Origin of the sequence: Chryseobacterium sp. R2A-55 (genome assembly GCF_021401085.1) — a bacterium.
Classification (GTDB): Bacteria; Bacteroidota; Bacteroidia; order Flavobacteriales; family Weeksellaceae; genus Kaistella.
The window spans coordinates 1-57671 of sequence record NZ_JACBFP010000009.1; the positions used below are offsets into that span (position 1 = coordinate 1).

The following is a 57671-nucleotide window of genomic DNA, read 5'->3' on the forward strand; positions in this document are numbered from 1 at the left end:
GAGAAACCGGCCCACAAATCAACGCCTTACTCTCAGCAACGGCTTGGAATATGAAGAAAATGATGGAGATTCTGAAAGAGAAAATCTTTTTCTATTTTTCAAACCTATTCACCCTTGTTTTCAATTGGTATAGATTTAAAGAAAAACTGAAAATGAGGGCTTGTTAAGGAGAGACTATATAATCACTTATTTTATCTTTATAGTGATGGTTGCCTATTTTTTCAGACATATCAATGTAAATTTACTTTTGATGGTGATTTTGATGTTGGGATTTATCGGGGCATATATTCCGAAACTTATTTTGTTGCTAAGAAAATAAGCTAATCAATTATTTACTATTTTTACATATCAAAATTAAATGATGAACCTATTTAAAGCTGGATTTTTTATTCTGAGTAGTTTTTTCCTATACTCTTGCATATCGACAAAGGATGTCCGCTATTTTCAACCCAATGAAAGTTTAGTCATTAACGAAGAGGGACTAGTCCCGTATAATATCCCGGTTTACCGAGTGACCAAAAATGATATCCTGAACCTGAATATTGTCACCACGCCAAAAGGGGATGCAGCCCAATTTTATTCGGCACTTAATGCTCCATCCCAAGTTACGACTTCAAATGTGGTTTCTGCAGCTGCCACTACGGGGTTTGCCGGCGGAAATACCGGACAAGGAGGAAACAGCAATTTCTATTTCAATGGGTTAAAAGTGGATTCTAATGGCGATATCAATATTTTCGGGATCGGCTACATCAAGGCGGAAGGAAGAACCATAGAGGATATTAGCAAAGAAATTCAGCAAAAGGTTAACGAGAATTTTGTGGAGGGCAAGTCTGAAGTAAGGCTGAATACCGACGGAATTACTTATTATATGCTAAGCGATGTGGAGTCGGGGGAACTTAGCGGAGAAAAGAAAGCCCATAAGAATACCTTGACGCTCAGTGAAGCAATCGCAATCAATGGTGGGCTCAACCGGACCATCGACCGAAAAAATGTGGTAATTCACCGGAAACTTCCGGAGGGGATCAAGATTGCCAGAATTGATCTTACCCGGGAAGATGCAATGAACTCACCCTATTACTGGGTTCAAAATGGAGATGAAATCCTCTTGAGCACCCGAGGCAAAAACCTCAACGGATTTGGAAAGGATCCGATACAGACATTGAGCACCAGTATCACCTTGCTCACTACTGCAATGACTATTTATCTACTGTTAACAAAGCTTTGATAAGATGATTCCCGGGAAAGACAATTTGAAAAATTCAGCAACTGGCACCGAGGAAATGGGGGCGTTTGATTTTTTTGATTTCGAACATTTTTTGTCTCGGATTCTGAAGAATTGGTATTGGTTCTTGTTGATGGCCTTATTGGGATATGCTATTTCGTGGGTGTACAGCAAGTATTACGCACAGCGAATCTATGCATCCAATTTATCATTAAGTATTTCAAATAATACCGCAAGTTATTTCACTCCGAACCAATCCATCAATTTCATTTGGGGGCAAAACAGCAACCAGGATGGGGTTTATCTTAAAAAAATGTTGCTTTCGCGTTCCCATAATGAATATCTGGTCAAGAGGCTTGGTCTGTACGTTAATTATGCTACCGCCGGATTAATAAAGCAAACTTATTTGGATCGGTATGATTCTCCTGTCTTTGTAGAAATTGACCAATCTCATCTACAGCAAGTAAATTATCCCATCAAACTGATTCCGAAAGGTGGAGACCGGTATGAAGTGGTGCTTCCGGAAGAGGGTGCGTCCACTTCATTATATTCCTATCAAAGTGAGTCCTTTACAACTATTCCAAATTATGCCCGGCCAGAAAACCATATCATTTCAACCGGTCAATGGTTTTCAAGTCCAAATCTGCGTTTCAAATTGGTTAAGAATGAAAATCCCAGCTCCATCCGTTTTGATAATATCATCGTCACTTTATCCACAGTAAACGAAATGGTGAATAATCTGATTTCCACGATCACCGTGGACTTTGACAAAGAGATCAACACGATCATGATTATTTCAAAAAAAGGTTATAATTTGAATGGAACGGTGAATTTCTTAAACATATCGGTTGATGAGTTACAAAAAAAGCGACTGGTAGATAGAAACACAGTTGACAAAAACACCGAGCAATACCTTATTGAAAATTTGCGGAATATTAGGAAAAAACTTGATTCCAGCGGTGCAATATTAAACAACCTGAAGATTACCGAAGGAATTTACAACGTGAAAGACCGGGATGAAAAAACCATACAAAACATTAAAACACTGGAGGCCAAAAAGGCTGATCTGATTACAAAAATCAATTCGCTGAACAGCATCCGGAATTCATTGGCCTCCCAAAATCTGGACCGCATGATCAGCACCAATGCGGCAGGTGTGGAAGATGGTTTGTTTACCGCGACGATTTCAGAATTAAAAGCGCTTTACGCAAAACGGCGCGAACTTCAATTAATATATACGCCCAATTCAGAGCCGATGAGGGAAATCAACCGATTGATCAATGAGGCAAGATCAAGCTCCAGCGGGTCAATCAGAAGTTACTATACCAATTATTATAATGAAATTGCCAGAATAGATAATGAGATTGCCCGATCTAGCACTGATTTGAAGAGTTATCCGGAAAAAGAAAGAAGATATCTGGATGCAGAACGTGGATATAACATGATTGAGGCCACCTACAACAGTTTACTCTCCAAACAAAATGAAACCCAGATCCGGGTTGCCACCACCAAATCCGACATCACCGTGATTGATCCGGCCAAAAATCTGGGGCAAGCTCCCATCGCGCCTGATGTGCAAAAAACAAAATATTTAATCATAGGAGGATTATTGCTGCTGCCTCTGTTTATTCTAGGGATCAATGTAGTCATAGACAACAGGATCAGGAATCTCAAAGAACTTCTAAAAGCCACAAGAATCCCATTGCTTGGGGTAATTGGTAAAAATCCGCATGAAACAAACCTTACCGTTTTGGAGCAGCCGAGATCATCCATTTCTGAGGCTTTCAGAGGAGTAAGAGCAAATCTTAGATTTCTGCACAAAGAAGATGGCCAGTCAAAAATAATATTGGTCACTTCATCCGTTGGAAGCGAGGGTAAAACCTATGTGTCGATGAACCTGGCTTCCGTGCTTGCTCTGAGTGGTAAAAAAACCATTCTTTTGGGGATGGACCTTAGGAAACCAAAAATCTTCGGTGATTTTAAGATTGACAACAAATACGGAATCTCCAATTATCTGACCGGCGAAGTAGAAACAGAACAAATCATTAATCAAACCAGAATTCCCGATTTATATGTCGCGACTTCGGGGCCGATTCCTCCAAATCCCTCTGAATTGCTGATGGGCGAAAGGAATATCAAATTCCTTGAAGAGCTGAAAAAAAATTATGATTTCATCATTATTGATTCTCCACCAGTGGGATTGGTAGCAGATCCATTTGAACTCATGAAATATGCCGACGCCAGCATCTATGTAGTCCGACACGAATACACAGAGAAACACATGCTGAAAATGATCACCGAAAAATACCATAAACATGAAGTTAGAAACCTTGGTCTGGTTTATAATGGGTTTGAAGCGCAAAATGCTTATGGATACGGTTACGGATATGGTTATGGATATGGCTATTTTGAAGAAGACAAGAATTATAAGGAACCGCTGCTGATCAAAATTAGAAACACAGTACGGAAAATCTTCAGAAATAACTGAGGCAAATATCTGCCCAAACTAAATCAGGCTTTTCGTTAGAATATCATAAAAAAATAATTTTGCCGTTTTGAACCTAGGAAATTATGTATTTTTGAGCCTATTTAACTAAAATTTAAGAATTTCCTTAAAGTAAAAATGTTTTATATTTGCAAAATTATTTATGAAAAGTCTTGCCCAATCTTTGATGCAGAAAAAAATTAATCTTTTCCTTTTCATCGCTTTGATTTCATCGTTTTCTGTAAAAGGGCAGCGACACGAAATCGGAGTGCAGCTTGGAATAAGCAATTTGGTGGGCGATATAGGCAGAACCAATTATATCTTGCAGCAACCTATTCTGAGTAATATTTCAGACTATGGGATTCCGTTTTACGCTTCGGTGATGTACAGGATGAACTTTAATCCCTATCAAACGGTAAGAATCAATTTCGGCTACAGCAATGTGCAGTTCGTGGATGCTTACGCAAAAGAACCTTACCGAAGAAACAGACAACTGTGGGGAACCAACTCTATTTTGGAACTCGACGCGATTTTCGAATATAATTTTTTTCCGGTCAATGACGAGCAGAAAGACCTGATAAGTCCATACGTATTTGGTGGCTTTGGAGGAATCATGGCCAATGCGCCGCAACTTGCCATCGTAAATGATTTTAATCGGGATGCTGATGGAAATGCTTTGGTACCTACTTCACCCACTGATTTTCAGACCAAAGGAGTCTATACCTCGGTGAAAAAAATCACCATGGCTATTCCATTTGGAATCGGTCTGAAATATAAATTCAATTACAATTGGGCGATTTTCGGTGAATTCATGTTTAGACCTACATTCTCAGATACCATTGATTACAGCGTGGTAGATAATGAAGACGTCAAAATAACTTTTAATAAGGATCACCTGGCACCAGACGGGAAAAACTCCCTTCTGCAAACAGGACCTTACGCGCCAATTGCCGCACAGCGAGCAGGCGAGATCATCAAAGACAGACAAATCGGTAATACCAACTCCAAAGACTGGGTGAATACCTTTTCTGTTGGTTTATCTTACTCATTCGGAAGACCACCGTGTTATTGTAGCCAGTAAAATGCAGTCGATTAAAGAGAAAATCAATCCGGAACAACTTCCCAAACATGTTGCCATCATAATGGATGGGAACGGAAGATGGGCGAAATGTCGCGGCGAAGAAAGAACTTTCGGCCACAAGCACGCAATTCAGGCAGTGCGAAACGCAGTAAATGCCTGCAATGAAATCTATATTCCCTACCTTACCCTCTACACTTTCTCATCAGAAAACTGGAAGAGACCCGCGGAGGAAGTTTCCACACTGATGACGCTGATTTCAGAGACCATGCTTTCCGAAGAAGAAGAAATATTCACTAAAGGTCTGCGAATCCACGTGATCGGAAATATGGACAAATTGCCGGAAATGGTGCGTGATCAGATGCAGCACCTCATAGAGATCACCAAGAACAATAAGCGGGGAAATCTGGTTTTGGCACTAAGTTACGGTGCGCAGGAAGAAATTCTGAGTGCGGTGAAAAAAATCAGTAGCGAGGTGAAAGACGGTGACTTGAATGTGGATGATATCACGGAAGAGGTTTTTGAAAATCACCTGTACACGAAAGGAATCCCTCCCGTGGATTTACTCATCAGAACCAGCGGAGAAGTGAGGATCAGCAATTTTCTCTTGTGGCAAATCGCTTACGCCGAATTGCAGTTCCTGGATATTTTCTGGCCAGATTTTGGAAAAGAAGATTTCTTCCAGTGTATTTACAATTATCAGCACAAAGAGAGAAGGTTTGGCAAAACCAGTGAGCAGCTTCGCTAAAAAATTAATAAGAAAAAAGATAGATAGAATAAAATGAAGTTTAAAATCTTACCCATCATCATGCTTGTGGCTTCGGCACATTTCTATGGACAGATTACGCCGGAAAAAAATCAGCCGGAAAACGCTGTACATGCACAAAACGAGGAAGGAACCTATATTTTGAAGGACATCGTTGTAGATGGTGTAAAGAAGTATACCCCTGCTCAAATCCTGAGGTTTACCGGATTGAGCAAAAACGAAAGCGTTGAAATTCCAGGGCAGAAAATTAGCAATGCAATCAAGAAACTTTGGGAAACCCAGTCTTTTTCTGAGGTGGAGGTTTATGTTGAAAGCATCGAAGGCGACCAGGTTGTACTAAAATTCAACCTTCAGGACTTGAAAGATTTGGGTGAAGTGAAATTCACCGGCAAAGGTATAGGAAAATCCAAAAATGAGAAACTTGCCAAAGACAATAATCTGAAACCTGGAACCAAAATCACACAGAACCTTATTTCTACCCTAAAAACCAATATTCCAAAGGATTATGTGAAAAAAGGTTTTGCAGACGCAAAAATCACCATCCTGGACAAAGTTAATGCCAATGATCCTAATTTGGTGGACTGGACCATCAATGTGGATAAAGGAAAACGCGTTAAAATCAGCCACATCAACTTTGAAGGAAATGAAAGCATCTCCACCAGAAAACTGAGAAAAAACGGGCTTAAGGACACCAAACAGAAAAGGTTCGGGATCAAGGGAATCTTGAAGCCGTCTAAATTCATCCAAGATAAATACGACCAGGATAAAATCAACCTGGTCAATTACTACCAGTCTCTCGGTTTCCGGGATGCGAAAATTGTTTCGGATTCCGTGTGGAGAAACCCACAGAATAATTACGAAATCAATATCAAGCTCCACGAAGGTAAGAAATACTATATCGGTGACATCAACTTTACGGGGAACACCGCTTTTTCTACTGATTATCTTCAGAAAGTCTTGGGCTATAAAACCGGCGATATTTATGATGCCGTAGGTTTCAATAAGAAAGTGGGTGAAGACGGCGGAAAAGAAGACGACTCAGATATCAAGTCCATCTATATGAACAATGGATATCTTTTCTCCAATGTGACTCCAGTGGAAAAATCGGTGAAAGGTGACTCCATTAACCTGGAAATTAGAATTAACGAAGGTGAAAAAGCGACCTGGAACCGCGTAACCTGGAGTGGAAATACCACCACGCATGACCATGTGATTCTCCGTTCGTTAAGAACAAAACCAGGAAGCCTTTTCGCAAAAAGTGACATCAAAAGAACTTATTTCGATTTGGCGGGAATGCAGTTTTTTGATCCTCAGCAGATCGGCCAGCAGGTGAGTCCAAACCAAATTGACAACACCGTGGATATTCACTGGACCTTGGTTGAGAAAGGTTCTTCACAGGTTCAGCTGCAGGCTGGATATGGTGGAGGTTCATTTATTGGAACACTTGGACTGACTTTTAACAACTTCTCTCTGAAAAATTTCCTAAAATTTAAAGACTTCAGACCGGTTCCTCAAGGAGATGGTCAAACGCTTTCGATCCAGGCACAAGCAGGGCAATTCTTCCAGAATTATGGAATCTCATTTACGGAACCCTGGGTTTTTGGGACTCGTCCTACTGCACTTTCGGTGGGCGTGAACCAATCACTTGTTAGATATACTGACCAGTATGGTGCCTCTCAAAAGCTAAATATTTTCTCAGCAAGTGTCGGTTTAAACAGGTTGCTGAAGTGGCCGGATGATTATTTTTCCCTGTACACCGGGATTCAGTATCAAAGTTACGACTTCAATAATTACCCGTTCCAGTTTGGGAATGCCACAGAATATAATGGATCTGCAAAAAACTTTAGTTTTAATGTGGGCTTGAGCAGAAACTCAGCTGGACTTGATCCCATATTCCCCACCATGGGTTCAAATATTGAAGCATCAGTGAAATTCACGCCGCCATACTCTTTGTTTTCAAAGAAAGACTATTCCAGCATGTCGGCCATGGAAAAATACAACTGGCTGGAATTTTATAAAGTCAAATTAAAAGGCGATATTTACAACACCGTAATTGGAAAGCTGGTTCTCAGAACTTCTGGTGAGATGGGATTCCTGGATGGGTACAACCGAGAATTGGGTCCACCGCCATTTGAGAGGTTTTACGTGGGTGGTACCGGTTTAATCGGCGGTAGATATGATGGTAGAGAATTGGTTCCATTACGTGGATATGAGAATGCTACATCAAGTGGAGGACAAACGGGAGATGTGACTCCAATGGGTGGTGCAACAATTTACAACAGATTCGCGTTAGAGTTGAGGTATCCAATCTCATTGAACCAAACCGCGAAAATATTTGGACTTACCTTCCTGGAAGGTGGGAACGCATGGAGTTCTTTTGGAACCTACAATCCATTCCAACTGAGGAGATCGGCAGGATTTGGAGTGAGAGTTTATATGGGTGCCTTTGGACTGATCGGATTTGATTTTGCGTATGGATTTGATAAAACGATCAACAGCACAGAACCTTCTGGCTGGAAAACACACTTCCTCATGAACCAATCACTTTAAAAATATTTAAAATGAAATCCACTAGAATTTTTGCTGTTTTGCTTTTGGTTTTTTCCACCTCCATTTTTGCACAAAAAATCGGAGTGGTAGATACCGATTATATTTTGGGCAAACTCCCTCAATTCAAGGACGCACAATCAAGACTTGATGCCCAAATTTCAAGTTGGCAAACCGAGATCCAATCCCTGCAAACCGATTATGACAACAAGAAATCGGCTCTTGAAAATGAAAAGGTACTTTTGGTAGGTGATCAGTTGAAACAAAGGCAAAAAGAAGTAGATGATCTGGACAAGAAAATCAAGGCCATGATCAACAACAGATTTGGCGCAATGGGCGAAATCAATAACGCCAGATCCACCATGACCAAGCCATTCCAGGATCAGATTTGGAATGCGATCAAGACCGTTTCCGAAAAAAATTCTTTAGGCATAGTTCTTGATAAAAGCAACAACATCAGTGTAATTTTTCTGGATAAAAAGTATGATTATACCGATAAAGTGTTAGATTTGTTGCTCAAAAATACCACCATCAAGAAAACTGAATCCGCACCAAATCAGGGAAGTCCAGTGAAAAATCCTGGTTCGCCCAATAGAAATGCGGCTGCAAGCAGAAATTCGGAGACGGTGAAATCTGCGGAAGAAGTAAAAAGAGCAGAAGAAACTAAAAAATAAAATTTTAAAAAAACAATCAAATTTATTTAACTTCAATTATGAAAAAATTAAGTGTATTATTTGCAGCGGTAACGATGTTTTTGGCTGTAGGAGTTGCAAAGGCTCAAAAGATAGCGTCTATGGATTATGAAGCTGTTCTCTCTGTAATGCCGGAAACCAAAAAAATGACCGCCGATTTAGATACGTTCAGTAAAACGAAAGGTGATGAGCTTCAGAAGCAGGCGGAAGCATTCCAAAAAGAAGTACAGCAATACCAGCAGGTAGATGGTCCAAAAATGACCGAAGCACAAAGAACAGCCAAAGAAGGAGAGTTGCAGAAAAAAAGCCAAAATTTACAGCAGCTTCAGCAAACTGCTCAGCAAGATTTGGCTCAAAGAAGAGATACGGCAGTGAAGCCAATCATTGAAAAACTAAACAATGCGGTAAACAAAGTTGCGAAAGCAAACGGTTTTGATTTCATCATCGATTCCAGCGCATTGATTTACAAAGGGGGTGCAGATGCTACTCCGCTCGTGAAAAAAGAATTAGGACTTTAAGAAATTGATTTCAGTCGCAGAAACCATCCTGAATCCGGGATGGTTTTTTTAATTTTGCAAAATGGAAAAAGAACTCTCATCAATCGTGAAGGTACGTTTCAGTGATTGTGATCCAATCGGTCACCTCAACAACGTGAAATATTTAGAATACATGCTCAATGCAAGAGAAGACCATGTGGAAAACGGTTACGGCTTCACTTATGAAGAATACACCCGCAAAACAGGCTGTACATGGATTACCATTCAAAATGAAATCGCCTATCTGAAAGAAGTACGTTACAACGCGAAAGTGATGATTTCAAGCAAAACCATTGAACTCAGCGACCGCCTTTCAAAAGTGGAAATCCTGATGAAGAGCGAAGACGGAAAAACCATCCACAGCATTTTGTGGCTTACCGTCATTTATTTCGACATGAAAACCCGGAAATCAGCGGTGCAGCCTGAAGGAACCCAACAGCTTTTCAGGAAATTCCTGGTTGATTTGGAAGAAAAGGATTTTCAAACCAGGGTAGCTACTTTCAGAAAACAAAATAAAGCCCTTCGAGCATTATGAAAAACTTGAAATTAAAGAAAATTCTGGTCATTGGAGCAAACGGTCAATTAGGAAACTGTTTCCGAAAGATTGCTACAGATTTTGAAGACCGTTATGAATTTAAATTCACAGATTCCCAAACTTTAGATATCACAGATTCAGAAAGTGTTTCCGACTTTTTCTATGATGAAAAACCGGATTTCTGCATCAATGCATCTGCATATACCGCAGTGGATTTGGCTGAGTCTGAACCTGAAAAGGCATTCGCGGTAAATGCAGAGGGAGTTGCCCATTTAGCTGAAGCCTGTGAAGAAAACAACTGCATTTTGATCCATATTTCCACTGATTATGTTTTTGATGGCGAAACCAATATTTCCTACTCCGAAGACGATTTTACCAATCCCCAGGGAATTTATGGGGCTTCCAAACTGAAAGGCGAAGGACTTGCATTAGACATTCATCCCCAAACAATCATTATCAGAACGTCATGGCTCTATTCAGAATTCAACAGGAATTTTGTAAAAACTATGCTGCATTTGTTTTCAACAAAAGATGAACTGGGAATCGTTTCCGATCAATTTGGTCAGCCAACCAATGCCAACGATTTGGCAGAAGCGGTGATGAAAATTATCGAAACCGGCCACAAAACTTTCGGCATATTTCATTTTTCAAACGAACCTGAAACATCCTGGTTTGGATTTGCCTCAAAAATTGCCGAATTTTCAGGTTCCAAAATAAAGTTAAATGCAATCACGACCGACCGCTTTCCCACCGCGGCAAAAAGACCGAAACGAAGCACGATGTCTTTGGATAAAATAGAAAAATATTACGGAATTGAACCGAAAAACTGGGAAAATTCTCTGGAAGAATGTATGGAAATCTTAGCAAAAAACAATTTATGAAAAAGTTCATTTTTTTGTTTTTAATGATGTTCGCAACCGGAAGTTTTGCGCAAAATGTCATTCTAAGCAAAGTTGAAAAAAGCCATTCCAATTCGAATAAAATTTTCTATAAAATTAATCCAGAAATGGGTGCTGCCGAATATCTTGGCGAATTGGAAGTTCAGGGTTTTTCCGGAAATGATGCCGAAGTTTTTGGCAAAGTTTATAAAAAGGCAAAAGAAATTGGGGCGAACGCATTTTCCTGGAATCCGTTCGAATCGGTGGACGGAGCGAGTCAAAAGTTTGATCCGGTGCACTACAGACTAAACCTGTATTATGTTGCACCGGATGATCTTCCGAAAGAGGATAATGTGATTTATCTGATTTCTTCGCCAGTAAAAAAGCAGACGATTTCTATTGATGGCAAAAAAACAGATTTTGAGCCCAGAACATTCCGAAAATTGAACCTGGATTCAGCAGGAATTACCACCATTTCTACCAGAAAACTTTTGGGATCTACCATCAAGGTTTCTGCCCAGCAAAATCAGCCGGTTCAGTACTTTCAGTTGTCGGCATTCTCCGTCAATAATAATCCGTACGGAACAGCCGGAATCAATTTGAAATCGGGCGATATCATCAAACTGGAACAGTCTTTCGGACAATTTTTGACCACGATTTACCAGTCCGCAGAATAGAGAAAACAAAAAGCATTGAACCTATCGAACCCTTTGAACCAAGAATTATGAAAGTAGATATTTTAGCAATCGGCGCTCATCCAGACGATGTGGAATTGGGATGCGGCGGAACTCTGGCAAAGCTGATTTCCGAAGGAAAAACGGTTGCCATCGTAGATTTGACTCAAGGCGAACTCGGAACCCGCGGAACTAATTTCACGCGTGCCGAAGAGTCTGCGGAAGCCTCAAAAATCCTGGGACTTTCCGCCAGAGAAAACCTGAAGATGAAAGACGGATTTCTCTTAAACAATGAGGAACACCAGATACAGATTGTGAAGATGATCCGGAAATATCAACCGGAGATTATTTTTGCAAACGCCATTGATGACCGCCATCCGGACCACGCAAAAGCTGCGAAATTGGTTTCAGACGCCTGTTTCCTTTCAGGTTTGGTAAAGATAGAAACCGTTTCAGAAGGAGAAAATCAAAAACAGTGGCGCCCAAAACAGGTTTTTCATTACATTCAGTGGAAGAATATAGAGCCAGATTTTGTGGTGGATATTTCAGATTTCATGGCAAAGAAAATCGAAGTTTGTCTTGCCTACAAAACCCAATTCTATGATCCAGAATCAAAAGAGCCCATGACTCCGATTGCGACCAAGGATTTTCTGGAAAGCCTCACTTACAGGGCGCAAGATCTGGGTAGGCTTTCCGGTGTTGAATTTGCGGAGGGCTTCACCACGGAGAAACTTTTGGCGCTGAAAAATTTCGAGGGAATAATTTTGTAGTTTTCGCAAAAGTAGTATATTTGCAAACCCAAACGGTGATTGTAGCTCAGTTGGTTAGAGCGTCGGATTGTGGTTCCGAAGGTCGTGGGTTCGAGACCCATCATTCACCCAAAATGAAAACGTGCTGAATTTCAGTGCGTTTTTTTTTGTGCGAAGCATCCAAAAAAAAGCATCCGTTTCGGGATGCTGCTTTTCGTCTTATTCAATCTCGTCGTCTGATTCTATGGTGAATGAACGCGATTTGTAGTCCTTGTCATGTTTCTCTGAAATCACATCTTCCCCTTTTTGGCTGATGATGAAATCAGTAGATTCTTTGAACATTTCTTCAAAACTCTTGAAATCCTCTTTATAGAGATAGATTTTATGTTTCTCGAAAGTGGGTTCCCCATTCTCGCTGAAATTCTTTTTGCTTTCAGTAATGGTCAGGTAATAATCTCCCGCTTTGGTTTCGCGCACATCAAAGAAATATGTTCTTCTGCCTGCTTTCAACACCTTTGTGAAAATTTCGTTTTCGTGGCGTTCCTTGTAATCACTCATTTTTCGATATATTTTGAAATCTTGTATAACAAATATATAAGATTTCTTTTAATTGCAAAATAATTTTTAACTTTTTGTTAAGAAAATTTTGGAATCCATGCAGATTTCGCATCCTACGCCGATTCTGTATTTTGTATTTCTGTGAGATTCAGGAGTTTATCTGCCTTGTTCGCGGTTGATTCGCGGTGGGTGATGATGATGGAAGTGGTGCTTTGGAGTTCGTTTTCAATGTTTTGAAGGATGTTTTCTTCAGTCTCGGTATCCAAAGCGGAAAGGGAATCATCAAAAATTAGGATTTTGGGCTGCTTAATTAAAGCTCGAGCAATAGCGATTCTTTGTTTTTGTCCTCCGGAAAGCATCACCCCTCTTTCGCCGACCATGGTTTTGTATTGGTCTTTGAATCCTGCGATGTTTTTATGCACATCCGCTTTTTTTGCGAATTCTTCCACCATTTTCAGGTTGGGATGATCTATGGCAAAAGCGATGTTGTGCTCAATCGTATCTGAAAAAAGAAAACTTTCCTGCGGAATATAGCCGATGAATTTCCGGTAATTTACCAGATTGTGATCTTTCAGGTTTTTTCCGTCGATGAGGATTTCACCTTCAGTGGGATCAATCAATCTTGCCAGCAAAAGTGCAATCGTAGATTTTCCACTTCCGGTTTTTCCCATAATGGCCAAAGAAGTTCCGGCTTCAACTTTGAAACTTAGGTTCTCCAACGCTTTAATTCCTGTATTTGGATAAACGTAGGAAACATTTCTAAATTCAATATCGCCTTTAATTGGGTACACTTCATGATTGGTGTTGATGATTTCAGATTTCATATCCAGAAATTCATTAATTCTCGCCATCGAAGCTTCCGCTCTTTGATTTACCGAAGTTACCCAGCCGACCATTGAAAACGGCCAAATCAAAATGTTAATGTAAAGGAAAAAGTCGGCTATTTTACCCACTGTAAGCTCATTCGCCATATACCTTTGTCCGCCAATCAGAAGAATGACCACATTCAGCAAACCGATTACAAAAAGAATAATCGTAAAAAAATACGCTTCCGTTTTCGCTAAATCCAGTGCTTTATCCTGATAATCTTTAACCTTAATTCCGTAATTATTTTCAATGTATTTCTCCTTTGCAAAGAACTTGATCACCCGAATCCCGGAAAAGCTGTCCTGTACAAATGTAGAAACTGCCGACTGGCTTTTTTGCATAATTTTGGATTTCCGGTTGATGATGGAACTCACTTTATAAATCACAAAAGACAAAATCGGCAATGGAAGAAGCGACCACAATGTCATCGAAACATTCGTGTTGAGCATGTAGATACTCGTGATAATCAACAAAATCAGCAAATTCACCACGTACATTACACCTGGACCTAGGTACATTCGTACAGCAACTACATCTTCGCTCAAACGGTTCATCAAATCACCAATCGTAGTTTTTTTGAAATCCGTTAAAGACAACTCCTGATAATGAGTATAGATTTTGTTTTTAAGTTCATATTCGATTCTCCTGGAAGCCACGATAATCGTCTGCCTCATCATAAACGTGAAAAACCCTGTAAGCAAAGACGATCCCACGATAATTCCCACATAAATCAGAACCTGTTTGTTGAATCCCAATTGTTCTGTTTGCGAAATGGCATCCACCGATTTTCCGACAAACTGTACTTTGTAAATATTGAAAAAATTACTCGCCACAATGAACAGAAATCCCCAAAACAAAAGGATTCTGTGTTTCCAGAAATAAGGATTTAGGGTATTTAGTGCGTTCATAATTTGTATTCGGCCATCTTCGATATGGTGCTGCAAAAATAAGAAATGTATTTTGGTTGTGGAGAATATTCGCTGATTTGGTTTTCTCTTGCCGGAGCTTCGCTGGAAAATCTCCTCCGCCAGTTGCGCCAAATCTTTGTTCGGGTACCGGGTTTCCATCTTCCAACTTTTTCCTATCTTTGCAGCCATAAAAAGTTCTTTGAAATGTTAGGAAGAAGACAAATCCGCGAAAAAGTTGTAGAATCGCTGTATTCTTATCACCAAAATCCCATCAAGTTTGATGTTTTAGAGAAGAATATGTTCTCGGAAATCGAGAAAATTTATCACCTCTATATTTATCAGTTGAATTTTTTGGTCGCGTTAAAAGATTTGGCAGAAAGGCAAATTGAAATCGGGAGAAACAAATACCTGAAAACGGAAAACGAAATCAATCCCAACCAAAAATTCATCAACAACCAAATCCTGAAAAAAATTGAGGAAAATGATGAACGTCTTGATTTCACCTCGAAACATCAGGAACTGAAATGGGACATCTACGATGACCTTTTGGTAAAGACTTTCCAGCGAATGACTGCTGGGAAACGTTACCAGGACTTCATGAAGGAAGAAGGCTATTCTTTTGCGGAAGATCAAAAATTCATCGGGAAACTGTTTTTGAGATATATTGCAGAAAACGAAGATTTCCATGATCACTTGGAAGAAAAGGAAATGAGCTGGGCAGATGATTTCCACATCTCGAACTCCATGATCCAGAAAACGATTGGCTATTTCCGGGAAGAGGAACCAAGCCACACCTTGATCAAGATGATTAAAGATGATGAAGATCGCGAATTTGCTTCAAAACTTCTGAGACAGACCTTAAACCATTGGGAGGAAAGCGAAAAGAAACTGGAATCCAAACTCGAAAACTGGGATATGGACCGGATTTCTCTGATGGACAAAATCATTTTGATCGCCGCGATTACTGAAATTGATTTTTTTCCATTAACTCCTGGACGAGTAATTATCAACGAATATATCGAGATTTCCAAAGTCTTCTCTACCGACCGCTCCAATATTTTCATCAACGGAATTTTAGACAAATACACCAAAGAAGTAAACCGAGATTAGTGAGCCAGAATAAAAAAGTTTAGAATATGTTCTTACTTTGCTGTTTTATTGGCCATCCACGTTTTGAAAACATTACAAAAAATAAAAATGAAAAATTTAGTTAAACTATTACCGCTTATTGCAGCACTTACCTTGACAGGGTGCAAAAAAGACCAGAAAGCTGATCAGCTCATTGAAGAAACAAATTTGGTGGAAACACCTGCTGTAGCCACGCAAGACGAAATGGTGAAAGAAGCACAGTCTAAACCGCTTACTACACTGGCTCTATCAGAATCCAACTTCGAATTCGGGAAAGTGAAAAAAGGAGAACATGTGCAGCATGTGTATGAAGTGACCAATACCGGAAAGAATCCGTTGATCATTTCGCAGGTTAAACCTGGATGCGGATGTACTGCACCTGATTATACCAAAGATCCAATTCTTCCGGGACAAAAAGGATCGATTACTTTGAAATTCGATTCCTCCAATTTTGATGGCTTGGTCAACAAACAGGCAGAAGTTTTTGCCAATGTGGAAAAAGCGCCGATCGTGATTACTTTTTCTGCAGATGTGCAGCCTAAATAACCCTAATAAAATTTAATAATGATAACAATATTTTTACAGGCAGCTGGAGCACCAGAAAGTTCGATGATGCCTACGCTTTTGATGATGGGCGCTATGTTCGTGGGATTCTATTTCCTGATGATCCGTCCACAGATGAAAAAGGCAAAACAGGAAAAAAACTTCCAGCAATCGCTGAAAGTTGGAGCCAGAGTGGTTACAACTTCCGGAATGCACGGAAGAATCGCACAAATCCAAGATGATGGTGTGATTATCGAAACCCTTTCGGGAAAATTAAAATTTGAAAAAGCGGCAATCTCCAGAGAATTTACACAGCAGAGATTTCCGGATACTGCGGAAGAAAATAAGTAAGATCTTCGCCAAGAAATTTTAAGGCAATCGTTTTTCGGTTGCTTTTTTTGTTTTAGGATTTCAAGGATTTTCCCAGAATTTTTTGCCGCGAATTCACGAATAATGCACAAAAAGATTATTTGTGCATCGGTGGATATCTGAATGGAAATCAAGAAAAAATCAAAATCAGCAAACTCGCCACAAATATTCTGAAAATTGTCACCAATGGATAAACCTGCGCATAACTCTGAATCGGAATATCGGAATCCAAATAATTCGTACTGAAAGAGAGCGCCGCCGGATCGGTGTAACTTCCGCTCATTATTCCGGCAAGTTGCAGAAAATTAATCTTCATCAAAAACCTACCGATAATTACCATCGTGATCAAAGGAATGAACGTAATTGCAGAACCAAAAAGCAGCCAGTTCCAACCATTATATTTGATGAAGTTTTCATAGAAACCATCTCCTGCATGAATTCCCACAGCTGCGAAGAACAGGCAAATTCCTAAATCTTTCATAAAGTAAATTGCGCCGTTATTGATGTAAGAATGGATGAAAGAAATCCCGCCGTACCTCGAAATTAAAAGCGCTACAATCAAAGGTCCGGCTGCAAATCCCAATTTGATGGGAACCGGAAGACTTGGAATAGCAATGGGAATAGAACCTAAAATCACCCCCAAAAATAGTCCTCCAAAGAGGGACAGAAAATCGGGTTCAAGCAATTTTTTTTCAGAATTTCCGATAATTTTCTCCACCTCTGCAATCGCTTCGTCAGAACCGATTACCCTCAATTTGTCACCGTAATATAATTCTAGTGAAGGTCTTGCCAAAATTTCTCTTCCTGCCCGGAAAACCCGAGTTACCTTTAAATCATAAGTGTTGAACAAATCGAGTTCTGCCAGATTTTTATGGATGGCAGATTCTTTGGTGACGAAAATGTTTTTTTTGCGCAAATCCGAATCCGACTCAATAAACAAATCCGTGGAAGGTCGCCCCACTTTTTCAATAAATTCATCAACATCTTTTTCAATTCCAACCAACATCAAAACGTCTCTCTCACGAAGTTCCATATCCAAAGTAGGAGATTGCACTGCTTCACTTCCGCTGTGTTTCAATCTGGAAATCACCAGTTCTTTTCCCAGTTCCTTCATCACCTGGTGAATCGTTTTGCCAAAAAATTCAGGATTGGTAACGCGCATTTTTTTGTGAATTAGTGGCAGTTCGCGATTTATTTTCGAGATCCGGAACTGTCGCATTTCTGCATCGTTATCTATTCTCAGTAAAACCTTTGACAAGATAATAGTGCCGATAATCCCGAAAACACCAAGCGGATAAGTAATGGCGTAACCGATCGTCGGATCGTTGAAAACCCTTTCCGGAAATGAGTTTTTAATTTCTTCGATCGTATTTTTCGCTGCTCCCAAACCCGGTGTGTTGGTTACGGAACCACTCATAATTCCCACCAAATCTTCAATTTTCAAACCCGTGAATCGGTAGAGGATTACGGTGAGAATTCCGCCCAAAAGTACGGTGGAAACTGCGAGAATATTAAACTTCAACCCTTCATTTCTAAAGGACGAAAAGAATGACGGACCCACCTGCAAACCGATTCCATAGACAAATAAAATTAGCCCAAAATCCCTGATAAAATCTAAAATCTGCGGGTTGATCCTATAGCCAAAATGACCTAAAAGCAATCCGGTAAACATCACCGCCGAAACGCCGAAAGTGATTTTTCCCAGTTTTAATCTGCCGAAGAAAATTCCCGTGCCAATCGCAAGCATAATTGCCACGATGGATTGCGTTACGGTGGGGTTTTCCACGGGAAGCAGCAAAATTTTCAGCCAGTCAAACATAATGGAGATTTTATACAAAATTAAGATTAATACGATGGATTGAATCTGAACCTAAAGTGAACTTTGTCAGATTTCGGGTTTTACTTTTTCAAAAGTTGAAGCCCGATTCCACAATTCAGACAGTTTTTCTTTTGGCAATAGTTTTTGTGATGAAATAGCAATGCCTGACTTTCCAGTGCGCTTTCAACGGGAACTTTCAGTGATTTCCAACCTTCAATGACCATGTTTTTTTCGGGAGAAATATTTCGGTAAAAATCAAGTATTTCGTCACTGATGTTTTCATCTGAATTTTTGTGGTACGTATATTTTATGGGTAAAATCGCATTGATTAAAACAAGTTCAACGAAATCTTTCGTTATCGCTTTTTCACTTTCAATTGCTGAAGTCTTGCCAAAATTAAAACGTTTTTTCCAATATGCGCTTGCTTTCACATTTTCAAATATTTGATAAATATGCGCTATTTTTTTTGCCGAAATCAGTTGGGAAAACAGATTTTGATTTAAGTGATAAAGTGAGGCAAACTGCGAAAGTCTGATGGTGGGAAAATTTGGTGGACGAAGTTTAGAGAATTTTGGGTTAAAACGTAAATCCGGAAGATTAAATTTGGTGTTCAGAAAATCGAATTCTCTTTTCCAGATCTTCATTTGCTCGTCTTCGGGGGTTTTCAACCAGTCGCTCATTCCAAAAAATAAAGCTTCGAGCTGGGTGAGGTTTTGCCGGATTTTATTGACCGTGATGAAGTCCAGACTTTCCGCCATTTGTTTGAAAATCGGTGCATTGACTTTCAAACCGAATGCATAAGCCAGGTTCTGAAACAGAACTGCCTCGTAATTGTTTTGGTTGAGTCTGAGCGATTCCTCAATCTCGATGGATTTTTCATCAAGTTTTTTAAGCATAGATTCTTCCCGGAAATTGACTGGAATTTTCTTCGCTTCGAAAATGCTTTCACAAGCGATGAACTGCGTTTCTTTGAGCATCGATTCATATTTCCAAAGGAGGGTATCATCGATGTATTTTTTCAGTTCGAGGGTGGGAATGTTTTTCTCCTTTAATTCGGCTATCTCCATATCGTTGATGAAAACGGCGTGAAGAATGAGGTTTTCAAATTCGGGATTGCCGGAATGTTGGTGAAAAATCCAGTCCGAAGATTTTATGTGTAGTTCTATGTTTCCGACCAAAACTAAATTTTTCGTTTTGATTTTACCTAAAAGAAAATCCGGTCCGGAATCAAAATTCCACTTCCCAAAATGGAGGATTTCCAGCTCATTTCCTTCCACATCCTTAAAATCAAAATTTTTAAAAATCTTGAAATTCCAGAGGTATTGAAGCAATTTTTCGTTCACCGCCAAAAAATTTTACTTTAAAGATAGTGAATTATCTGAAAATCAATATGCCACAAATACACTGATTCCGTTTCGGGTATTTGTGAAAAAAATAGGTCATGGACTATCCCAAGGAATCAGCTTTACTCTTTGAAATGTTTTAGGGTTTCCTCATACATTTTCTCATAATGCGGCAGTATGTTTTTCAGGTCGAATTTGAGTGCCTGTTCTTTGGCATTGTGTTTCATTTTGGCCAGTAGTTTTTCGTTGCTCAAAAGTTTGATGGTGTAGTTGCTCATCGCTTCCACATTTCCGATTTCTGCGAGATAACCGGTTTCGCCTTGAATATTGACTTCCGGGATTCCGCCTGCATTGGAGGAAATAACCGGTGTGCTTGCTGCCATCGCTTCGAGTGCCGCCAAACCGAAACTTTCCTGTTCGGAAGGAAGCAGGAAAACATCTGAAAGTTGCAATATTCTGTATAAATCGTTTACTTTTCCAAGCAAGCGGATTTTCCCGATAAGGTCGGGATTTTCTTCCATGAACCCGTTGATTTTTTCCATATCCGGACCTTCACCGATGATGATGAGTTTGGAATTTACCCGGGAATTTACATTTTTAAAAATCTGAAGAACATCTTCCACACGTTTCACCGGACGAAGATTCGATACATGGATTAGAATTTTTTCATCATCATTGGCGAATTGTTTTCTTTGGCAGCAGTCATCCTCCTTAAATTCAGTGTTGTCTATGAAGTTGGTGATGACTTGTATTTCTTTCCGAATATTGAAGAATTTCAAAGTGTCTGCTTTCAAGCTTTCCGAAACGGAAGTCACCGTGTCACTCTGATTGATGGAGAATTCCACCGCATGCTTGTAACTGGGATGTTGGCCAACCAAAGTGATGTCTGTCCCGTGTAGCGTGGTAACCAAAGGGATATCTTTTCCTTCCTCCTTCAGCATCTGTTTCGCCGTGAACGCTGCATATGCGTATGGAATCGCATAATGCGCATGAAGCAGATCTAGTTTGTAGAGGTTTACTACGCGGTAAATCATCGAACTCAGTGCAATATCGTACGGTTGATATTGGAAGAGTGGATAAGTCTGTACATTGACTTTATGAAAAAAAATATTGGGATTCGTGATATCAAGTCTTGCAGGAAGTGCAGAACTGATGAAGTGCACTTCGTAACCTTTATTGGCAAGCGACATTCCAAGTTCTGTGGCGACGATCCCGCTTCCGCCGTAGGTTGGGTAACAGAGTATTCCGATTTTCATAAAAATGTTTTCTTAAACTAATTATTAACAGAAAATGTGTGGGTCAAAATGGCGAATGATCCTCTTTTGTCCCTTTTGTTTTTAACTGATTGATCTATCTTATTTTTTCGCGGTATCCAAATCCATTCCCATCCCTGCTTTCAGTTGAGGATTGACCAAAACCGGAAGTCTTCCCCAGATTTTCGTTTTTCCGTTTAAAGCATTTGCGGTGGAAATCATCGAATCCTCATTATTTTCGTAAGCCACTAAAACGGTGGAAACATTTGAAATATCCACATCTTTCAATGCATAAGCGGAACCGAAAACGTTCAGGATGACATTTTGGTCCTTGCTTAAATCGGTCAATATTTGCTTTGAAGAATCCGAGATTTTATATGGTTTGTATGCCGTGGAATTATCTTTATGAAAGCCCACCATCACTTTGGAATTGGCAGGAATTGTGGAGATTTCTTCCGGTTTTTTAATGATGATGGTTGTTCCCAAATTCAGTTGGTCCAGAAATGTTTGATACGGCGCTTCTTCCAACGGAACATAATAGTAGGTTTCTTTGCAGTTTAAGGGCAAAAGTTTCTTTTCATCCTTCAACAAGGTCAGAGCGTTGGAGTACATTTTCTGCACGAGTTTCTTGTGGGAATCGTTGTTCAGGTCGTAATTGATGTTTTCGGGATTTCTCGGCTGGTATTTGTTTAAGCCTAAAAAATATTTAGTCAAAAGAATTTTCTTCACGCTTTCTTCCAGGCGGTTTTGGGAAATTTCATTTTTATCGATGGCCAACTGAATGAGCCGTTTCCCCTCTTTCACTCCATCAGAAAAAAGCATAATGTCGTTTCCGGCTGTGAAAGCGAGCGCATCCAATTCTCCTGGTTTATAGCGTTTCGCTACGGCTCCCATATTGAGAGCATCGGTAATGATCAACCCTTTATAGCCAAGTTTTTCTTTTAGCAAACCGGTAATAATGTTTTTTGAAATTGAAGCCGGAATGTTTTTGCCGGATTCCAATGCGGGAACATATAAATGAGCCACCATCACTCCGCCAATACCTTTATCCATCAATGCTTTGAAAGGAGCTATTTCCACTGAATTCAACCGGTTTAAATTGTGGGAAACCACCGGCAGATCCAAATGGGAGTCGGTATCGGTATCGCCGTGTCCCGGGAAATGTTTGATGGCCGCCAAAATTTGGTTGTCCTGTAAACCGTCAGAATAGGCGAGTGCGGAACTCACCACATTGGCAACTTCTGAGCCGAAACTACGGTTTCCGATAATCGGATTATTGGGATTTGTGTTGACGTCTACTACCGGTGCGAAATCCCAGTTAATTCCCATTCTGTGTGCATCTTCTGCAATTTTTGCGGACATTTCTTTGATTAAATTCTTGTCCTGAATCGCTCCCAATGTCATGGCCCAAGGAAATTTGTGTGCAGTGGCAATTCTTTGGAACAATCCCCATTCTGCATCCATTCCGATCATCAGCGGAACTTTTGATTTCGATTGGAATTCATTGATCAGACTAATTTCCCGTGCAGCATCGTCCTGCATCAGAATGAGTCCTCCGATTTTTTCACTGAGGACAATGTTTCTTACATGATCAATATAATCTTCGCCTTTGTTCGTATAAAGCGCAATGATGAAAAGTTGTCCCAGTTTCTCATCCTGAGAAAGCGAGTTGTAGGTTTTTTCAACCCACTCATTTGCCTTTTTTAATTCTGATGGGGAAAGATTTTTGGGATGATACTGCGCAAATGCTTTTGCTGCAAAAAAGAGGAAAATGAAAAGTGTAATTTGACTTTGGACTTGTTTCATGATCTATAAAGTGATGCCAACAAAATTACAATTTTTAAATTTCAAATTGTTAGAAATCGTGGCATGCATCTTGAGATATCTATTATCAACAATGAAAATATTTAAAGAATGAGAAAATATCTTTTACTTTTCGGAATGGCAATTGCCACTTTAGGAACACTTTCCAGCTGTGTGGATAGAACAACAAATGTGGCACCACCACAGCAAGATGATGACACTTATCCGATCATGGGAGACGTGAGCGGAAGTTTTAATGCGGCAAACCAATATACCATTGATGTCGGAATAACTAATGCGGCTACTAATGTGGTGCTCGTTTATAGGAAGTATAATGCCGGAAATTCTGGTGCTCCTGTTTGGCAGATCCTACCAGATACGGTGAATCTGACCAATAACCGCTCCATCAAATACAGTTTTCTATTTGATACCAAAAATGTAGAAATCTATGCGGACACGAATTTTGATCCGGCAACATTGACCATCGCTGAAGCGAATACTTATATGAACAACCAGACTTTCAGGATCGTCCTGATTCCGGCATCGCAGGGAAAAAATGCTGAGGTGGATTACCGGGATTACCAAAGTGTCATCAAATATTACCATATAGACGAGTCTAAAGTTCGTAGTTTCTAATCATGTGAAAACGCTCCATATTGAACCGGAACCTGGAGGTATTTCTTCAGGTTTCCTGATTTGATCATGGGTTTTTACGTAAAAAGTAGTATTTTTACTTTCTCTTTAAATTGAAAAATTATGAGCGTACATATCGCGGCAAAGAAAGGTGAAATCGCCAAAACCGTTTTACAACCTGGAGATCCTCTTCGTGCAAAATTTATTGCCGATAATTATCTTTCCGAAGTGAAATTGGTCAGCAAAACCAGAAATGTTTACTACTACACAGGGCTTTATAAAGGAAAAGAAATTTCTGTCGGCGCAAGTGGAATGGGAATTCCAAGTATAGGAATCTATTCTTATGAGCTTTATTCGGAATTTGATGTGGAAACCATCATCAGAATTGGAACTTGCGGAGCTTATACCGATGATCTGAAATTGTTTGACGTGTTAAATGTGGAAAATGCCGCGAGCGAATCCACCTACGCAAAATTTGCTTGGGGAATCGAAGGTGAAATCATCGGAAACCAGGGAAAATCCTTTCAAAAAATCAATGAGACGGCGAGAGAGTTTTCATTAAACATCAAGCCTGTAAACATTCATACCAGTGATATTTTTTACAGAAAAGATCCTGCAATTCCGGCGGTGGCAAAAAAGTACAACTGTCCTGCCGTTGAAATGGAAGCTTTTGCCTTGTTTGCCAATGCAAAATATCTTGGTAAAAACGCATCCACAATCCTTACCGTTTCAGACATTATTCCTACGCGTGAACAGATTTCTGCGGATCAACGGGAAACCGCGCTCAGGAAAATGATGGAGCTCGCTTTGGAAACGGGATTGAAGCTTTAATCGGTTTTTTCAGCAGAAGGGTGGTCTACATTTTTTGCATCCTCATCAATGAGAAGGTGGCCAAAGAAATTTTTCTTTACCTCTAAATAACCTTTACTTTCCTCGGTAGAATGAATCTGCAAAGGAATTCTTTTGTTAAGGTGAATATTGCTGCTTTGTACTCCTTGCAGTTTTTCGGGATTGTTGGTCAGAAGGTTGATGTCTTTGACGCCTAAAATATTTAAAATCTCGATGGCTTCATTAAAGTCTCGATCATCCGCCGGGAGTCCCAGTTTCACATTGGCTTCCACGGTATCAAAACCTTTTTCCTGCAGGGAATATGCACGAAGTTTGTTGATGATTCCGATATTTCTTCCTTCCTGCCGCAAATAGACGATGATTCCTCCGTTTTCTTCAATGTATTTCATGGCGGCGTCTAATTGTTGGCCACATTCGCACTTTCTGGAATGGAAAACCTCCCCTGTTATACATTCAGAATGGATTCGGACATTTACTGGTTGAGTGAAATCTGTATTTTGCGCCACAATCGCCATGTGCGGCATCCAATCGGATTCATTTTCTGCAAATGCGATGATCCTGAAAGCCCCGTATTCGGTTGGCACATTGGCTTCAGCCTGGATTTGTAACATAGAGGTTCTTAATTTTTACTCGAAGATAATGAATCTTTTGGGAAATTGCTTTCCAAAAGTGAAATGTTGGTCTTAATCCTTACCAGATAACGGTTCAGAACCTGATCTTCATCGGGTTTAAGATGTTTTCTCAGGCTTTGAATCTTTTTATAGGACTGTTCGTATTTTCTGTATGATCGATCCAGACCGTTGATGTTGTAGGCTTCCATCGCGCCGATATATTCCTTCAGGTGATATTTTAGGTTTGCGACTTCCTTATTCACTGCCTCATTTTTGAATTTTGGAAATGTGGCGATCAAATTGGAAATCTCTGATGAATAAATGATGAGGTTTTTCTTGATGCTGTAACCGGTTTGGATGGTTTTGCTTTGACCTTGTGCGGTTAAGAAAGATTCGGTAACCGGCGAAAGATTGACCTTTTCTATGGAGCAGGAAACTGCAAGTACAATGATAAAAGAGAAACCTATGTTGAACTTAGCCATTTTTCTGATTTTGATAAAGGACCGGGTTAAGACTTTCATCATTATACATCTTCATCTGTTTGTATACTTTCATCTTAACTTTACCGTTCTCAATATCAGAAATCAACTGGTTTATTGCTTCAGAGAGATCTTTTTTCTGCTCGAGCAGGATATTCAGTTTTTCTGTGCATTTTAGTCTATGTTCTTCAGTTGCAGACTCTCTATTGGCTTCTAGCGCCATATGATAAACTTTCAGCGCCAAAATCGATAATCTGTCCACTGCCCAAGCTGGAGTTTCCGTGTTGATTTTTGCATCAGAATTTGGAGTGATCTGATTGAGTTTGTGCAGAAACCAACTGTCTATAAACTCCACTAAATCAGTTCTTTTCTGATTGGAAGAGTCTATTCTTCTCTTAATCTTTAAAGCGTCAACCGGGTCAATATTTTCATCACGAATGATATCTTCCAAATGCCATTGAACGGTGTCAATCCAATTCTTTGCATACAAAAGTTGTTCCAAACTTCCGTTTTCAAAAGGATTATTTTCCCCGGAATCCACATCATCCTTAACGTGGTAATCCGAAATTGACTGATCAAAAATTTTCCAGGCCTTTTCGCAAAAATCCATGCTCAAACTTTTTTAATTGTTTTTTTCTGGATTAGACTTCGGCTCATCTGCCGGTTTTTTGTCCTCTTCTTTCACCGCATCCTTAAATTCTTTGATTCCAGAACCTAAACCTCGCATCATTTCAGGGATTTTCTTTCCGCCGAAGAGTACGAGCAAAAGCAGTGCGACGATCAAAAGGTGTTGCCAAGAAAGCGCTAATATTGTTAGTGTAAACATTGTTGAAATTTTCTGTAAAGTTAAAGTTATTTTTTAATTTACCCAACCCAGTGGATCAACCGGGTTGCTTCCGTACCAGATCTGGAAATCAAGGGTGTAAGTGCTGTCATAATCTTCGGCAACGGTTCCTATGGAGGTTCCTGCTGCAACATTCTGATTTGCGGAAACCATGGTGGAAGCTAAATTGGCATAAATGCTGAAGTAATCGCCATGTTTTACGATCACCGTTTTGGAACCATCACCGGAAGCAACCACCCTGGAAACTGTTCCCGGAGCAATGCATTTCGCCACTGTGCCTTTGGTCACCGCGATTTTGATTCCGTTATTTTCTTCCACAATATTCTTGAAAACCGGATGGGGTTGTCTGCCAAATCGGTGCGTAATTTCTCCTGAAACAGGCATGCTCATTCTCCCTTTGTTGGCCGCAAAATTGCTTCCCACTGCTGAATTCACCCCGAAATTCGTCATTACCTTTGTTTCGGCGGCTTTCTTTTCGTCTTCATTTTTCTTGGCCAAATTTGCTTGTGCAGCGCCTGCTGCAGCGGCTTTGTTTGCGGCGGCTTTTGCCAATGCTGCTGCATCTGCTGCTTCTTTTGCAGCAGTTAATCTTCTTGCTTCGGCTTTTTCCGCGTCTGCGGCTCTTCTGGCGTCTTCAGTTTTTTTGGCATCTGCTGCGGCTGCGAGTCTGGCTTTTTCAGCTTCGTCTGCGGCTTTCCTGTCTGCGATATCTTTTAATCTCTTTGCTTCTTCATCAGCTTTTTTCTTTTCTAGAGCCAAAGCTTCCAACCTTGCCTTGTTTTCAGCTTCAATCTTTGCCTTTTCCTTCTCGGCGGCGATTTTTGCCAGACGAATCTTTTCAGCTTCTTCTTTTTTTCTGGCCTCTTCGTTCGCTTTCGCAATTCTGATTTCTTCCGCAATGATTGCACGGATCTGTCCCTCTAGTTTTTTGGATTCCGCTTGTTTTTGCTTCAATTCTGCGGTAAGCTGGACTTCATTTTTCTTGAATTCTTCCAAAAGTGATTCCTTCTGCTTTCTTTCAGCCTCAATGGTGAGCAAGTCTTTTTGCTGGTTAGTGAGGATGGTTTCCTTATCTTTTACCGACTTTTGCCTTAATGCAATGCTTTGCTTCAATTTCTCAGCGGCGCCAGATATTTCTGCAGCTTTTTTATCCTGGTAATCAGCGTAATCTTTTAAATACTGAACTCTTCTCAGTGCTTCACCGAGATTTTTGGAGGACAAAATAAAGGTCACCTTATTTTGTACCCCTTTATTTTTGTAGGCTTTCACTAAAACTTCCGCATAATTTTTCCTTAAAACCGCAAGTTCCCGATTCTGGCGGTTGATTTCCAACTGACGAAGATAGATATCATCCTCAATCAGCTTTTTTTCTTTCTGGGTATTGGAATACACCTTTTCCCGAAGCTGAATTTTTTTGTTCACTTCGTTCAGATAGGCAATGGAAAGTTTTGATTGTTGCTGAGTTTTTGCCAGATTGGAGTTGATCGCGGCGATTTGTTTTTTCAGTTCCGCATTTTGCTTTTGAAGCTGTTCCTTTTTCTGGGCAGACAAAATTCCGAACAGAAAAATTCCCATTAAAAAGCCTATTTTCTTAATCATCTAATCTCAGTTTTCGTGTAATTATTGGGGACGGAATAAGGGGTGTCCATTCTAGAACTGTCAAATTTCGTATTTTCCATGAAAATCTGACTTGTTTTTGTACCTTTTATAATTATTTTAACATATTTTGGCATTTTCATGTTTTCGAAATTTTCATAGTCTGCATAAGAGATTTCCAGTTGGTCGCCGGTCTTGATTTCATTCAGAATGACTTTTATTAAATCAAAATCAACTGAATAATCAAGAGAAACAGCATATTCCGATATTTTTCCCTTATTTTCGAATTTCATATTTTTTGTGGAGCTCAAATTGTAGCCTTGTGCATTTCTGGTAAGCACAAAATCTTTTTCATTCACCGGAATAAATGTTCTTCCCAGCAATAAATTTTGCAGCGAATTATAATCTATGAAATTCACGTTCAACAAGTTGTTCAAATATGTAAAATCGGACTCGATGTAGGTTTTGTTCCACTTTTCGTAACCGCGGATTCCTTCCGGAGTTGCCATTCCACGACCAACATTCAGAATGACAGCGACCAAATTCATCCAAATTTTTTGACCGTTTTCAAGGTAGATCGTCGCATCCAATGTGGGGATATAACTTCCGGTTTCCACATTGACTCTGGAATTGATTTTCACCTGCTGGAAATCTGGTTTCATTTTAATTTTGTCAAAGAATTCAGTACTGGAGCTGACTGGCGCATTGGAGCTGATTGGTGCATTGACCGCAGTTTTTGTTTTGCAGGAAATGACCAGAATGAAAGTCAGCAGCGCTAAAATATATTTTTTCATTATTTTACTTCTAGATGTTATTGCCTAAAGTTTTGCAATATTAACGCCAAACCACACAAATTGTTTTGTGTGGCTTGATTTGAGATTTTTGTGGGTTGGTTTATAAAATTGCCTAAAGCCAAAATCATGCTTAGTCCACGTCCTTCGAGAGGAAATCCAAAACGGAATAATCACCCAGCGATATTTCTCGCGCCACTCCGAAATATTTGGCGCAGCTGCCGATCATGGAGTTGCTCAGATTTCCGTGGTCGATTACGGTGTTTTCTTGGATCAGGGAATTATCGATATTGGAATTGATGATCATGGTATTATTACCTATCGACGCGAAAGGTCCTATTTTAGAGTTGGAAATGGTCACGTTCTCACCAATGAAACAAGGTGGAATAATGAGCGAATTCTCAATTTTTGCAGATGCCGGATAATTAGAAAACGCTTCTTTTTCGTAGTTTAAAACTTTTCCGTTGGTTTCCACGGTGGCATTTTTGTTTCCGCAGTCCATCCAATCGTCAACTTTTCCTAAGGAGAATTTTGCACCTTTTTGCCGAAGATTTTCAAGTGCCGTTGTTAACTGAAATTCCCCGCCTTCTTTGATGTTGTTGTTCATGATGAAGTTGATTTCATCCATCAGCTTTTCTGCCGAATGGAAATAATAGATTCCTATAATCGCCAAATCGGAAACAAAAGTTTTCGGTTTTTCCACGAAATCAGTGATGAAGCCATAATCGTCTAATTTCACCACTCCAAATGCGGTTGGATCTTCCACTTTTTTCACCCAGATGACGCCATCGGAATTTTTGTCAAGTTGGAAGTCTGCCTTAAATAAAGTGTCTGCGAAAGCTACCACCACATCTCCCTGCATTGATTTTTCAGCACATTTGATGGCGTGTGCGGTTCCCAGTGGCTCATCCTGAACGTAGATACTCCCTTTAGCGCCTAATTTTTCGGCAATCTTAAGCAGCGATTCTTCCACATCAGAACCGAAATCTCCAATAATGAAAGCGATTTCGTCAATTTTTTCTCCTGCCACTCTCGCGATGTCTTCCACCAATCTTTGCACAATCGGTTTTCCGGCGATTGGGATTAAAGGTTTTGGAACAGTGAGTGTGTGTGGTCTTAAACGGGAACCTCTTCCCGCCATCGGAACGATGATCTTCATAGTTTTTTTAATTTTTTAAAATGTTTTGAATGGTGTTTAGGATGGGTGGATTTACTTTGAAGTACTTCCGAATCCGCCTCCACCTCTTTCTGTTTCGCTGAGTTCAGAAACTTCTTCCCAAATGGCGCTTTCGTGTCTTGCGATTACCATTTGAGCGATTCTGTCGCCGTCATTGATGGTGAAATCGTCTTTTGACAAATTTACCAAAATTACTCCGATTTCTCCTCGGTAATCCGCGTCCACAGTTCCCGGAGCATTCAGGACGGTAACTCCATTTTTAATGGCTAATCCGCTTCTGGGGCGTATTTGAGCTTCATAATTCTCCGGGAGTTCGATAAAAAGTCCCGTAGGAATCAGTTTCCTTTCCAATGGTAACATGGTGATGCTTTTGTCTAGATTCGCGTAGAGATCCATTCCTGCAGAAAGTGCGGTTTGGTATTTCGGTAATGCGTGTTTACTTTTATTAATAATTCTGATTTTCATGCTAACTGTTTCTTAATCTGTGTAAATTGTCTTTTTCAAGGTAAAAAACCAGTGCTAAAAATACGATTAATAATGTGTTCCCTAAAATAAAATTTCCATCAAATACATAATAGGACAAAACCGAAAACAAAATGCTCAACCCCAAATATCCCAAAATTTTCTTCATATTATAGGGAACCGGATAATAATACTGGCCAAGAAAATAGGATACTGTCATCATGGAAAAATAGCTTAAGAAAGTACCCCAAGTTGAAGCCCAATAACCATATTTAGGAATAAAATAGAAGTTCACCAAAATGGTGACCAGCGCTCCCAAAATCGAGAGGTATGCGCCAAAAATCGTTTTGTCTGAAAGTTTGTACCAAACTGACATGTTGAGATAAATTCCCAGAAAAACAGCTGCCATTAATACAATGGGAACAATGGGAATTCCTTCGTTATAAGCCGGATTCGAAAGGTAAAGTTTTCCAAGCCAGTCCAGATTTGCACAAAGCGCAAGTAAGATTACACTGTTCACAATGACAAACATGTCCATCAGTTTTGCGTAAGAACGACCGGAGTTTTCATTCTTGGCATGAGAGAAGAAGAACGGCTCGATTCCCAAAAGATAGGCCTGTCTAAATAAAGTCAAAAAGGTAACAATTTTGCAAACCGCACCATAAATCGCCATTTGTTCAGTGTTGATGCCGTCTGGAAGCAGGTATTTCAGGAACTGTCTGTCCATGGTTTCGTTGATTACGCCGGCTAAACCGGCGATCGTAATTGGCCAGGAATACGCCATCATCTTTTTCCACAAATCCCAACTGAAGGCGTTAATCCGAACTGATTTTAATTCCGAAAACAGCAACAAAAAAGTAACTGCACTCGCCACGAGATTTGCCACGAAGACGTAACCTATTCCAAATTCTTTGTCATAGCTGAATCCAAGTATTCCGTGCTTGCCAAGTCTGGGTAAAACTACGATGAATAAAACGACCAGCAGGAAATTGATGATTCCGTTGATGATTTTGATGGCGGCATATTTTTTGGGGCGACCCGTTTTTCTTAAAATCACAAACGGCATTGTGGAAAGTCCGTCCAATCCGAGAACGAAGAGCATCATCGTCAAAAGGTTGACCTGGTCAGGAGTCTTGAATGCAATCGCCAGATCTTGCCGGAAAATGTAGCAGAACAGCATGAAAAGAAACGAAGCTCCCAGCACACTGATTGTTGCGGTGGATATCAGTTTTCGGCCGTCATTTTCTTTTTCCGCAAAACGAAAAAAAGTGGTCTCCATTCCATGAGACAGCAGCACAATGATGATTCCCGCAACGGAATAAAAGTCGATGAAAGGAGCAAGTGCCTTCGGACCAAAAGCATGTGTTACAAACGGACTGATGATGAAAGGGAATAGCCGGATAATCACTGTGCTTAATCCGTAAATAGCAGTTTGTCCGAGTAATTTCTTATACAAGATGTGTTTATTTTCCGCAAAGGTAATTATTAGTTTTATTTCCTCATCAATCGGTTAAAGAGATTACTTTGGTGCGAGGAAATAATTATAACTAAATTTACCCTGTAATTAATCATTGGAAAAAGTCATGAAAACCCTAATAAAAAATGCCACCATCGTGAATGAGAATCAGATATTTATTACTGATCTGCTCATTGAAAACGATGTCATTTCCAAAATTGGCAAAAACATTTCCGAAGAAGGCATTGACAAGGTAATTGATGCGACAGGAAAATTTCTGCTTCCAGGAATTATTGATGACCAGGTGCATTTTCGGGAACCCGGACTCATTCACAAAGGCGATATCGAAAGTGAATCCAGAGCTGCGATTGCGGGTGGAATCACCAGTTTCATTGAGCAGCCGAATACTGTCCCGAATGCCGTAACTCAGGGGATTTTGGAAGAAAAGTACAAAATCGCAGCACAGAAATCTTTCGCCAATTATTCCTTTACGATGGGCGGCACGAATGACAATCTGGAAGAAGTTTTAAAAACAAATCCCAGAAATGTTGCTGGAATCAAACTTTTCCTCGGTTCGTCCACCGGAAATATGTTGGTTGATCATCCGGAAACTTTGGAAAAAATCTTTAGTGAGTGCAAGATGTTGATTTGCGTTCATTGCGAAGACGAAGGAACGATTAGAAGAAATACCGAAATCTACCGCGAAAAATTCGGTGACGATATTCCAATGAAATATCATCACTTAATCAGAAGCGAAGAAGCATGCTATCTGTCCTCGTCAAAGGCAGTGGAACTTGCCCGGAAAACAGGAGCCCGGCTTCACGTTTTCCATGTTTCCACGGCGAAAGAACTGGAACTTTTTAGAAATGACATCCCATTAAAAGACAAAAAAATTACTTCGGAAGTCTGCATCCATCATTTAACTTTTTCGAATGATGATTATGAAGAGAAAGGAACCTTGATCAAATGGAATCCGGCCATTAAAACAGAAAAAGATAAGGAAGCACTTTGGAAAGCAGTTCAGGATGGAAGAATTGATGTGATTGCCACCGATCATGCGCCGCATACTTTGGAAGAAAAACACAATGTTTACACCAAAGCACCTTCCGGAGCACCAATGGTTCAGCATGCTTTATTGGTGATGCTCGAAAATCACAGAAACCGAAAAATCACCCTGGAAAAAATAGTTGAGAAAATGTGTCATAATCCTGCAATTCTTTTTCAGATTGAAAAACGCGGCTTTATCCGGGAAGGGTTCAAAGCCGATTTGGTTCTGGTGGATTTGAATACCGAATGGACGGTTTCCAAAGAAAATATCCTGTACCAATGCGGGTGGAGTCCCTTGGAAGGAATGACTTTTCATTCGAAAGTCACCCACACTTTCGTGAATGGTTTTCTGGCTTATGAAAATGGAAATATTTCAGCCGAAAAACATGGTGAAAGATTGTTGTTCGAGAGGTGATTTTGGGAGCAGCTCTTTTTGTTTGATCAGACAGTTTGTTTGGAACCAGCTTTTTTGTGGAGGAAACCATGATTTTAAGCCTTTCAGAGATGATTACTTCACTTGCAACGCAATTTTTTTTTTGGTCAAGGGAATGGTTTCCAGTCTGGAAAAGTTGTGATATCTTTGAATTTATAACTTCAAGTAAAAAAAATTCTTGCGCTCAATCTGCTAGACTTCAGATTAAAATATTAGAAAGTCCCGAAAAGTGAAACATTTTAGTATAAATTTACACATATAAATAAATATCAACTCAATTTAATATGATCAGGAAAAAATTATTGATGCTTTCTGCTGTAGCAATTATGTTTTCTGCAAATGCGCAGGAATACCAATGGAAGGAAGCAAAAAGTGGCGGTTACACTTACCGGTATGTGACCAATGATCCAACACAGGCACGTTTTTATACTCTTAAAAACGGACTTACCGTGATTCTTAGTCCAACAAAAAAAGATCCGAGAATTCAGGCGTTTGTTGCCACCAAAGCGGGTAGCAAGACCGATCCTTCCACAAATACCGGTTTAGCGCATTACTTGGAGCACATGCTATTCAAAGGTACAGATCGATATGGATCACTCGATTGGGCAAAAGAAAAACCGGAACTCGACAAAATTGATGCACTTTATGAGCAATACAACAAGTCCAAAAATGAAGACGAGAGAAAGAAAATCTACAAGAAAATAGATTCGGTTTCCGGAGTCGCATCTAAATATGCGATTGCCAATGAATACGACAAAATGATGACCGCAATGGGCGCTCAGGGAACCAATGCGTGGACCAGTTTTGAAGAAACCGTTTATACGGATGATGTGCCATCAAGCGCTTTGGATAAATATCTCGCTGTTCAGGGAGAGCGTTTTCGAAATCCGGTTCTGCGAATTTTCCATACTGAACTGGAAGCAGTTTATGAAGAAAAAAACCGTTCTTTGGACAGTGACGGAAGCAAAGTTTTCGAAACCCTGTTTTCTAATCTATTCAAAAATCACAATTATGGAAAGCAGACCACCATCGGTACGATTGAACATTTGAAAAATCCATCGTTGGTAGAAATCCGTAAATATTTCAATACCTATTACGTCCCCAATAATATGGGTGTGATTATGTCTGGAGATTTTGATCCGGATCAGGCGATCGCGAAAATCGACAAAACATTTTCTTACATGCAAAGCAAACCGGTGCCGAAATACACTTTTCAACCAGAAGAACCCATCACAGCTCCCATTGTGAAAGAAGTGGTAGGTCCGGATGCTGAAAATATCGGCATTGCTTTTAGACTTCCTGGAAATAAAGACAAGGACGTTCTTTTGGCAGATTTGGTTGGCGAAATTTTGACTAATGGAAAAGCAGGTTTACTCGACTTAAACCTGGTAAAACAGCAAAAATTGTTGAGAGCAAGTGCATTCACATTTACTCTTCAGGATTATGGGGTTCTTTGGCTGAATGCGGCTCCAACTACCGGTCAAAGTTTGGAAGAAGTTCAGAAGTTGGTTCTCAATGAAATCGAAAACCTTAAAAAAGGGAATTTTGATGCCGATCTTTTGCCTTCGATTGTAAATAATATCAAGAAACAGAAAATTCAGTCTACTGAAAAGTATGGAGACCGCGCCAGACTTTTGCAGAGCGCATTCAATGATGAAATTGACTGGAAAGATCAGGTTGCATATGTGAACGATCTTTCAAAAATAAAGAAGGAAGACGTCATTGCATTTGCCAATAAATATTTAGGAAATAATTATGTAGCTGTTTTGAAAAGAAAAGGCGAGAATAAAGATTCTCAAAAAATCGACAAACCGGCCATTACACCTGTGGAAACTAATGCGGACAAGCAATCCGCTTTTGTGAAGTCGGTGAATGATTTGCCTGCAATCCCTTCGGAACCAGTTTTTCTGGATTTTGATAAAGACATCCAAAAAGCGAAGTTAGGAAATGCAGAAGTTCTGTATGTCCCGAATAAGGACAACCAACTTTACAGATTGCGTTATCGATACAAAATCGGTACTGGAAACGATTTGAAGCAGTCTTTGGCTTCGCAGTATTTACAATTTTTGGGAACTGACAAAAAATCATCAGAACAGATTTCCAAAGATTTTTACAAAATTGCTTCCAGTTTCAATGTTGCAGCAGGTGAGGAATATACCACGGTTACCATTGAAGGACTTCAGGAGAATTTCGACCAGGCGGTGAAATTGTATGAAGATTTGATGTTGAATGCAAAACCCGATGAAACGGCACTCGCCGCACTGAAAGCTAGAATTTCAAAAGCAAGAAAAGATGCGAAAGCCAACAAAGGAGCTATTCTTCAAGGTTTGACGAGTTATGCATTAAACGGTGCAAAAAATAAGTTCAACTACACATTTTCTGATGAAGAATTAAATGCGATTACTGCGCAAGAGTTGGTTGATAAAATGAAAAACCTTAATAATTACGAGCAAACCATTATTTATTATGGTCCGGAATCTTTGAAAAATCTCACAGCAAAGCTGGCGAAGGTCCACAAAGTCCCTGCAAATTTTATGCAACCAAATCCATTGAAAACTTTTGCCCAAATTCCACAAACCAAAAATCAGGTACTGTTCACGGATTATGATATGGTTCAGGCAGAAACGAGATGGATCAGAAACACCTCGAAATATGATGCTGCAAACACTGCGATTGTTACCGTTTTCAACAACTATTTCGGCGGAGGAATGGGATCTATTGTCTTCCAAACCATTAGGGAGAGCAAGGCATTGGCTTACAGTACTTATGGATTCTATGTGCAGCCGGCAAAACAATCCGACGAATATTATATGATGAGTTATGTGGGCAGTCAGGCGGACAAATTCAATGACGCTACCTTGGCTATGAACGAACTCCTTACCAAAATGCCGGAACTTCCCGTCAACTTGGAATTGGCAAAAACATCTGTGAAGAAAGATATCCAAACTGAGCGAATCATGCAGGACGACATCATTTTCCGCTATCTCGGTGCACAGCAACTTGGATTAAAAGGCGATATCCGGAAACAAGTTTATGCAGCTGTAGACCAAATTTCAATGGATGACCTCAAGAAATTCCATGCGACCAATATCTCCGGAAAACCATACACCTATGCTTTGGTCGCATCAGAAAAAAAGGTAAATATGGATGAGGTGCAGAAACTTGGCGAAGTGAAGAAGATTTCTTTGGAAGAACTTTTCGGATACTAATTCCATCAAAAAAAAATCATAATGAACTGTTCCTTATTTGGGGCAGTTTTTTTTGAATCTGATCGCCAAATCCTGTAAAGGCCCCGAATTTTCGGAAGATCTTCCAAAAAGGGTGGAGATCATGTATGCTTTGCATTCGACTCAGTTGTTGAGAAAGGATGTTTATGCTTAACTTTAGACTTTCAAATCGCCAATATATGGTGGTTCAATTTAAACTTAGAACAAAAATGAAATACACAGAAGGAATGCTTCGCGAAGGAGCACTAAAAAATAAAGTCGCCATTGTAACCGGTGGTGGAAGCGGATTAGGAAAAGCGATGACCAAATATTTTCTGGAGCTGGGTGCAAAAGTGGCAATCACATCCAGAAATCTGGAAAAATTACAGAATACCGCCAAAGAACTCGAAGACCAGACCGGCGGAAAAGTACTTGCTGTGGCGTGTGACGTGAGAAATTGGGACGAAGTGGAAGCCATGAAAAATACGGTGATCAAAGAATTCGGTCAGATTGATATCTTGCTGAACAATGCAGCAGGAAACTTCATCGCACCGACCGAAAGATTGACGCACTCTGCATTCGATTCCATTTTGGATATTGTTTTGAAAGGGACAAAGAACTGCACGCTCTCGATTGGGAAATATTGGATTGAAAGTAAAATTCCAGGAACGGTTCTCAATATCGTCACCACTTATTCGTGGACGGGTTCCGCTTATGTAGTTCCATCCGCCTGTGCAAAAGCCGGAGTTCTTGCAATGACCAGAAGTTTGGCGGTAGAGTGGGCGAAATACAACATCCGTTTCAACGCAATCGCACCGGGTCCGTTTCCAACGAAAGGCGCCTGGGAAAGACTATTGCCAGGAGATTTGGCTGAAAAATTCGACATGCGGAAAAAAGTTCCATTGCGAAGAGTTGGCGAACATCAGGAGTTAGCAAACCTTGCAGCGTATTTGGTTTCGGATTATTCTGCTTACATGAACGGCGAAGTCGTCACAATCGATGGTGGCGAATGGCTGCAGGGAGCGGGAGAATTCAATATGCTGGAGCAGATTCCACAGGAAATGTGGGACATGCTGGAAACGATGATCAAGGCAAAAAAGTCAAATTAAAACTTTAAAATAAAGAAAACAAAAAACGCTCTGAGAATCAGAGCGTTGCATCAAAATTTGTAGACCCACAGGGATTCGAACCCCAGATGACTGAACCAAAATCAGTAGTGTTACCGCTACACCATGGGTCTGTTCTTGTTTTGAGTGGTGCAAATTTAATAATATTTTTTAGTTAGGCAAAAAATAATGCTCAAAAAAGAAGCATTTTAAATATTTGAGATCAAAGTGTTTTCACCTTTTTTTTGTTTTTCGAAAAAATCTGTTGTGAAGACATTGATTTAATCCGTATTTTTGAAGAAATAATATTAAGAAATGAGCAGTATAGAAGATAAGAAGAAAGCACTCGCATTGGTGCTTGACAAGCTTGATAAAACCTACGGAAAAGGAACCGTGATGACTTTGGGAGATGACTCGGTGGATACTTCAATAGAGGTGATTCCTTCCGGTTCTCTGGGTTTGGATTTGGCGTTAGGAGTAGGAGGTTATCCAAAGGGAAGAGTCATTGAAATTTACGGTCCAGAATCTTCCGGAAAAACCACTTTGACTTTGCATGCGATTGCTGAAGGTCAAAAAATGGGCGGAATTGCTGCGTTTATTGATGCGGAACATGCTTTCGACCGACATTATGCTGCAAAACTGGGAATTAATCTGGATGATCTGATTATTTCACAGCCCGATAACGGGGAACAGGCGTTGGAAATTGCGGATAATTTGATTCGGTCGGGCGCAATCGACATTGTAGTGATCGACTCCGTAGCAGCGTTGACGCCAAAAGCTGAAATCGAGGGTGAAATGGGTGATTCCAAAATGGGACTTCACGCAAGATTAATGTCTCAAGCGCTGAGAAAACTGACTGCGACTATTTCCAGAACGAAATGTACGGTGATTTTCATCAACCAATTAAGGGAGAAAATCGGCGTCATGTTCGGAAATCCTGAAACTACTACCGGTGGAAACGCATTGAAATTCTACGCATCCGTAAGAATTGATATCAGAAAAGCAAGCGCACCAATTAAACAGGGCGACGAAGCGGTAGGAAGCAGAGTGAAAGTGAAAATCGTGAAAAATAAAGTAGCTCCACCTTTTAAAATGGCGGAATTTGACATTATGTACGGCGAAGGAGTTTCTAAGGTTGGGGAAATCCTGGATACCGCTGTAGATATGGGAATTGTGAAGAAAAGCGGTTCTTGGTTCAGCTACGAAGATACCAAACTTGGCCAGGGTCGTGATGCTGTGAAAGATATGCTGAAAGACAATCCGGATTTGGCGGATGAGTTGGAAGAGAAAATCAAGCAACATATTCACGAATCGAAATAGATATAAACGGCCGCAAAAAGCGGTCGTTTCTTTTTGGCTTTGTCAGCGCTTAAAGCGGTGAAAACACTTGTCACAATTCTGTCAAAGGATTCCAAAGAATTTTCTTGAAATCCTGAATCTTATTGTCTTTTACGACCACTCCCTCTTTTCCGAGTTTGCCTACAAAATCCCGCAAACAGCTGGCAGTGATGTGTCCTGAAGAATTGCAGACCCGATGTGCGGGGAAATCATCACCATAATCTCGCAATACATTTCCCACATGTCTGGAGTGATTGGGATATCCTACTGCTTTTGCAATCGCACCGTAGCTGGTGACTCTTCCGGGAGGAATCATGCGAATGATTTCATAAACCTGTTTTTTGAAAAGTGAGTCCATTTTGAATAGAAAATTTTGAAGCGATCAGCAAATTTACGTTTTTCAGATCGGGAAGGGGGCGCTCTGAGGAAGCTCTTCCAAATAGACAGGGAGCGCAAAAAATGTGATTTTGTGGCGACCAACGGTTGAAAGGAGAACCGCCCGTGTTGATAGCCCCGATCGCAGTATTGTTTGAGCTCTTTTTTTTCATTGCGAGCGCAAACATTTCAAAAAATTGCATCACTTTGACCGCAATGAAAAAAAAAGCGAGTACGGAGAGCGGGACAGAATTTCGAACGAAGAAAAGACCTTCAAGCTCCTAAAAAAAAATCGCCTCTACTAATGAGACGATTTTCCTGTTTTGTAATTCGTATTTCGCATTATGCTTTAAGAATTTTCTAAAATATATTGGAACATCAGCGGTGCGCAAATTGTGGCATCGCTCTCTACAATGTATTTCGGGGTGTTGATATCGAGTTTTCCCCAAGTGATTTTTTCGTTGGGAACCGCACCCGAATAGGAACCGTAAGAAGTGGTTGAGTCTGAGATCTGGCAGAAATATGACCAAAACGGGATGTCTGTCATTTCCAAATCCTGATAAAGCATTGGTACGACGCAGATTGGGAAATCGCCCGCAATTCCGCCACCGATTTGGAAGAATCCAACTCCCTTTCCGGCCGAATTTTTCGGATACCAATCGGCAAGGAAAGTCATGTATTCGATTCCGGATTTCATGGTGGATGGTTTCAACTCACCTTTGATACAATAACTGGCGAATATATTGCCCATGGTGGAATCTTCCCAACCTGGAACCACCATCGGCAGGTTTTTTTCGGCCGCAGCAATCATCCATGAATTTTCACGGGGAATTTCGTGGTATTGCTCCAGAACTCCGGACAAAATCATTTTATACATGTATTCGTGTGGGAAATATCTTTCGCCCTTATTGTCGGCATCTTTCCAGATTTCGTAGATGTGTTTCTGTAATCTTCGGAACGCTTCTTCTTCCGGTATGCAGGTATCGGTAACGCGGTTCAATCCTTTTTCCAGCAAGTTCCACTCTTCCTGGGGAGTGAGGTCACGGTAGTTTGGAACTCTTTTGTAATGCGAATGAGCAACCAAGTTCATTAAATCTTCTTCCAGATTTGCACCTGTACAAGAAATAATTGCGACTTTATCCTGTCGGATCATTTCTGCTAAAATTTTTCCAAGTTCTGCGGTTGACATTGCTCCCGCTAATGAAATCAGCATTTTTCCACCGTCTTTCAAGTGGGCAACATATCCTTTGGAAGCGTCCACCAAAGCGGCGGCATTGAAATGCAGGTAGTATTTTTCGATGAAATCAGTAATCGGTTTATTCATTTTTCTAAGGTTTTGGCAAAGATAGGGATTTAAGAGCCAAGTAAAAAGGGTCAAGAACGAAGTAAATAAAGCGAATTTTTCAGTAATTGAGCCACGGACAAAATTGCGGTGAAGTTCTGATTTTCTAGAAACAAAGGTGTATCAAACTCGGGAATTAGAAAGCCGTCTCACCATTTGAAACGGCTTTTGTAAAAAATGAAATTACGATTAAGTGTGTTGTATCCAGGGCTCTACCTTCAGGATTTCGATTTTTCTTTCGCCTTCTTTGAATGGCCATTCGATGATATCGCCCGCTTTGTAACCTACTGCAGCGAGTGCAATATCCGATAAAATGGAATATTTGTTTTTTTTAGGTTTAGCCTTCACGGATGAAACGAAGATGTATTCGCGTTCATCATCATTGGTGTGGTCTTTTATTGTGACTTTTCTGTCCACAGTGACCACGTCTTCCGGCAAGTTGCGGCGCAAAACCTGCTGTGCGCTCCTCAATTCGCTTTGAAGCCTCGTTTCTTCATTAATACTTACTTTTTTTCTCCGAAGATGTTCTTTGATGGCATCATAAACTCCGGTAGTTAATATTATGTTTTCTGACATTTCTATAATTATTTTTAGATTAAAGGTGAATGCGCCTCCAAATATGACCCGGCATGGAAGTGCGGGATATGATCATCGTTCCAATTTTGAAACGATCAATATAAATAGGTTGAGCGTTGAGTAGGTCCCTGTCGCGGATCAGACAGGGTTTAGTTGATGAACTCCTTTGAGTTTTTCAGGAAGGAGTCAGTGTGTAAATATTGCAGGGACATCAGAATTTGTCCAAAACGGGTTTCTTGAAAAAAGAAATTAGTCAACTTCATCAAATCAATTTTCCCAAAGTTAAGGATTAACTTTCTAAAAAACAAGTGTTTAATGATCCGGGCGAAATCGACGGCTCTCTTTTTTCTCTGAAAGTTTCTTATTATTCTCGATTCGTTTCGCAATCTGAGCTTTAGATGGCTTGGTCGCTTTTCGTGGTTTGGGTTTGAAGAGCGCTTTATTGACCATTTCCACAATTCTCTCTGTGGCGATTTTTTTGTTTTGAATTTGTGTTCTGTTTTCGGAAACGGTAAGTTGTAGGATTCCCTCTGAATTGATTCTGTTTTTCAGTTTTGCTGAAATGAGATTCTTTTCTTCATTGCTGAAAAATTCACTTTCTGAAACCTTCCACATGACGGTGACGGAAGTTTCCACTTTGTTCACGTTTTGTCCACCTGCGCCGCTGCTCCGCGAGGTCTTGTAAGCGAGTTCTGCAGAAAAGTTTTTCATGACTGGGGATGAGGAGAATCCTTTTCTGGATTGGAAATATTTGGGGCGAATTTGCTGGCTTGCGCCCATCTTTTTTTCAAAGCCATTCGATCAACTTTTCCATTTGGAGTTCTTGGAAGATTTTCCATGAAAATGATCTCTTTGGGGCGATGGTTTTTGGTAGGATAATTAAGAAGTGACAGGTGATTTTTTAGTTCTGGGCTTTCGGTTCCTTCAATAATCATAACCAATTTTTCGCCAAACATTTCGTTCTGAACCCCAATAAAAATTACCTCGTTTGAAACTTGTTCCTTGACCACGTTTTCTAACTCTTCAGGATAAATTTTTAGCCCGGCCGAATTGATGACGTTATCAAATCTCCCGAGGAATCTGAATTGTTTTTTATTTTTTAATTCAACTAAATCATTAGTTTTAAGGATTTCGGCATTCAGCTTTGGAGCGGAAATGGTTAAGCATCCCCGTTCGTTTTTAGAAATTTCCACACCATCTAAAATAGTAAAATAGGGTTCAGCATTGGGAAAAATTTGTTTTAAGGCGATATGTGATAGAGTCTCGCTCATTCCATAGGTTTCAAAGATGCGGTTTGCAACAGGCACATTATTTTTTTCAACCTTTTTTTTCAGGCTCTCTGAAATTTGTGCTCCACCGATGATAAGGTTTTTGATCAGGTGGATTTTGTTTAAGGAATTTGCAACCTGTAATGGCGACATGGCGCAAAAATTAATTTCCGTATTGAAGTCTTCCAGTGGTGTTGAAGTCGGGTTTACTAGGTGGAGCTTGAGCTTTCTTTCAATTGAGCGCACGATCATCATTTTACCTGAAATGTACTCCACGGGAAGGCAGAGCAGGGCAGAATCTCCATTTTTCAAATCTAAATAATCGCAAGTGATTTTTGCGGAATGCAGCATGCGCTTTTTCTCAATTTCAAGGATTTTTGGTTTTCCTGTGGATCCGGAAGTTTGTACCGGAACTGTTTTGGTACTGGAAAACCAATCTTTTAAAAAGCGAATTACTTTTTCCTCAAATGCTGTGTGGGGAGAAAGTAATTCCCAATCGATATGTTCCGAAAAATCAAAAATCATGATTGCTTTATTCTAGAAATATTTAAAGAAGATTTGGTGTGCCTTTCAAACATTTTTTGGTAAAATTTCTCTCCTTCGGTAGGGATTTAGGGGAGCGGAACTACATTCTGTCCACCGTTCCAATTCCTAAAAGTGAGAGCCCTTTTTTAATGGTTTTTCCCGTCAGAGAAGAAAGTTCCAGTCTGAATTGTTTCGCATTTTCGTCCTCTTGGGTCATTATCGGATTGTTTTGGTAGAAGGAATTGTAGGATTTCACCAAATCATACACATAATTCGCCACCAACGCCGGAGAAAGTGTTTCCGCCGCTTTCGATACTACCTCTTTGAAGTTGGAAAGGTTCATCACCAGTTCTTTTTCAGAATCGTTCAATGGGTATTCTGACACGGTCTTTTCCTGGTACTTTGCTTTTGTGAGTAAGGATTGTATTCTGGCATAAGTATACTGGATGAAAGGCCCTGTATTTCCGTTGAAATCGATACTTTCTTTAGGATTGAAAAGCATTTTCTTTTTCGGGTCCACTTTTAGCATGAAATATTTCAAGGCGCCTAATCCCACGGTTTCATAAGACTTCTCTTTATCAACATCCGATAGGTTTTCTAGTTTACCCAGTTCCTGCGCTTTTTCTTTTGCGGTTTGGTACATTTCCTGCATCAAATCGTCAGCATCTACCACGGTTCCTTCACGGGATTTCATTTTTCCTTCGGGAAGCTCAACCATTCCGTAAGAGAGGTGGTAAAGGTTTTCAGCCCAATGATAGCCCAGTTTTTTCAGGATTTTAAATAGGACATCGAAATGATAATCCTGTTCGTTACCTACGGTGTAAATGAGTTTTTGAATATCATTGTCTTTGAAACGTTCAACGGCCGTTCCAAGATCCTGCGTCATATACACTGAAGTTCCATCGGAACGTAAAAGCAATTTTTGGTCAAGTCCTTCATCAGTCAAATCACACCAAACGGAGCCGTCATCTTTTCTGAAAAGTACACCTTTACTCAAGCCTTCCTGAATGAGGTCTTTGCCTAAAATATAAGTATTGCTTTCATACTGAACCTGATCAAAATCGACTCCTAATCGTTTGTAGGTTTCAGCAAATCCTTCGTAAACCCAGGAGTTCATTACTTTCCAAAGATTTCTCACCTTTTCATCGCCTTTCTCCCAATTGAGGAGCATTTGCTGTGCTTCCTGTATGATTGGAGCATTTTTTTTTGCATGCTCTTCGGATTGTCCGGCATCGAGAAGTTCCTTTATTTGAGCTTTATAGTTTTTGTCAAATTCTACATAGTAGTTGCCGACAAATTTGTCACCTTTCGTGTTGGTTGAATGTGGGGTTCCGCCATTGCCGAACTTTTCCCAGGCGAGCATCGACTTGCAGATGTGGATTCCCCGATCATTGATAATTTGTGTTTTGATCACGTTGTATCCGTCTTCCTTTAAAATCTGGGAGACGGAATAACCTAATAGATTATTTCGGATATGTCCCAAATGCAGTGGTTTGTTTGTGTTCGGTGAAGAATATTCTACCATTACGGTTTCCTCTTTCTTGCTAATTTTTCCAAAATTTTCTTTTGTCGCATTGAAATTAGCCAGAAAGAATTCGTTTCTGATTTTGAGGTTAAGGAATCCTTTTAGAACCGTGTAACTCTCTACTAAATCAGTCTGGGTTTCTAAGGCATCGCCTAGTTCTACGGCAATGAGATCCGGACTTTTCTTCAAAACTTTGACTAATGGAAAGGTAACGATGGTGAAGTCGCCATCATGATCAGGGTTGGTTTCCTGAACCTCTAAACTCACGTTTTTTGGATCGTTTTGGTCACTCAGTTGATACAGCGACTGGACGATTTCAGTGAGTTTATGATATAAGGTTTCTTTGATATTCATCTGCTAAATTTGAAGTACAAATATACGGAAATAAAAAAACCACTCCGAGGAGTGGTTTCTATGAAAATTTTACTAATTTGATTAGTTTTTGTCCCAGAATAACTTGGTAGTAAGTTTGTCGCCACCAATTGCTGCTGATCCTGCAGCATAATTATCAGGGTTGGTTGTTTGTTCAGATACTGGATATTTCAAACGAACTGGTACTTTACCTTCTGATTCTGCAACCGCATTGGTAGCTGGCAGCAATACTGGGAAGTCTAATCTTCTCCAAAAATTGAAACTTGCCAATGGTTGATCATACATTGCTACCCAAGCTTGCTCACCGATTGATTTTTTCCAGTTAGCTGCATCGTATGGATGTGCAGCAAGATAAGTAGCTGCTTCGGCAGTGGTTTTACCCCATTGTTTAAATGATGCCGTAACTGCATTTGCGTAATTGGTTGCGGGATCACCTCCGATTCCCCATCTTGCAGAAGCTTCAGCAATATAAAATGCAATTTCTGTAGAATTCAAGAGTATTCCTGGAGTAGTTTGTGCATAAGCAAAAGTTCCTGGCAGGGAGTTCACTGTTGCTGGTGATTTCTCTCCAATGGCACCTCCTACGTAATCACCGTTAATTTTTTGAAAATACTGGTCAATTCTTGGATCGTTGCTATTTTTTAGGTAGTTAACGAAAGGTCTTCCTGCAACATAATCGGTACGGTTACTAGCCACTAGGTTTGTATACAGCTGACTGTAATTTGGTGATGTTAAATAAGGAAGAACGCAATCATCTGCACTTGACATAATTGCCCCACCAGTAATTCCGGCCTGAATGGTTGATTGAGCTAATGCTGGATCTGAATCGGCCAATGCAATACCAAGCTTAATGAGCAAAGAGTTACCAAATTTTTTCCATTTTGCAACGTTTCCGTTATAGATTTTTTCACCGGATGAAAAACTCTTTCCAGAAGCATCTAAATTGGCTAGATTTGTTTTGGTTCTCGTGATTAGGTCAGCATAAATATCTTTCCCTGAATCATATTTCGGAAGTGGGAACATATCGATGTCCAAAGATTCTTTATAAGGTACATCGCCGTGGGTATCAACCAAAATTTGATAAGTGTAAACTTGTAGAAGATCAACAATGGCCAGCTGATTTTTCATGGTGGTTGGCCAGCTTGCAGCTTCTGCCGCAGTTGGTTTGTAGGCTTTGATCAACTTTTTTGCCTGGTCCAAGTTCTTCAATGAACGAACGTATAAATAAGTCCACACATTATTAGCCACGTTTCTTGTCGAAAAATCGTACTGGCTTTCATCCAAATAGGTGGTTTCTTGCCAATATTGCATTGTCAATCGGAAGTTATTGATGTTTACGTTAGGTGTAGTCACATAATCCGTTAACTGTTTTTGCGCATAGGTCACTAGTGTCGATGGAACAGTGGTATAGTAACTGTTCGGGTCTGTATTAATCTCAGACATGGATTCCCTGCCGCAAGACTGCAGTAAAGATACCAATAAGATTGATGCTATTATTTTTTTCATTTTTTTTTAATTAAAAGTTAAGTCTAACGTTGAATGAAATTGTTCTTGTCGTAGGAAGTACACTGGTTTGGTATCCCTGAACGTTACCCGCACTTAAACCAGATTCAGGATCTGCATAAGGTACATGTTTTTTAATGATCCAAAGGTTGTTTCCAATCAAGCTAAATGAGGCTCCTTGAACAAAAGTCGAAGCAAGGAACTTTTTAGGCATTGTATATGTTAAAGCAACCTCTCTCAATTTCACATAAGAAGCGTCATAGACAAACTGTGAAGCAGGATACACGTTATAACCCATTGCACCAAAAGATTCTGCGTCCAGTCTTATATTATTTGGCGTTCCGTTAGCTAAAACACCTGGTAAAATTAGACCACCTCCATCTGCAAGTGAGTTTCTTACTGGATTTCCAAGGTCATTTAAAAATACGGTTTCAGGGTAAAGACCAGTTGCTTGTCCGTAATATTGGTCAAGTGAGAATAGTTGTCCCCCCTGTTTTACATCGATTTGGAATGATAGTGCAAATTCTTTGTAAGAAATTCTGTTGGTAACACTTCCAATCCAGTCTGCCTGCATATTTCCGATTTTTGCGTCAGTGTTTGACAAAGCATATTTTCCGTTTGCAGCAATAATCTTATTTCCATTGGCATCATAGGTGAAATCTGATCCTTTAATGGTTCCATAATCATCATCCAATGATGCATTGATGGTGACCCCACCTTGGAAAGAACCTAAAGTAATGTTTTTAACACCTGAAGATAGTTCGGTAACTTTTGATCTTGGATTTGACCAGTTCACATCGAGGCCCCAAGTAAAGTCGGTTGTTTTGATGGGAACTAAGTTTAACGCAACTTCGAAACCATGAGATCTCATATTACCTACGTTTTGGAATTTGAATGGGGTTCCAGACGCGGATGTTACAGGAAGCGCTAGGATTTGGTCTGAAGTATCATTCCTAAACCATCCGGCATCAATTCCAATTCTATTCTTGAAGAATTGCAAGTTGATTCCCGCCTCCAAAGACTTGGTCATTTCAGGTTTTAGGTCAGGGTTTTTAGCTGTGGTGTTGTAAACATAGGTTGGTGAACCAAACGCGGTCGTTACCCCATAAGTATTCAGCAACTGGTTAGCACCAGTATCACTACCAACTTGTGCGTAAGAAGCTCGGATCTTACCAAAATTAAGTGCAGAATCTTTTAAGAAACTCCAGTTTGAAATCACAACACTTCCCGAAATAGATGGATACCAATAGACATTGTTGTGAAGAGGCAACGCTGTGGAAACGTCTCTTCTGATTGATCCTTCTACGAAGTAAGTATCATAGAAACCTAATGAAGCCTGAGCAAAAAGACCATAGATTCTCTTTTGATTATCTGTAATTAAAGGAGCGTTCATTGCGGCAGCACTGTTAGAGATTGCATATACTCCTGGAATGAACAGTCCACCTTGTGTTCCTTGTGAGTTGGAGTACAATTTTTGGATGTTGATGTTCGTACCAAGCAATCCGGTGAAAGTGATGTTTTCTGAGAAGTTATCTTTGTAAGTTCCAATGAAGTCGAAGTTTTCTTCATTTCTTCTTTGGTTGGTAACTGCGTATCCTGATGGTTGGTTACCTGTTGCAGGTCCAATGGACATGGTGTCTGGTAATGAGCCAACAGCTCTTCTCTCATCGATCATATAGTTGAAACCGTCATGAGAAACTCTTCCTAATAAATTGATTTTGCTGGTCACATCATAGCTTAAACTAAAGTTTCCTGCAAATCTTTGTCTTTCGTCTGAAATGTAGTTTTCATAAAGACGGAAATATGGGTTATCCCAATACAATGGAGCTGTATTTGAAGGAGATTGCATGTTCCAAGAGTTGTTTGCTTTATTCATGAAATAAAGATCTCTTTGATCATACATGTCAACGTTGGTTGCCCACCATTGTCTGAAGTTACCCATCATACCGTGATATCCAGTTGGGTTTTTACCTACTGTTTCCTGAACAACGTAAGTCGCATATAGGTTTGCAGTTAAATTATCAGCAATCTTATAGGATGCGTTACCGGTAACACTATTTTTGTCCAATCTAGAGTTTGGCAAAATGTCATTTCCTTGAACGTTTTGATAAGACAAACGGAAAGAAGATACATCATTAGCTTTAGAAACAGACACGGAATTATTAAAACTAAATGCCTTTTCAAACAAATAAGATGGATCGTGAGTAGCTTTTACCCAAGGCGTCGCTTTACCAAAATCTTTTGATCCCGGAATGAAGGCGGTATATTGCCAAACCAACAAATTAGGGTCATAAGCTGCACCATAAGAAGCATCTTCGTACAACGGTGCTAAAGGTTGTCCTTGATAAGCATCGAAAAAGTCATTTGGAGCATAACCATATCCTCTTCCATAACCTTGTCCGTATTTGTCCTGATATTTTACGAAAGTGTCCTTATTAATTTCAGTAAACGAAATAGAGGACGAGAAGTCAAGGTCTAATTTATTAGATCTTTTTCCTTTTTTCGTAGTGATAATAATCGCACCATTGGATGCACGTGAACCGTAAAGTGCGGTTGCAGCAGCACCTTTCAAGACGTTAATTTCAGCGATATCTTCAGGGTTGATATCGGAAATTGTATTCCCTGTATCGACCGCTAATCTCGATGTATTAATGCTCGTATAAGAGTTAATCATCGGTGCGCCATCAACAACAAACAATACGGAGTTGTTACCTGTCATTGAACGGTACCCTCTCAGTGTGATGTCCACAGATCCTCCAATGTTACCACTGCTCTTAACGTTAAGACCAGCAACTTTACCGGAAAGGTTGCTACTGAAGTTAGCCGTTGGCGTTTTTGTTACGTCATCAGCTTTAATGCTCTGAGTTGCATAACCCAAAGATTTACTTGCTCTTTTAATACCGAGTGCTGTCACTACAACGCCTTCGATATCTGTTCTAGCGGTGTCTTTCTGTGCATTTACCAAGGCAAATGACGAAGTTAAAACCACAGCTAAAACGCTTGTTGTTAATTTCTTCATATCAAATTAAATTTTTTCATTGTCACAAATGTGCAAAACTTTATTAATATGACCAAATTTTTTGTTAAAAAATTCTTAATAAATTTGCAACGTTAAATTAATCATAATTTCGATTCCTTATTGAATGTAATTTTTATGGATTTATTAAAAAATTTGACTAATCTTTATATTGAAGCGGGTTGTGATGAGGTGGGAAGAGGGTGTCTATGTGGTCCCGTGGTGGCTGCAGCAGTGATTCTGGACGGGGATTTTAAGCAAAATTTGGTTAATGATTCTAAAAAGTTAAACTCCAAAACCAGATTGGAATTGGATTCTTACATTAAAGATCATGTTAAAGACTACGCTATTGCGGAACTGCCCCCCGAATTTATTGATGAGCATAACATTCTCAATGCCAGTATTCATGCGATGCATTTGGCATTAGATCAGCTCGTTATTCGCCCGGAACTGATCTTGGTGGATGGAAACCGTTTTTATCCTTATCCATCCATTCCGCATCAATGTGTTGTTAAAGGTGATTCGAAATTGCTATCCATTGCATGTGCCTCCATTCTGGCAAAAAATTATCGGGACCAAATAATGATTGATTTGCATGAGGAATTTCCACAATATGGTTGGAAAAGAAATATGGGTTATGCAACCAAACAGCATAGAGAAGCATTAAATAAATATGGCCCGACTATTCACCACCGGAAATCTTTTAGACTTGCTTATTAAATAATGGTAGGAGAAAATTGGAACAAAAAAAACGGAAGTTAATTTTCCGTTTTCTTATATATTATTAAGGACTGTTATTTTTTCTTGCCTTTCGTTGCCTGCTGCTGCTGTAATTTCTGCTGTTCCTGGGCTTTCTCCATCATCTCGCGCATTCTCTTTTGGAATTTCCCTTCAGGTTTTGGCTCTTTCTGTTTGTTTGCCTGGATTTGTGCGTGGATTTTTTTCTCATCCAGAATCCAATAATTAATCACTAAAATGATAAGGATATTGATCGCATTGGAAACAAAATAATACCAGGAAAGTCCTGAAGCCGAAGTGTTTAAGAAAAACAGGAACGTGATAGGGAAAATATACATCAGCACTTTCATGTTTGGCATTCCAGGTTGAGTTGGTTGCTGTATGTTTCCAGCAGTCATCACCGTATAAATCAGAATTACCGCTGTACAGGCAATCGCAAAAATACTCAAGTGGTCCTGCAAAAACGGAATATGAAAAGGAAGTTTAATCACATCGTCATAAGCGGTCAGGTCTTTTGCAAACCAGAAGCTTTTTCCCCGCAAATCGATCATGTTCGGGAAAAATCGGAACAGGGCATAGAAAATAGGTACCTGGAGTAAACCGGGTAAACATCCCGCCATCTGATTCACGCCCGCTTTCCGGTAAACAGCCATGGTTTCCTGTTGGCGTTTCATGGGATCGGCGTCTTTGTATTTGGCATTCACTTCGTCAATCTCCGGACGAATCACCCGCATCATCGCACTGAGCTTGTGCTGCTTAAACATTACCGGCGACAAGATGATTTTCACGAAAATCGTCATCAGGAAAATCACCCAACCCGCAGCAATTCCCCAACTTGAAATGAAATTGTACATCGGGATGAAAAACCAGCGGTTCATTGTTCCAATAAACGACCAACCCAAAGGAAGCAACTCATCAAAATTCTTCCCTTCATAAGATTTTAATAATTTCAAATCCAAAGGCATAAAATACCATTTGAAATCCTGGTTCAGCTCGTTTCCAACCAAATCAACCTGTCCGTTGAAATTGAACTTTTTAAGAAACTCACCCTCTTCAACCATTTCCTGGTTTCCTTTGGAATTCTTAAAACCATTCTGCGGTTCGATGACTGCTCCGAAAAACTGCTGCTTGATCGCAAGCCAGTTCAAAGTTTCACTGGCTTCGTCCATAGTGGTTCTTCCGTCGTAATCGAAACTTTTGTAATTATTGAAAGTATAGTTGAATTCACTGTGGGTCTGTTCTTGTGACCGGCCTTTTTCCTGTTCGCGAACATTATAATCCCAAACGAAATTTGCTTTTTGGTCTTGAATCAATTGTGATAAACCCAGGGTTTTCACATTAAAATCAACCGTGTATTTGTCTAGAAGTGTATAGATAAACTGAATCGTTGCGCCATTCACATTGGCCTGCATGGTCACAGAATTGCCGCTTTGGCTTGGAGAGAAAACCAAATCTTTGGTGCTGAAAACTTTTCCCGTTTTATCTTTAAACTGAAATCCGTATGCGGAATTGTTTTTGTTAAAGAGCAAAAGCGGTTTGTCATTTTTATCTGCAGCTTTGTTATAAGCTTGGTATTCATTCAGCTGCACGGTAGAAATCTGACCGCCCAAAGTGGATATTCCCAAAGTGAGCTCTTTGTTTTTCAGTTCGATGTTCTGAATCGATGTGGTTTTTAAGCTGTCATTCAGATTGGTGGCCATTGCCGGTTTTGCTTGGTTCTGCTGAACAGTCTGGGAAACTTTTGTGCCGTTTTTGGCATCTTTCAATTGCTCATCGTTTTGCTGTTTATTCTGAAAATAAAACATAAAACCGATTAAGAGCATCGAGAACAAAGCGAAACTGATGAGTTGATTTTTATCTAAACCGTTATTTTGCTGCATTTCTATTTTTTTGAAGTTTGAACATCTGAAGTCCAAATGATCGTGTAAAACATTATTTTAGACGGATGAAATTCCCAAATCTTAAACTTTATTATTTTGGCTGACAAAAATACTTAAATTTTTAAAAAGGAAAGGCTTTTTGGCATTAAATAAAAAAGTCCGCCTGAAAACGGACTACTAATTTATTTCTTTGTCGCAGCCTTGATAAACGCTTTAAACAAAGGATGCGGCGTTGCTACTGTACTTTTGTATTCCGGGTGGTACTGCACCCCGATATAGAATGGGTGATTTTTCAGTTCCAATGTTTCTACCAAACCGGTTTCCGGATTGAATCCGGTGGGAACCAGACCATTCTTTTCGAAATCCTCCTGAAATTCAGAATTGAACTCGTATCGATGGCGGTGTCTCTCAGAAATATTTTTGGTGCCATAAATTTCTGCGAGTTTTGAACCGGCTTTTAAAGTGCATTTCCAAGCGCCAAGTCTCATCGTTCCACCTTTATCCACCACATTTTTCTGTTCTTCCATGAGTGAAATTACCGGTTCCGGCGTGGAGGTGTCAAATTCCATTGAATTGGCTTTCGTCATCCCTAAAATGTTTCTGGCAAACTCAATGGTCATGATCTGCATTCCAAGACAAATCCCGAGAAGTGGAACTTGGTGCTCCCGTGCATATTTTGCGGAGAGGATTTTTCCTTCGATTCCCCGGTCGCCAAATCCAGGTGCGATGAGGATTCCGTCGATTCCTTGGAAAGTTTCTTCCAGATTATCTTTATGGACGTCTCCACTGTAAACCCATCTGATTTTCACTTCGGTTTCCAAATCTGAACCGGCGTGGATGAAGGCTTCTGCGATGGATTTGTAGGAATCTTGCAACGAAACATATTTTCCAACCAGTGCGATTTCTACTTTTCTTTTAGGGTTTTGATATTTTTTGAGGAAACTCTTCCAGTCTTTCAGATCGGCCTGTTTGTCCGATTTCAGGTCCAATTCTTTCAGCACCACATCGTCAAAATGTTGTTTTTGAAGATAAATCGGAACTTCATAAATTGTGGCCAAGTCTTTACATTCAATCACATTTTCCAGGGGAACATTGCAGAATTGAGCAAGTTTTGCCCGCTGTTCTTTTGGGATATGGTATTCGGATCGGCAAACCAAAACATCTGCCTGGATTCCGCTTTCCATCAGTTGACGTACCGAATGTTGGGAGGGTTTTGTTTTCAGTTCACCACTTGATGCCAAATAGGGAAGCAAAGTGAGGTGAATCACCATGGAATTATTTTCGCCCAGTTCCCACTTCAGTTGTCGAACAGACTCAATATATGGAAGCGATTCGATATCACCAACGGTCCCGCCAATTTCGGTGATGATGATGTCGAAATCTTTTTTCGCTAAAATTTTGATTCTTCTCTTGATCTCATTGGTAATATGCGGAATGACCTGCACCGTTTTACCCAGAAAATCACCTTTACGCTCCTTTTCAATAACGCTTTGGTAAATCCTTCCCGTGGTGACATTGTTGTTTTGGGAAGTTTGGGAATCCAGAAATCGTTCATAGTGGCCTAAATCCAGATCGGTTTCTGCTCCGTCTTCTGTCACGTAGCATTCGCCGTGTTCATACGGGTTTAAAGTTCCGGGATCAATATTGATATAGGGATCGAGTTTTTGAATGGTGACTTTGTAACCCCGGGATTTCAGTAGCAAACCGAGCGAAGCCGACACGATTCCTTTGCCCAAAGATGAAGTAACACCTCCCGTCACGAAGATGTATTTGGTGGTCTTTTTACTCATTAGATTAGGTTTGTGCAAAGTTAGCGTAAAATCTTTAACGCAGCAATCGCCACCAAAAAATAAGAAATTTCATTCATTAAAGCTGCTGATTTATTTCATGATTCCATGATGAGTTTTGTCAGCCAATTTTAGCAGTAATACCTTTAACTTTGACATAGGATTTAGGTCCAAAGAATAGAAAATGTGATTGAAAATAATTTTAAAATATAAAAAAATGAAAAACTCATTCAAATTGATTCTGGCTTTTTTTGCCATCATCATGTTCGGCTTGATCAATGCCCAAAACATAAGCGGTAAATCAACAAAAATTACAGTGGACGGTACCTCTCCCATGCATGATTGGGTAATGACATCATCGTCAGCAACTTTTGTAGGAAAGGTCAGCGGAAATGCAATTACCAATGTGAAGTTCACCATGCCCGCCAAAAATCTGGTCAGTACAAAAGGGAAAATGATGGATAATAAGGCTTATGGCGCTCTTAAAGCAGACAAAAATCCAAACATCACATTCACAGCGGCCTCTCTTCCGGTAGGAAAAGGCAACCTGACAGGAAAATTGAGCATTGCAGGTGTTGCAAAAGATGTCACCTTCCCGGTAAATGTGGTGAAAAATGGAAATTCTTATCAAATTACCGGTAATGAAGAGCTGAAACTTTCAGATTTCGGAATGGAAAGACCTGGATTCCTTGGAGTTAAGACTGGTGACGAGATAAAAGTAACAGTCAATATAGTGGCTAACTAACACAGATAAATATATAGTAACGGAACCAGCCAAGTTTTTGAACGGGCTGGTTTTTTTTTGAACACAATTCATCCTGTGTAAAATCAATCAAATTAAATAAAATTTTGCCCCGCAATTTTCGTAATTTGCACCATCAAGTATTATTCGTCTATTTTTAATCCCGAAGAATCGGGGAATCACTCTTAAACATTGGCAAAACTAAAAACAGCATATTTCTGTCAGAATTGTGGGACTCAGTATCCTCAATGGCTCGGACAGTGCAAAAACTGCGGACAATGGAATACTTTGGTGGAAGAAATCGTGGAAAAATCTTCCTCAAAAAGTTATTCGGAAAAGTCCAAACAGCATATCATCAACATCATCGAGGTGGAAACCAATGAAGAGGCCAGGATTAATACGCCTTCCGAGGAATTAAATAGAGTTCTTGGCGGTGGAATTGTTTTGGGTTCCGTCACCTTAATCGGTGGTGAACCTGGAATTGGCAAATCTACCCTGCTTCTTCAGCTGGCGCTCAAAATGAAAAGAAAAATCCTCTACGTTTCTGGAGAGGAAAGTGCGTCGCAAATAAAAATGCGTGCTGATCGTTTGACTGAACTTCAGAATCCCAACTGCTACCTTTTTACCGAAACCGCAGTGGAGAAAATCCTTCATGAAGCCAAAAAACTTCAACCAGATTTCATCATCATCGATTCCATTCAGACGCTTCAAAGCCAGTTGATTGAAAGTTCACCCGGAACGGTTTCCCAGATCCGGGAATGTTCCAATGAAATCATCAAATTCGCGAAGGAAACCAACACGCCGGTTTTTCTTGTGGGCCACATTACCAAAGACGGCCAAATCGCCGGTCCGAAAGTTTTGGAACACATGGTGGATGTGGTTTTGAATTTCGACGGCGATCGGAATCACATTTTCCGCTTGCTTCGGGCCAACAAAAACCGATTCGGTTCCACTGCAGAAATCGGGATTTATGAAATGATTTCCCAGGGTTTAAAGGAGATTAAGAATCCATCTGAAATCCTCATCACGAAAAAGTGGGAAGAACTTTCGGGTAATTCGGTGGGAGTCATTTTGGAAGGAAACCGTCCAATGTTGATTGAAATTCAAGCACTGGTGAGTTCTGCGGTTTACGGGACGCCGCAGAGAAGCTGCACCGGTTTTGATTCCAAAAGATTAAACATGCTTTTGGCGGTTTTGGAAAAACGGGCAGGGTTTCAATTGGGTGCAAAAGACGTTTTCCTGAACATCACAGGTGGAATAAAAACCGATGATCCTGCTTTGGATTTGGCAGTGGTTGCTTCTGTGCTTTCGTCCAATGAGGATGTGCCGATTCGGGAGCATTTTTGTTTTGCCGGAGAAATTGGTTTGAGCGGGGAAATCCGTCCGGTTCCGCAAATCGAGCAACGGATTTCAGAAGCCGAAAAATTAGGTTATGAGAAAATTTTCGTTTCAAATTTGAATAAAATACCGAAAAGAAAATTAGGTATCTCGATTGTAGAAGTGAGTAAGATAGAGGATTTTCTTGAAAGCGTTCTCGGCGTTTAGAGGACTGACAAGGATTTGCCACAAAAACGTAAAATGATGCAAAAACGTTTATCCTTTAGAACCTAACCGTTTCTATCACGTTTTCAACAGGGGAATTGACGGCTGCAAGATTTTCTAAGAAAAAAAAATTCGATTATTTTTGAATATCCGTATTCTTTTTTACACCAACTTTGTAAGGGAAATTGCCACCTTATTGATTCTTTGAAAAACCATTGAATGGTGTGATAATTTTGAAAAAACACATTGAGCTCAAAACGTTCTTACCGCTTCAAGCACTAACAAAGCTTCCTTTCATAAAATGAATTTTCTAGCCCATTCCTATCTCACTTTTTCCGACGAGCAGATTGTAGGGCAGTTTCTACAGGATTTCATAAGGAATGATGAGCGGTTTTCTTTTCCCGCAAAAATTCAGCAGGGTATTACGCTTCATCGCGAAATCGATACTTTTACTGATTCGCACCCAGCAATTTTTGAGGCAAAAAAACTTTTTTCACCACTGGTAAGATTGTATTCCGGTGCATTTGTGGATGTGAGTTTTGATTATTTTTTGGCAAACTCGTTACCAGAACCACAGCTCTTCGAACATTCGCAGAAAGTTTATGCGGCACTCAAAAATCATCAGGACTTCTTGCCCGTAAATCTGATTTTGATGCTGGAAAAAATGCAGAAAGACAACTGGCTTTATAATTACAGAGAAGATTGGGGAATCCAGTTTTCTATTCAGAATGTCTTGAACAAAGCGAAATATTTAAGAAAAGATTTACCGGTTTTCGAGATTTTCCTTAACAATAAACCTGAGTTAAAAAAGAATTTCGATGTTTTCTTCCCCGTGCTATTGGAGCAGGTAACCAAAATCAATTCCGGATTTTAGAAGTTTTTGTAAAGATAGCGGTTCGGATAACTCAATCGGTCACTTTGCCTTTTTCCTTCCACAATAATGTGGATGATGTTCATTTGGTCATCAAACAAATTATAAAGAAAACTCACAGCGGTTTCCACTTTTTTTGGCTGATTCACCGTTTCCGATTCCAGATAAATATGCACCGATTCACTGTCTTCCTCATAACCGATATAGTTGATTTTCAGAAATTTATTGTCGGTTTTCAACTTTAAATATTCAGCGCAGTATTTTGAAAGAATTTCATTGATGATCGGTTTAAATTTTTCATCATTAAAGTGAACCGCTTTTCCGTATTTTTCTTTTAGGGCATTTTCTAAATCATCCAAGAAAAATTTACTGGAAATCTCAAAGGTTTTTGACTTCGAATTATAGTTAAACTCTACAGATCCAACATGATACGGGTGTATTTCCGTGGCGGAAGAAAAATGAAAGAAGAAGAAGCAGAGTAGAAGGAGGAGTTTTTTCATTGGTGTAATAAATCACGTAATTTTCTTGGAACTTTCCGAATTGCAAAATAAATTAAAACCTCAGTTTTTTTATTTATTTTCAAGTTCAAGGATATAGGTCATCGTCACAATTTTCAACAAAGTTAAAATATTATTTGTATTATCGCTGATTCAAAAATTCAGGCAAATGCAGGACTTTCTTTTTTATCTCCACCTCGGTTGGGAACACATAATTTCGCTCGACGCGTTGGATCATCAGCTTTTTATTTTGGCGCTGGTCGCCGTTTATGCATTCCACGACTGGAAAAAAGTTTTGATTTTGGTCACCGCATTCACGATCGGACATTCG

The 57671-nt window shown here is 39.9% G+C and carries 51 protein-coding genes and 2 tRNA genes (1 of these 53 running past the window's edge); 26 read left to right on the forward strand and 27 right to left on the reverse strand.

Annotation, left to right across the window (positions count from 1 at the left end; translation table 11 throughout):
• Positions 1–361 precede the first annotated feature (361 nt).
• The 12 genes from L0951_RS10225 to L0951_RS10280 all read left to right on the forward strand — a co-directional run bounded on the left by L0951_RS10225 (position 362) and on the right by L0951_RS10280 (position 12293).
• A complete protein-coding gene (locus tag L0951_RS10225) occupies positions 362–1225 on the forward strand; it encodes a polysaccharide biosynthesis/export family protein (protein ID WP_410686506.1) in 864 nt (287 codons plus the stop codon).
• A 4-nt stretch (positions 1226–1229) separates the two neighbouring features.
• A complete protein-coding gene (locus L0951_RS10230; RefSeq protein ID WP_234111147.1) occupies positions 1230–3710 on the forward strand; it encodes an exopolysaccharide transport family protein in 2481 nt (826 codons plus the stop codon).
• 160 nt (positions 3711–3870) lie between these two features.
• Positions 3871–4788, forward strand: a complete 918-nt coding sequence (locus tag L0951_RS10235) for a DUF6089 family protein (RefSeq protein ID WP_317207201.1) — start codon at positions 3871–3873, stop codon at positions 4786–4788.
• Between the two features lies 1 nt (position 4789).
• A complete protein-coding gene (locus L0951_RS10240) occupies positions 4790–5533 on the forward strand; it encodes an isoprenyl transferase (RefSeq protein WP_234111149.1) in 744 nt (247 codons plus the stop codon).
• 33 nt (positions 5534–5566) lie between these two features.
• A complete protein-coding gene (locus tag L0951_RS10245; RefSeq protein ID WP_234111150.1) occupies positions 5567–8101 on the forward strand; it encodes an outer membrane protein assembly factor in 2535 nt (844 codons plus the stop codon).
• An 11-nt stretch (positions 8102–8112) separates the two neighbouring features.
• Entirely contained in the window at positions 8113–8772 is a 660-nt protein-coding gene (locus L0951_RS10250) for an OmpH family outer membrane protein (RefSeq protein WP_234111152.1), read from the forward strand.
• A 38-nt stretch (positions 8773–8810) separates the two neighbouring features.
• Positions 8811–9308 (forward strand): OmpH family outer membrane protein, encoded by a 498-nt coding sequence (locus tag L0951_RS10255; RefSeq protein WP_234111154.1) that lies wholly within the window; start codon positions 8811–8813, stop codon positions 9306–9308.
• A gap of 61 nt (positions 9309–9369) precedes the next feature.
• Positions 9370–9861, forward strand: a complete 492-nt coding sequence (locus L0951_RS10260; protein WP_234111155.1) for an acyl-CoA thioesterase — start codon at positions 9370–9372, stop codon at positions 9859–9861.
• Positions 9858–10742 (forward strand): dTDP-4-dehydrorhamnose reductase, encoded by an 885-nt coding sequence (gene rfbD / locus L0951_RS10265; protein WP_234111156.1) that lies wholly within the window; start codon positions 9858–9860, stop codon positions 10740–10742. The genes L0951_RS10260 and rfbD overlap by 4 nt, the downstream gene beginning before the upstream one ends.
• Positions 10739–11416: a hypothetical protein gene (locus L0951_RS10270; RefSeq protein ID WP_234111157.1), complete on the forward strand. Its 678-nt coding sequence runs from the start codon at positions 10739–10741 to the stop codon at positions 11414–11416. Before rfbD ends, L0951_RS10270 begins: the two co-directional genes overlap by 4 nt.
• 47 nt (positions 11417–11463) lie before the next feature.
• A complete protein-coding gene (bshB1, locus tag L0951_RS10275) occupies positions 11464–12183 on the forward strand; it encodes a bacillithiol biosynthesis deacetylase BshB1 (protein WP_234111159.1) in 720 nt (239 codons plus the stop codon).
• A gap of 34 nt (positions 12184–12217) precedes the next feature.
• Positions 12218–12293: transfer RNA gene (locus L0951_RS10280), tRNA-His, on the forward strand.
• An 88-nt stretch (positions 12294–12381) separates the two neighbouring features.
• On the opposite strand, the gene L0951_RS10285 is transcribed toward L0951_RS10280, so the two are convergent.
• On the reverse strand, positions 12382–12720 hold the full coding sequence (locus L0951_RS10285) for a DUF3276 family protein (RefSeq protein ID WP_234111161.1): 339 nt from the start codon (positions 12718–12720) through the stop codon (positions 12382–12384).
• Between the two features lie 113 nt (positions 12721–12833).
• Complete coding sequence (locus L0951_RS10290) at positions 12834–14495, reverse strand: ABC transporter ATP-binding protein (protein ID WP_234111297.1); 1662 nt, start codon at positions 14493–14495, stop codon at positions 12834–12836.
• A gap of 204 nt (positions 14496–14699) precedes the next feature.
• Between L0951_RS10290 and nusB the strand changes: the two genes are divergently transcribed.
• The 3 genes from nusB (at position 14700) to yajC (ending at position 16517) form a co-directional block, all read left to right on the forward strand.
• Positions 14700–15605, forward strand: coding sequence for a transcription antitermination factor NusB (gene nusB, locus L0951_RS10295; RefSeq protein ID WP_234111162.1), 906 nt, complete (start codon positions 14700–14702; stop codon positions 15603–15605).
• 87 nt (positions 15606–15692) lie between these two features.
• Positions 15693–16169 carry a DUF1573 domain-containing protein gene (locus L0951_RS10300; protein ID WP_234111163.1) on the forward strand — a complete coding sequence of 159 codons (477 nt, stop codon included), beginning with the start codon at positions 15693–15695 and terminating at the stop codon, positions 16167–16169.
• Between the two features lie 18 nt (positions 16170–16187).
• Entirely contained in the window at positions 16188–16517 is a 330-nt protein-coding gene (gene yajC, locus L0951_RS10305) for a preprotein translocase subunit YajC (protein ID WP_234111165.1), read from the forward strand.
• A gap of 148 nt (positions 16518–16665) precedes the next feature.
• Here the strand turns inward: yajC and L0951_RS10310 are convergent, their stop codons facing one another.
• The 4 genes from L0951_RS10310 to L0951_RS10325 all read right to left on the reverse strand — a co-directional run bounded on the left by L0951_RS10310 (position 16666) and on the right by L0951_RS10325 (position 22756).
• Positions 16666–18354 (reverse strand): putative transporter, encoded by a 1689-nt coding sequence (locus L0951_RS10310; protein ID WP_234111167.1) that lies wholly within the window; start codon positions 18352–18354, stop codon positions 16666–16668.
• Positions 18355–18434: 80 nt separating this feature from the next.
• Positions 18435–19697: a DUF2851 family protein gene (locus tag L0951_RS10315; RefSeq protein WP_234111168.1), complete on the reverse strand. Its 1263-nt coding sequence runs from the start codon at positions 19695–19697 to the stop codon at positions 18435–18437.
• A gap of 122 nt (positions 19698–19819) precedes the next feature.
• Positions 19820–20953 (reverse strand): N-acetyl-alpha-D-glucosaminyl L-malate synthase BshA, encoded by a 1134-nt coding sequence (bshA, locus tag L0951_RS10320; RefSeq protein ID WP_234111170.1) that lies wholly within the window; start codon positions 20951–20953, stop codon positions 19820–19822.
• Positions 20954–21052: 99 nt separating this feature from the next.
• Complete coding sequence (locus L0951_RS10325; protein ID WP_234111171.1) at positions 21053–22756, reverse strand: glycoside hydrolase family 3 protein; 1704 nt, start codon at positions 22754–22756, stop codon at positions 21053–21055.
• Between the two features lie 108 nt (positions 22757–22864).
• On the opposite strand from L0951_RS10325, the gene L0951_RS10330 reads away from it, so the two are divergent.
• Together L0951_RS10330 and deoD are read left to right on the forward strand one after the other, a co-directional pair.
• Entirely contained in the window at positions 22865–23389 is a 525-nt protein-coding gene (locus L0951_RS10330; RefSeq protein WP_234111172.1) for a hypothetical protein, read from the forward strand.
• A 120-nt stretch (positions 23390–23509) separates the two neighbouring features.
• Positions 23510–24217: a purine-nucleoside phosphorylase gene (gene deoD, locus L0951_RS10335; protein WP_234111173.1), complete on the forward strand. Its 708-nt coding sequence runs from the start codon at positions 23510–23512 to the stop codon at positions 24215–24217.
• Here the strand turns inward: deoD and ribA are convergent.
• The 9 genes from ribA to L0951_RS10380 all read right to left on the reverse strand — a co-directional run bounded on the left by ribA (position 24214) and on the right by L0951_RS10380 (position 31651).
• Entirely contained in the window at positions 24214–24846 is a 633-nt protein-coding gene (ribA, locus tag L0951_RS10340; protein ID WP_234111174.1) for a GTP cyclohydrolase II, read from the reverse strand. The two genes, deoD and ribA, sit on opposite strands and share 4 nt — an antisense overlap.
• Before the next feature lie 8 nt (positions 24847–24854).
• Complete coding sequence (locus L0951_RS10345) at positions 24855–25328, reverse strand: hypothetical protein (protein ID WP_234111175.1); 474 nt, start codon at positions 25326–25328, stop codon at positions 24855–24857.
• Positions 25321–25935, reverse strand: coding sequence for a DUF4254 domain-containing protein (locus tag L0951_RS10350; protein ID WP_234111177.1), 615 nt, complete (start codon positions 25933–25935; stop codon positions 25321–25323). Before L0951_RS10350 ends, L0951_RS10345 begins: the two co-directional genes overlap by 8 nt.
• 12 nt (positions 25936–25947) lie before the next feature.
• Positions 25948–26151, reverse strand: a complete 204-nt coding sequence (locus L0951_RS10355; RefSeq protein WP_234111178.1) for a twin-arginine translocase TatA/TatE family subunit — start codon at positions 26149–26151, stop codon at positions 25948–25950.
• 33 nt (positions 26152–26184) lie between these two features.
• A complete protein-coding gene (locus L0951_RS10360) occupies positions 26185–27768 on the reverse strand; it encodes a murein hydrolase activator EnvC family protein (RefSeq protein ID WP_234111180.1) in 1584 nt (527 codons plus the stop codon).
• Entirely contained in the window at positions 27765–28559 is a 795-nt protein-coding gene (locus L0951_RS10365) for a DUF4292 domain-containing protein (protein ID WP_234111181.1), read from the reverse strand. Before L0951_RS10365 ends, L0951_RS10360 begins: the two co-directional genes overlap by 4 nt.
• 130 nt (positions 28560–28689) lie before the next feature.
• Positions 28690–29715 (reverse strand): sugar phosphate nucleotidyltransferase, encoded by a 1026-nt coding sequence (locus L0951_RS10370; protein ID WP_234111182.1) that lies wholly within the window; start codon positions 29713–29715, stop codon positions 28690–28692.
• 51 nt (positions 29716–29766) lie between these two features.
• Entirely contained in the window at positions 29767–30198 is a 432-nt protein-coding gene (gene dut / locus L0951_RS10375) for a dUTP diphosphatase (protein WP_234111184.1), read from the reverse strand.
• 1 nt (position 30199) lies between these two features.
• On the reverse strand, positions 30200–31651 hold the full coding sequence (locus L0951_RS10380; RefSeq protein WP_234111185.1) for an oligosaccharide flippase family protein: 1452 nt from the start codon (positions 31649–31651) through the stop codon (positions 30200–30202).
• Positions 31652–31778: 127 nt separating this feature from the next.
• Between L0951_RS10380 and L0951_RS10385 the strand changes: the two genes are divergently transcribed.
• From L0951_RS10385 to L0951_RS10395, 3 genes are all read left to right on the forward strand, one after another.
• Positions 31779–33113 carry a dihydroorotase gene (locus L0951_RS10385; protein WP_234111187.1) on the forward strand — a complete coding sequence of 445 codons (1335 nt, stop codon included), beginning with the start codon at positions 31779–31781 and terminating at the stop codon, positions 33111–33113.
• Between the two features lie 302 nt (positions 33114–33415).
• Positions 33416–36340: a M16 family metallopeptidase gene (locus tag L0951_RS10390; protein ID WP_234111188.1), complete on the forward strand. Its 2925-nt coding sequence runs from the start codon at positions 33416–33418 to the stop codon at positions 36338–36340.
• Positions 36341–36567: 227 nt separating this feature from the next.
• A complete protein-coding gene (locus L0951_RS10395) occupies positions 36568–37446 on the forward strand; it encodes an SDR family oxidoreductase (RefSeq protein WP_234111190.1) in 879 nt (292 codons plus the stop codon).
• A gap of 60 nt (positions 37447–37506) precedes the next feature.
• Here L0951_RS10395 and L0951_RS10400 read toward each other — a convergent pair.
• A tRNA-Gln gene (locus tag L0951_RS10400) sits at positions 37507–37577 on the reverse strand.
• 181 nt (positions 37578–37758) lie between these two features.
• Here L0951_RS10400 and recA point away from each other — a divergent pair.
• The gene (gene recA, locus L0951_RS10405; RefSeq protein ID WP_234111191.1) at positions 37759–38763 is read left to right on the forward strand and encodes a recombinase RecA; all 1005 of its coding nucleotides are present in this window, start codon (positions 37759–37761) and stop codon (positions 38761–38763) included.
• Between the two features lie 70 nt (positions 38764–38833).
• Here the strand turns inward: recA and L0951_RS10410 are convergent, their stop codons facing one another.
• The 8 genes from L0951_RS10410 to L0951_RS10445 all read right to left on the reverse strand — a co-directional run bounded on the left by L0951_RS10410 (position 38834) and on the right by L0951_RS10445 (position 49286).
• Positions 38834–39139 carry an MGMT family protein gene (locus tag L0951_RS10410; RefSeq protein ID WP_234111192.1) on the reverse strand — a complete coding sequence of 102 codons (306 nt, stop codon included), beginning with the start codon at positions 39137–39139 and terminating at the stop codon, positions 38834–38836.
• A 366-nt stretch (positions 39140–39505) separates the two neighbouring features.
• A complete protein-coding gene (locus L0951_RS10415; protein WP_234111193.1) occupies positions 39506–40480 on the reverse strand; it encodes a deoxyhypusine synthase family protein in 975 nt (324 codons plus the stop codon).
• A gap of 207 nt (positions 40481–40687) precedes the next feature.
• Positions 40688–41074 (reverse strand): GreA/GreB family elongation factor, encoded by a 387-nt coding sequence (locus L0951_RS10420; protein ID WP_234111194.1) that lies wholly within the window; start codon positions 41072–41074, stop codon positions 40688–40690.
• Positions 41075–41386: 312 nt separating this feature from the next.
• Positions 41387–41785 carry an alternative ribosome rescue aminoacyl-tRNA hydrolase ArfB gene (gene arfB / locus L0951_RS10425; RefSeq protein ID WP_234111195.1) on the reverse strand — a complete coding sequence of 133 codons (399 nt, stop codon included), beginning with the start codon at positions 41783–41785 and terminating at the stop codon, positions 41387–41389.
• Complete coding sequence (locus L0951_RS10430) at positions 41782–42867, reverse strand: AMP-binding protein (protein WP_234111197.1); 1086 nt, start codon at positions 42865–42867, stop codon at positions 41782–41784. The genes arfB and L0951_RS10430 overlap by 4 nt, the downstream gene beginning before the upstream one ends.
• Before the next feature lie 100 nt (positions 42868–42967).
• Positions 42968–44746: an arginine--tRNA ligase gene (gene argS / locus L0951_RS10435; RefSeq protein ID WP_234111198.1), complete on the reverse strand. Its 1779-nt coding sequence runs from the start codon at positions 44744–44746 to the stop codon at positions 42968–42970.
• A gap of 81 nt (positions 44747–44827) precedes the next feature.
• Positions 44828–46270 carry a SusD/RagB family nutrient-binding outer membrane lipoprotein gene (locus L0951_RS10440; protein WP_234111200.1) on the reverse strand — a complete coding sequence of 481 codons (1443 nt, stop codon included), beginning with the start codon at positions 46268–46270 and terminating at the stop codon, positions 44828–44830.
• 10 nt (positions 46271–46280) lie between these two features.
• Positions 46281–49286 carry a SusC/RagA family TonB-linked outer membrane protein gene (locus L0951_RS10445; RefSeq protein ID WP_234111201.1) on the reverse strand — a complete coding sequence of 1002 codons (3006 nt, stop codon included), beginning with the start codon at positions 49284–49286 and terminating at the stop codon, positions 46281–46283.
• Positions 49287–49421: 135 nt separating this feature from the next.
• On the opposite strand from L0951_RS10445, the gene L0951_RS10450 reads away from it, so the two are divergent.
• Entirely contained in the window at positions 49422–50003 is a 582-nt protein-coding gene (locus L0951_RS10450; protein WP_234111202.1) for a ribonuclease HII, read from the forward strand.
• A 74-nt stretch (positions 50004–50077) separates the two neighbouring features.
• Here the strand turns inward: L0951_RS10450 and yidC are convergent, their stop codons facing one another.
• Positions 50078–51901 (reverse strand): membrane protein insertase YidC, encoded by a 1824-nt coding sequence (yidC, locus tag L0951_RS10455; protein WP_234111204.1) that lies wholly within the window; start codon positions 51899–51901, stop codon positions 50078–50080.
• A gap of 182 nt (positions 51902–52083) precedes the next feature.
• Positions 52084–53691, reverse strand: a complete 1608-nt coding sequence (locus tag L0951_RS10460) for a CTP synthase (protein ID WP_234111205.1) — start codon at positions 53689–53691, stop codon at positions 52084–52086.
• A 214-nt stretch (positions 53692–53905) separates the two neighbouring features.
• On the opposite strand from L0951_RS10460, the gene L0951_RS10465 reads away from it, so the two are divergent.
• From L0951_RS10465 to L0951_RS10475, 3 genes are all read left to right on the forward strand, one after another.
• Positions 53906–54433: a YceI family protein gene (locus tag L0951_RS10465; protein ID WP_234111206.1), complete on the forward strand. Its 528-nt coding sequence runs from the start codon at positions 53906–53908 to the stop codon at positions 54431–54433.
• Positions 54434–54622: 189 nt separating this feature from the next.
• Positions 54623–55975, forward strand: coding sequence for a DNA repair protein RadA (gene radA, locus L0951_RS10470; RefSeq protein WP_234111208.1), 1353 nt, complete (start codon positions 54623–54625; stop codon positions 55973–55975).
• Positions 55976–56273: 298 nt separating this feature from the next.
• Positions 56274–56846: an ACP phosphodiesterase gene (locus L0951_RS10475; RefSeq protein ID WP_234111209.1), complete on the forward strand. Its 573-nt coding sequence runs from the start codon at positions 56274–56276 to the stop codon at positions 56844–56846.
• Here the strand turns inward: L0951_RS10475 and L0951_RS10480 are convergent.
• Positions 56843–57343: a DUF6702 family protein gene (locus L0951_RS10480; protein ID WP_234111211.1), complete on the reverse strand. Its 501-nt coding sequence runs from the start codon at positions 57341–57343 to the stop codon at positions 56843–56845. The genes L0951_RS10475 and L0951_RS10480 overlap by 4 nt on opposite strands.
• Before the next feature lie 166 nt (positions 57344–57509).
• Between L0951_RS10480 and L0951_RS10485 the strand changes: the two genes are divergently transcribed.
• Positions 57510–57671 carry the start of a HupE/UreJ family protein gene (locus L0951_RS10485; RefSeq protein ID WP_234111213.1) on the forward strand. Its footprint extends 417 nt past the window's final position, so 162 of the gene's 579 nt are visible here — the first part of the coding sequence; its start codon is at positions 57510–57512; the stop codon falls past the right edge of the window.

Bases quoted from the DNA above. Each gene is read 5' to 3' on its own strand.
- yidC (WP_234111204.1), bottom strand. From the start codon at position 51,901: ATGCAGCAAAATAACGGTTTAGATAAAAATCAACTCATCAGTTTCGCT.
- L0951_RS10325 (WP_234111171.1), bottom strand. From the start codon at position 22,756: ATGAAACAAGTCCAAAGTCAAATTACACTTTTCATTTTCCTCTTTTTT.
- L0951_RS10355 (WP_234111178.1), bottom strand. From the start codon at position 26,151: ATGTTTACACTAACAATATTAGCGCTTTCTTGGCAACACCTTTTGATC.
- L0951_RS10310 (WP_234111167.1), bottom strand. From the start codon at position 18,354: ATGTTTGACTGGCTGAAAATTTTGCTGCTTCCCGTGGAAAACCCCACC.
- deoD (WP_234111173.1), top strand. From the start codon at position 23,510: ATGAGCGTACATATCGCGGCAAAGAAAGGTGAAATCGCCAAAACCGTT.
- L0951_RS10460 (WP_234111205.1), bottom strand. From the start codon at position 53,691: ATGAGTAAAAAGACCACCAAATACATCTTCGTGACGGGAGGTGTTACT.
- L0951_RS10360 (WP_234111180.1), bottom strand. From the start codon at position 27,768: ATGATTAAGAAAATAGGCTTTTTAATGGGAATTTTTCTGTTCGGAATT.
- L0951_RS10255 (WP_234111154.1), top strand. From the start codon at position 8,811: ATGAAAAAATTAAGTGTATTATTTGCAGCGGTAACGATGTTTTTGGCT.
- L0951_RS10415 (WP_234111193.1), bottom strand. From the start codon at position 40,480: ATGAATAAACCGATTACTGATTTCATCGAAAAATACTACCTGCATTTC.
- L0951_RS10230 (WP_234111147.1), top strand. From the start codon at position 1,230: ATGATTCCCGGGAAAGACAATTTGAAAAATTCAGCAACTGGCACCGAG.
- L0951_RS10250 (WP_234111152.1), top strand. From the start codon at position 8,113: ATGAAATCCACTAGAATTTTTGCTGTTTTGCTTTTGGTTTTTTCCACC.
- L0951_RS10370 (WP_234111182.1), bottom strand. From the start codon at position 29,715: ATGAAGATCATCGTTCCGATGGCGGGAAGAGGTTCCCGTTTAAGACCA.
- L0951_RS10410 (WP_234111192.1), bottom strand. From the start codon at position 39,139: ATGGACTCACTTTTCAAAAAACAGGTTTATGAAATCATTCGCATGATT.
- L0951_RS10260 (WP_234111155.1), top strand. From the start codon at position 9,370: ATGGAAAAAGAACTCTCATCAATCGTGAAGGTACGTTTCAGTGATTGT.
- L0951_RS10430 (WP_234111197.1), bottom strand. From the start codon at position 42,867: ATGATTTTTGATTTTTCGGAACATATCGATTGGGAATTACTTTCTCCC.
- L0951_RS10300 (WP_234111163.1), top strand. From the start codon at position 15,693: ATGAAAAATTTAGTTAAACTATTACCGCTTATTGCAGCACTTACCTTG.
- dut (WP_234111184.1), bottom strand. From the start codon at position 30,198: ATGAAAATCAGAATTATTAATAAAAGTAAACACGCATTACCGAAATAC.
- L0951_RS10285 (WP_234111161.1), bottom strand. From the start codon at position 12,720: ATGAGTGATTACAAGGAACGCCACGAAAACGAAATTTTCACAAAGGTG.
- L0951_RS10440 (WP_234111200.1), bottom strand. From the start codon at position 46,270: ATGAAAAAAATAATAGCATCAATCTTATTGGTATCTTTACTGCAGTCT.
- L0951_RS10365 (WP_234111181.1), bottom strand. From the start codon at position 28,559: ATGAAAAAATATATTTTAGCGCTGCTGACTTTCATTCTGGTCATTTCC.
- L0951_RS10385 (WP_234111187.1), top strand. From the start codon at position 31,779: ATGAAAACCCTAATAAAAAATGCCACCATCGTGAATGAGAATCAGATA.
- L0951_RS10235 (WP_317207201.1), top strand. From the start codon at position 3,871: ATGAAAAGTCTTGCCCAATCTTTGATGCAGAAAAAAATTAATCTTTTC.
- L0951_RS10445 (WP_234111201.1), bottom strand. From the start codon at position 49,286: ATGAAGAAATTAACAACAAGCGTTTTAGCTGTGGTTTTAACTTCGTCA.
- nusB (WP_234111162.1), top strand. From the start codon at position 14,700: ATGTTAGGAAGAAGACAAATCCGCGAAAAAGTTGTAGAATCGCTGTAT.
- ribA (WP_234111174.1), bottom strand. From the start codon at position 24,846: ATGTTACAAATCCAGGCTGAAGCCAATGTGCCAACCGAATACGGGGCT.
- L0951_RS10480 (WP_234111211.1), bottom strand. From the start codon at position 57,343: ATGAAAAAACTCCTCCTTCTACTCTGCTTCTTCTTCTTTCATTTTTCT.
- argS (WP_234111198.1), bottom strand. From the start codon at position 44,746: ATGAATATCAAAGAAACCTTATATCATAAACTCACTGAAATCGTCCAG.
- bshB1 (WP_234111159.1), top strand. From the start codon at position 11,464: ATGAAAGTAGATATTTTAGCAATCGGCGCTCATCCAGACGATGTGGAA.
- L0951_RS10465 (WP_234111206.1), top strand. From the start codon at position 53,906: ATGAAAAACTCATTCAAATTGATTCTGGCTTTTTTTGCCATCATCATG.
- L0951_RS10475 (WP_234111209.1), top strand. From the start codon at position 56,274: ATGAATTTTCTAGCCCATTCCTATCTCACTTTTTCCGACGAGCAGATT.
- L0951_RS10240 (WP_234111149.1), top strand. From the start codon at position 4,790: ATGCAGTCGATTAAAGAGAAAATCAATCCGGAACAACTTCCCAAACAT.
- L0951_RS10450 (WP_234111202.1), top strand. From the start codon at position 49,422: ATGGATTTATTAAAAAATTTGACTAATCTTTATATTGAAGCGGGTTGT.
- L0951_RS10290 (WP_234111297.1), bottom strand. From the start codon at position 14,495: ATGAACGCACTAAATACCCTAAATCCTTATTTCTGGAAACACAGAATC.
- L0951_RS10350 (WP_234111177.1), bottom strand. From the start codon at position 25,935: ATGGATTTTTGCGAAAAGGCCTGGAAAATTTTTGATCAGTCAATTTCG.
- yajC (WP_234111165.1), top strand. From the start codon at position 16,188: ATGATAACAATATTTTTACAGGCAGCTGGAGCACCAGAAAGTTCGATG.
- bshA (WP_234111170.1), bottom strand. From the start codon at position 20,953: ATGAAAATCGGAATACTCTGTTACCCAACCTACGGCGGAAGCGGGATC.
- L0951_RS10420 (WP_234111194.1), bottom strand. From the start codon at position 41,074: ATGTCAGAAAACATAATATTAACTACCGGAGTTTATGATGCCATCAAA.
- L0951_RS10245 (WP_234111150.1), top strand. From the start codon at position 5,567: ATGAAGTTTAAAATCTTACCCATCATCATGCTTGTGGCTTCGGCACAT.
- arfB (WP_234111195.1), bottom strand. From the start codon at position 41,785: ATGAAAAACTTTTCTGCAGAACTCGCTTACAAGACCTCGCGGAGCAGC.
- L0951_RS10330 (WP_234111172.1), top strand. From the start codon at position 22,865: ATGAGAAAATATCTTTTACTTTTCGGAATGGCAATTGCCACTTTAGGA.
- L0951_RS10345 (WP_234111175.1), bottom strand. From the start codon at position 25,328: ATGGCTAAGTTCAACATAGGTTTCTCTTTTATCATTGTACTTGCAGTT.
- L0951_RS10390 (WP_234111188.1), top strand. From the start codon at position 33,416: ATGATCAGGAAAAAATTATTGATGCTTTCTGCTGTAGCAATTATGTTT.
- L0951_RS10225 (WP_410686506.1), top strand. From the start codon at position 362: ATGAACCTATTTAAAGCTGGATTTTTTATTCTGAGTAGTTTTTTCCTA.
- L0951_RS10270 (WP_234111157.1), top strand. From the start codon at position 10,739: ATGAAAAAGTTCATTTTTTTGTTTTTAATGATGTTCGCAACCGGAAGT.
- recA (WP_234111191.1), top strand. From the start codon at position 37,759: ATGAGCAGTATAGAAGATAAGAAGAAAGCACTCGCATTGGTGCTTGAC.
- L0951_RS10395 (WP_234111190.1), top strand. From the start codon at position 36,568: ATGAAATACACAGAAGGAATGCTTCGCGAAGGAGCACTAAAAAATAAA.
- rfbD (WP_234111156.1), top strand. From the start codon at position 9,858: ATGAAAAACTTGAAATTAAAGAAAATTCTGGTCATTGGAGCAAACGGT.